The 57,671-nt window shown below is 71.7% G+C and carries 47 protein-coding genes and 2 tRNA genes (1 of these 49 running past the window's edge); 33 read left to right on the forward strand and 16 right to left on the reverse strand.

The window, feature by feature from the left end:
• Positions 1-130: 130 nt before the first annotated feature.
• Positions 131-901, forward strand: a complete 771-nt coding sequence (locus BGP03_RS19530) for a GNAT family N-acetyltransferase (protein ID WP_298800520.1) — start codon at positions 131-133, stop codon at positions 899-901.
• Here the strand turns inward: BGP03_RS19530 and BGP03_RS19535 are convergent, their stop codons facing one another.
• Positions 902-2,209, reverse strand: a complete 1,308-nt coding sequence (locus tag BGP03_RS19535; RefSeq protein ID WP_296376412.1) for an FAD-dependent oxidoreductase — start codon at positions 2,207-2,209, stop codon at positions 902-904.
• A 39-nt stretch (positions 2,210-2,248) separates the two neighbouring features.
• On the opposite strand from BGP03_RS19535, the gene gltX reads away from it, so the two are divergent.
• The 3 genes from gltX to BGP03_RS19550 all read left to right on the forward strand — a co-directional run bounded on the left by gltX (position 2,249) and on the right by BGP03_RS19550 (position 3,975).
• Entirely contained in the window at positions 2,249-3,745 is a 1,497-nt protein-coding gene (gltX, locus tag BGP03_RS19540) for a glutamate--tRNA ligase (RefSeq protein ID WP_298800521.1), read from the forward strand.
• A 36-nt stretch (positions 3,746-3,781) separates the two neighbouring features.
• Positions 3,782-3,853 (forward strand) — tRNA-Gln (locus BGP03_RS19545).
• A gap of 49 nt (positions 3,854-3,902) precedes the next feature.
• Positions 3,903-3,975, forward strand: a tRNA-Glu gene (locus BGP03_RS19550).
• 114 nt (positions 3,976-4,089) lie between these two features.
• Here the strand turns inward: BGP03_RS19550 and BGP03_RS19555 are convergent.
• Positions 4,090-5,913, reverse strand: a complete 1,824-nt coding sequence (locus tag BGP03_RS19555) for an Hsp70 family protein (protein WP_298800522.1) — start codon at positions 5,911-5,913, stop codon at positions 4,090-4,092.
• A 124-nt stretch (positions 5,914-6,037) separates the two neighbouring features.
• The gene (locus tag BGP03_RS19560) at positions 6,038-6,739 is read right to left on the reverse strand and encodes an IclR family transcriptional regulator (protein ID WP_296376417.1); all 702 of its coding nucleotides are present in this window, start codon (positions 6,737-6,739) and stop codon (positions 6,038-6,040) included.
• Between the two features lie 48 nt (positions 6,740-6,787).
• Between BGP03_RS19560 and leuC the strand changes: the two genes are divergently transcribed.
• The 3 genes from leuC to BGP03_RS19575 all read left to right on the forward strand — a co-directional run bounded on the left by leuC (position 6,788) and on the right by BGP03_RS19575 (position 9,539).
• Positions 6,788-8,218 carry a 3-isopropylmalate dehydratase large subunit gene (gene leuC, locus BGP03_RS19565; RefSeq protein WP_298800523.1) on the forward strand — a complete coding sequence of 477 codons (1,431 nt, stop codon included), beginning with the start codon at positions 6,788-6,790 and terminating at the stop codon, positions 8,216-8,218.
• The gene (leuD, locus tag BGP03_RS19570; protein WP_298800524.1) at positions 8,218-8,811 is read left to right on the forward strand and encodes a 3-isopropylmalate dehydratase small subunit; all 594 of its coding nucleotides are present in this window, start codon (positions 8,218-8,220) and stop codon (positions 8,809-8,811) included. The genes leuC and leuD overlap by 1 nt, the downstream gene beginning before the upstream one ends.
• Positions 8,812-8,927: 116 nt before the next feature.
• Positions 8,928-9,539, forward strand: a complete 612-nt coding sequence (locus BGP03_RS19575; RefSeq protein ID WP_296376422.1) for an HU family DNA-binding protein — start codon at positions 8,928-8,930, stop codon at positions 9,537-9,539.
• Between the two features lie 438 nt (positions 9,540-9,977).
• Here the strand turns inward: BGP03_RS19575 and BGP03_RS19580 are convergent, their stop codons facing one another.
• The 3 genes from BGP03_RS19580 to cofC form a co-directional block, all read right to left on the reverse strand.
• The gene (locus tag BGP03_RS19580) at positions 9,978-10,904 is read right to left on the reverse strand and encodes an NUDIX hydrolase (RefSeq protein ID WP_296376424.1); all 927 of its coding nucleotides are present in this window, start codon (positions 10,902-10,904) and stop codon (positions 9,978-9,980) included.
• Positions 10,901-13,294 (reverse strand): RNA degradosome polyphosphate kinase, encoded by a 2,394-nt coding sequence (locus tag BGP03_RS19585; RefSeq protein ID WP_296376426.1) that lies wholly within the window; start codon positions 13,292-13,294, stop codon positions 10,901-10,903. Before BGP03_RS19585 ends, BGP03_RS19580 begins: the two co-directional genes overlap by 4 nt.
• A 63-nt stretch (positions 13,295-13,357) precedes the next feature.
• Complete coding sequence (gene cofC / locus BGP03_RS19590; protein ID WP_296376427.1) at positions 13,358-14,011, reverse strand: 2-phospho-L-lactate guanylyltransferase; 654 nt, start codon at positions 14,009-14,011, stop codon at positions 13,358-13,360.
• A gap of 365 nt (positions 14,012-14,376) precedes the next feature.
• On the opposite strand from cofC, the gene BGP03_RS19595 reads away from it, so the two are divergent.
• The 3 genes from BGP03_RS19595 to BGP03_RS19605 all read left to right on the forward strand — a co-directional run bounded on the left by BGP03_RS19595 (position 14,377) and on the right by BGP03_RS19605 (position 17,338).
• Positions 14,377-15,105: a lysophospholipid acyltransferase family protein gene (locus BGP03_RS19595; protein WP_296376429.1), complete on the forward strand. Its 729-nt coding sequence runs from the start codon at positions 14,377-14,379 to the stop codon at positions 15,103-15,105.
• Positions 15,102-16,112 (forward strand): NAD(P)H-dependent glycerol-3-phosphate dehydrogenase, encoded by a 1,011-nt coding sequence (locus BGP03_RS19600; RefSeq protein WP_298800525.1) that lies wholly within the window; start codon positions 15,102-15,104, stop codon positions 16,110-16,112. The genes BGP03_RS19595 and BGP03_RS19600 overlap by 4 nt, the downstream gene beginning before the upstream one ends.
• Before the next feature lie 107 nt (positions 16,113-16,219).
• Entirely contained in the window at positions 16,220-17,338 is a 1,119-nt protein-coding gene (locus BGP03_RS19605; RefSeq protein ID WP_298800526.1) for a cystathionine gamma-lyase, read from the forward strand.
• A 22-nt stretch (positions 17,339-17,360) separates the two neighbouring features.
• Here the strand turns inward: BGP03_RS19605 and BGP03_RS19610 are convergent, their stop codons facing one another.
• The gene (locus BGP03_RS19610; RefSeq protein ID WP_298800564.1) at positions 17,361-18,203 is read right to left on the reverse strand and encodes a polysaccharide deacetylase family protein; all 843 of its coding nucleotides are present in this window, start codon (positions 18,201-18,203) and stop codon (positions 17,361-17,363) included.
• A gap of 82 nt (positions 18,204-18,285) precedes the next feature.
• Positions 18,286-19,965 carry a choline dehydrogenase gene (locus tag BGP03_RS19615; protein WP_298800527.1) on the reverse strand — a complete coding sequence of 560 codons (1,680 nt, stop codon included), beginning with the start codon at positions 19,963-19,965 and terminating at the stop codon, positions 18,286-18,288.
• Between the two features lie 147 nt (positions 19,966-20,112).
• Here BGP03_RS19615 and BGP03_RS19620 point away from each other — a divergent pair, with 147 nt between their 5' ends.
• The 5 genes from BGP03_RS19620 (at position 20,113) to BGP03_RS19640 (ending at position 25,777) form a co-directional block, all read left to right on the forward strand.
• Positions 20,113-21,606, forward strand: coding sequence for a glycosyltransferase family 39 protein (locus BGP03_RS19620; protein WP_296372203.1), 1,494 nt, complete (start codon positions 20,113-20,115; stop codon positions 21,604-21,606).
• Between the two features lie 191 nt (positions 21,607-21,797).
• A complete protein-coding gene (locus BGP03_RS19625; protein ID WP_296372207.1) occupies positions 21,798-23,108 on the forward strand; it encodes a polysaccharide biosynthesis C-terminal domain-containing protein in 1,311 nt (436 codons plus the stop codon).
• A gap of 19 nt (positions 23,109-23,127) precedes the next feature.
• On the forward strand, positions 23,128-24,258 hold the full coding sequence (locus BGP03_RS19630) for a glycosyltransferase (protein ID WP_298800528.1): 1,131 nt from the start codon (positions 23,128-23,130) through the stop codon (positions 24,256-24,258).
• Entirely contained in the window at positions 24,255-25,541 is a 1,287-nt protein-coding gene (locus BGP03_RS19635; protein ID WP_296372211.1) for a glycosyltransferase family 2 protein, read from the forward strand. The genes BGP03_RS19630 and BGP03_RS19635 overlap by 4 nt, the downstream gene beginning before the upstream one ends.
• A gap of 20 nt (positions 25,542-25,561) precedes the next feature.
• Positions 25,562-25,777 carry a hypothetical protein gene (locus tag BGP03_RS19640; RefSeq protein ID WP_296372213.1) on the forward strand — a complete coding sequence of 72 codons (216 nt, stop codon included), beginning with the start codon at positions 25,562-25,564 and terminating at the stop codon, positions 25,775-25,777.
• A gap of 68 nt (positions 25,778-25,845) precedes the next feature.
• Here BGP03_RS19640 and BGP03_RS19645 read toward each other — a convergent pair whose 3' ends face one another.
• Positions 25,846-26,976, reverse strand: coding sequence for a Gfo/Idh/MocA family oxidoreductase (locus BGP03_RS19645; RefSeq protein WP_298800529.1), 1,131 nt, complete (start codon positions 26,974-26,976; stop codon positions 25,846-25,848).
• Positions 26,977-27,233: 257 nt separating this feature from the next.
• Between BGP03_RS19645 and BGP03_RS19650 the strand changes: the two genes are divergently transcribed.
• The 11 genes from BGP03_RS19650 to BGP03_RS19700 all read left to right on the forward strand — a co-directional run bounded on the left by BGP03_RS19650 (position 27,234) and on the right by BGP03_RS19700 (position 40,901).
• Complete coding sequence (locus BGP03_RS19650) at positions 27,234-27,725, forward strand: HNH endonuclease (protein WP_363094113.1); 492 nt, start codon at positions 27,234-27,236, stop codon at positions 27,723-27,725.
• A 201-nt stretch (positions 27,726-27,926) separates the two neighbouring features.
• On the forward strand, positions 27,927-29,786 hold the full coding sequence (locus tag BGP03_RS19655) for a cellulose synthase catalytic subunit (RefSeq protein ID WP_298800530.1): 1,860 nt from the start codon (positions 27,927-27,929) through the stop codon (positions 29,784-29,786).
• Complete coding sequence (locus BGP03_RS19660) at positions 29,783-31,744, forward strand: kelch motif-containing protein (RefSeq protein WP_298800531.1); 1,962 nt, start codon at positions 29,783-29,785, stop codon at positions 31,742-31,744. The genes BGP03_RS19655 and BGP03_RS19660 overlap by 4 nt, the downstream gene beginning before the upstream one ends.
• Before the next feature lie 19 nt (positions 31,745-31,763).
• Positions 31,764-32,795, forward strand: coding sequence for a glycoside hydrolase family 6 protein (locus BGP03_RS19665; protein ID WP_298800532.1), 1,032 nt, complete (start codon positions 31,764-31,766; stop codon positions 32,793-32,795).
• A 368-nt stretch (positions 32,796-33,163) separates the two neighbouring features.
• Positions 33,164-33,646, forward strand: coding sequence for a glycosyltransferase family 2 protein (locus BGP03_RS19670; protein ID WP_298800533.1), 483 nt, complete (start codon positions 33,164-33,166; stop codon positions 33,644-33,646).
• The gene (locus BGP03_RS19675; RefSeq protein ID WP_298800535.1) at positions 33,643-34,767 is read left to right on the forward strand and encodes a beta-1,6-N-acetylglucosaminyltransferase; all 1,125 of its coding nucleotides are present in this window, start codon (positions 33,643-33,645) and stop codon (positions 34,765-34,767) included. Before BGP03_RS19670 ends, BGP03_RS19675 begins: the two co-directional genes overlap by 4 nt.
• Entirely contained in the window at positions 34,764-36,032 is a 1,269-nt protein-coding gene (locus BGP03_RS19680; RefSeq protein ID WP_298800536.1) for a hypothetical protein, read from the forward strand. Before BGP03_RS19675 ends, BGP03_RS19680 begins: the two co-directional genes overlap by 4 nt.
• Before the next feature lie 5 nt (positions 36,033-36,037).
• Positions 36,038-37,102 carry an alpha-1,2-fucosyltransferase gene (locus tag BGP03_RS19685; RefSeq protein ID WP_298800537.1) on the forward strand — a complete coding sequence of 355 codons (1,065 nt, stop codon included), beginning with the start codon at positions 36,038-36,040 and terminating at the stop codon, positions 37,100-37,102.
• Entirely contained in the window at positions 37,095-38,180 is a 1,086-nt protein-coding gene (locus BGP03_RS19690; protein ID WP_298800538.1) for an SDR family NAD(P)-dependent oxidoreductase, read from the forward strand. Before BGP03_RS19685 ends, BGP03_RS19690 begins: the two co-directional genes overlap by 8 nt.
• Before the next feature lie 166 nt (positions 38,181-38,346).
• Positions 38,347-40,683 (forward strand): hypothetical protein, encoded by a 2,337-nt coding sequence (locus tag BGP03_RS19695; protein WP_298800539.1) that lies wholly within the window; start codon positions 38,347-38,349, stop codon positions 40,681-40,683.
• A 2-nt stretch (positions 40,684-40,685) separates the two neighbouring features.
• Positions 40,686-40,901, forward strand: coding sequence for a hypothetical protein (locus tag BGP03_RS19700; RefSeq protein WP_298800540.1), 216 nt, complete (start codon positions 40,686-40,688; stop codon positions 40,899-40,901).
• Here the strand turns inward: BGP03_RS19700 and BGP03_RS19705 are convergent.
• On the reverse strand, positions 40,864-41,679 hold the full coding sequence (locus tag BGP03_RS19705; RefSeq protein WP_298800541.1) for a glycoside hydrolase family 16 protein: 816 nt from the start codon (positions 41,677-41,679) through the stop codon (positions 40,864-40,866). The two genes, BGP03_RS19700 and BGP03_RS19705, sit on opposite strands and share 38 nt — an antisense overlap.
• An 86-nt stretch (positions 41,680-41,765) precedes the next feature.
• Between BGP03_RS19705 and BGP03_RS19710 the strand changes: the two genes are divergently transcribed.
• The 4 genes from BGP03_RS19710 to BGP03_RS19725 all read left to right on the forward strand — a co-directional run bounded on the left by BGP03_RS19710 (position 41,766) and on the right by BGP03_RS19725 (position 47,866).
• Positions 41,766-42,716 (forward strand): glycoside hydrolase family 6 protein, encoded by a 951-nt coding sequence (locus tag BGP03_RS19710; RefSeq protein ID WP_298800542.1) that lies wholly within the window; start codon positions 41,766-41,768, stop codon positions 42,714-42,716.
• A 358-nt stretch (positions 42,717-43,074) separates the two neighbouring features.
• A complete protein-coding gene (locus BGP03_RS19715; RefSeq protein WP_298800544.1) occupies positions 43,075-44,298 on the forward strand; it encodes a salicylate synthase in 1,224 nt (407 codons plus the stop codon).
• On the forward strand, positions 44,295-46,931 hold the full coding sequence (locus BGP03_RS19720) for an alpha/beta fold hydrolase (protein ID WP_298800545.1): 2,637 nt from the start codon (positions 44,295-44,297) through the stop codon (positions 46,929-46,931). The genes BGP03_RS19715 and BGP03_RS19720 overlap by 4 nt, the downstream gene beginning before the upstream one ends.
• Positions 46,928-47,866 (forward strand): hypothetical protein, encoded by a 939-nt coding sequence (locus tag BGP03_RS19725; protein WP_298800546.1) that lies wholly within the window; start codon positions 46,928-46,930, stop codon positions 47,864-47,866. The genes BGP03_RS19720 and BGP03_RS19725 overlap by 4 nt, the downstream gene beginning before the upstream one ends.
• 290 nt (positions 47,867-48,156) lie before the next feature.
• On the opposite strand, the gene BGP03_RS19730 is transcribed toward BGP03_RS19725, so the two are convergent.
• The 4 genes from BGP03_RS19730 to BGP03_RS19745 form a co-directional block, all read right to left on the reverse strand.
• Positions 48,157-48,987 carry a sugar phosphate nucleotidyltransferase gene (locus tag BGP03_RS19730; RefSeq protein WP_298800547.1) on the reverse strand — a complete coding sequence of 277 codons (831 nt, stop codon included), beginning with the start codon at positions 48,985-48,987 and terminating at the stop codon, positions 48,157-48,159.
• Between the two features lie 165 nt (positions 48,988-49,152).
• Positions 49,153-49,539 (reverse strand): hypothetical protein, encoded by a 387-nt coding sequence (locus tag BGP03_RS19735; RefSeq protein WP_298800565.1) that lies wholly within the window; start codon positions 49,537-49,539, stop codon positions 49,153-49,155.
• Between the two features lie 85 nt (positions 49,540-49,624).
• Positions 49,625-49,921, reverse strand: coding sequence for a hypothetical protein (locus BGP03_RS19740; RefSeq protein ID WP_298800548.1), 297 nt, complete (start codon positions 49,919-49,921; stop codon positions 49,625-49,627).
• 337 nt (positions 49,922-50,258) lie between these two features.
• Positions 50,259-51,629, reverse strand: coding sequence for a sugar transferase (locus BGP03_RS19745; protein WP_298800549.1), 1,371 nt, complete (start codon positions 51,627-51,629; stop codon positions 50,259-50,261).
• A gap of 685 nt (positions 51,630-52,314) precedes the next feature.
• On the opposite strand from BGP03_RS19745, the gene BGP03_RS19750 reads away from it, so the two are divergent.
• Positions 52,315-53,046 carry a hypothetical protein gene (locus tag BGP03_RS19750; RefSeq protein ID WP_298800550.1) on the forward strand — a complete coding sequence of 244 codons (732 nt, stop codon included), beginning with the start codon at positions 52,315-52,317 and terminating at the stop codon, positions 53,044-53,046.
• Position 53,047: 1 nt separating this feature from the next.
• Here BGP03_RS19750 and BGP03_RS19755 read toward each other — a convergent pair whose 3' ends face one another.
• The gene (locus tag BGP03_RS19755) at positions 53,048-54,820 is read right to left on the reverse strand and encodes a hypothetical protein (protein WP_298800551.1); all 1,773 of its coding nucleotides are present in this window, start codon (positions 54,818-54,820) and stop codon (positions 53,048-53,050) included.
• 142 nt (positions 54,821-54,962) lie between these two features.
• On the opposite strand from BGP03_RS19755, the gene BGP03_RS19760 reads away from it, so the two are divergent.
• On the forward strand, positions 54,963-56,480 hold the full coding sequence (locus BGP03_RS19760; RefSeq protein WP_298800552.1) for an oligosaccharide flippase family protein: 1,518 nt from the start codon (positions 54,963-54,965) through the stop codon (positions 56,478-56,480).
• Positions 56,477-57,367 (forward strand): glycosyltransferase family A protein, encoded by an 891-nt coding sequence (locus tag BGP03_RS19765; protein WP_298800554.1) that lies wholly within the window; start codon positions 56,477-56,479, stop codon positions 57,365-57,367. The genes BGP03_RS19760 and BGP03_RS19765 overlap by 4 nt, the downstream gene beginning before the upstream one ends.
• 48 nt (positions 57,368-57,415) lie before the next feature.
• On the opposite strand, the gene BGP03_RS19770 is transcribed toward BGP03_RS19765, so the two are convergent.
• Positions 57,416-57,671 carry the final stretch of a hypothetical protein gene (locus BGP03_RS19770; protein WP_298800556.1) on the reverse strand. Its footprint extends 869 nt past the window's final position, so the window shows 256 of its 1,125 coding nt (coding positions 870-1,125); the start codon falls outside the window, past its right edge; it ends in the stop codon at positions 57,416-57,418.

Here is a 57,671-nt window from a genome sequence, read left to right on the forward strand (position 1 = left end):
AGGGATGTTGCGACCGTTCCTTGAATCCGCCGTCCCGGGAAGGGCGCTGACGTGCGGTGCGCCGCGATCATGTCGTGACGGCCGACAACCCGGTGGTCCCGCGTCGCCGTCGGCGGCAGGATCGCGTCCCATGGGGGACGTACTCGACCTGATCGACGACTTCTGCGACGCGGTGCCGCGCGCCCACGCCACCGCCACGGACGACGGGCCGCTGCGCCTGTTCACCCGGGACGGTCCGGGCTGGCCGTACCACGCGCGCCCGCTGCCCGGGGGTGGGGCGGTCACGCCCGCCGACGTCGAACGGGTCCGGGCGCGGCAGCGCGCGCTGGAGGTGCCCGAGGCGTTCGAGTGGCTGCTCGCGGTGACGCCGTCGATGGCCGGCGCCGTGGCGGCCACCGGGCTACCGGTGCGGGTGTGCCCGCTGCTCGTCCTCGACGCTCCGGCCGCGCCCACCCCGTTGCCGCCCGGGTACTCGGTGCGGCTGCTCGGTCCGGCCGACGCGGACCTGGCCCAGGCCGCGCACGCCGCGCGTGCCGTCGCCAACGCGGCGTTCGGCGCCCCCGCGCCCCCGCCGCCCTCGGCCGCCGAGCTCGCCGAGCTGCGCGCGGACCTGGCCGCGGGGCGGGCGGCCCGGGCCCTGGTCACGGGGCCCGACGGGCCGGTCTGCTCCGGCGGGGCCCAGCGGGCGGGTGACGTGGTGGAGCTGGTGGGCATCGGCACGGCCGCCGCCTTCCGCGGCCGCGGGCTGGGTGCCGCCGTCACCGCGGCGCTGGCCACGGTGGCCCGGGACACCGGCGCCGAGCTGGTGTTCCTGGCCGCGGCGGACGAGACGGCCACCCGCGTCTACGAGCGGGTCGGGTTCCGGAGCGTGGGGGAGTGCGGCATCGCGGAACCGGGGTGATCAGTCGACTCGCGCGCCGTGGGCGGTGCGGCGGGCCCACTCGGGTGCGTGCTCGGGCATCGGGCCGATGGCCACCAGCCGCGCCGGGATCCCCTGCAGCACCGGGAAGAGCTGCAGCAGCCGCAACGGCAGCGGTACCGACCGCAGCGGGGCCGGGGCGAGGGCGTCGGTGAGCATCCCGGCCACGGGAACGGGCGCGGCCGGCCCGGCCGCGATCGCCGGCGACAGGATCGCCTTGTGCGCCAGCCGCTGCATCCCCTGGATCAGCGCGGTGGCCGACCAGCGGCGGCGCTGCACCTTGCGCAGCATCGACCGCGGCACGATTCCCCCGCTGACCAGCGCGGGAGCGAGCAGCCGGGCCGTGGCCACCGCGTCGGCCACGGCCAGGTTGATGCCCACCCCGCCCACAGGCGACATGGCGTGGGCGGCGTCGCCGATCAGCAGCAGGCCGTCGAGGTCCCAGCGACGCAGGCGTTCCAGCTTGACGTCGAGCAGCTTGACGTCGTCCCAGCTCTCCAGCAGGTCGACCCGGTCGGCCATCCAGGGCAGCAGGCCGGCGAAGCGCCGCCGCAGCTCCTCGATGCCCGCGGCCCGCAGCACGGTGTCGCTGCCCTTGCGGATGAGGTAGCCGCACTGCCAGTACTCGCCGCGGTCGATCATCACGCAGAAGTGGCCGGTGGAGAACCGGCCGACGCCGCCGTGGGGGTCGCTCTCGTGGCGGGGGAGCCGGAACCACCAGACGTCCATCGGCACGCCGAACGACCGCGGCACCAGCCCGGCGGCCTCGCGGACGACCGAGTGCCGCCCGTCGGCGGCGATCGTGAGCGACGCCCGCAGCTCGTGCTCCTCGCCCGTGACGCGGTCGGTGTAGCGGACGCCTGCGATGCGCGAGCCGTCGCGGACCAGGCCGGTGACGTCGGCGTTGCGGCGCAGGCGGAACGACGGCTCCTCCTGGGCGGCCTCGGCGATCATGTCGAGGAAGTCCCACTGGGGCACCAGTGCGATGTGCTGGTGGGCCCCGGGCAGCCGGCGCAGGTCCGCGATCTGGACCGTGCCCCCGTCGAGCTGGCCCTGCATGCGGTCCATCAGGCGGTGGGGGATCCTCTCGAACCGCTCGGCGAGACCCAGCTCGTCGAGCAGGGTGAGGGTGGACGCGTGGACGGTGTCGCCGCGGAAGTCGCGCAGGAAGTCGGCGTGCTTCTCCAGCACGGTGACCTCGACCCCGGCCCTGGCCATGAGCAGTCCGAGCACCATCCCGGCGGGCCCCCCACCGACGATGGCGCAGGTCGTGCGATCCGAATTCGTCATGCGTTGAATTTAGCGCGGGTGGGCTAGCCTGGCAAGACCATGAGCACCCCGAATGCCGCCGTCCGCGTCCGCTTCTGCCCGTCCCCGACGGGCACGCCGCACGTGGGGCTGATCCGCACCGCCCTGTTCAACTGGGCCCACGCCCGCCACCACGGCGGGACGTTCGTGTTCCGCATCGAGGACACCGACGCCAACCGCGACTCGGTCGAGTCCTACGAGGCCCTGCTCGACGCCCTGCGCTGGCTCGGGCTCGACTGGGACGAGGGCCCCGAGGTCGGTGGCGACCACGGCCCGTACCGGCAGAGCGAGCGCGGCGCCCTCTACGCCGACGCGCTGGCGAAGCTGATCGCCGGCGGCGAGGTGTACGAGTCGTTCTCACAGGCGGCGGAGATCGAGGCGCGCCACAAGGCCGCCGGCCGCGACCCCAAGCTCGGCTACGACAACGCCGACCGCGACCTCACCGACGCGCAGAAGGACGCCTACCGTGCCGAGGGTCGCGTGCCCGTCTACCGGCTGCGCATGCCCGACCACGACATCACGTTCACCGACCTGATCCGCGGCGACGTCACGTTCCGCGTCGGCACGGTGCCCGACTTCGTGCTCGCCCGCGGCGACGGCTCCCCGCTCTACCCGCTCACCAACCCGCTCGACGACGCCCTGATGGGCATCACCGACGTGCTGCGCGGCGAGGACCTGCTCTCCTCCACCCCGCGGCAGATCGCGCTGCTCGAGGCATTGGCGCGCGTGGGCATCGGCGACGGCCCGTTCCGCTACGGGCACCTGCCGCTCGTCACGGGTGAGGGAAATCGCAAACTGTCCAAGCGCGACCCCGAATCCAACCTGTTCCTCTACCGTGACCGCGGATTCGTGCCCGAGGGACTGCTCAACTACCTGGCCCTTCTCGGCTGGGCGATCGCCGAGGACCGCGACGTGTTCTCGATGGAGGAGATGGTCGCCGCATTCGACATCTCCCGGGTGTCGGCCAATGCGGCCCGCTTCGACCTGAAGAAGGCCGAGGCCATCAACGCCGTCCACCTGCGCGCGCTGCCCGTCGAGGACTTCGCCGCCCGCGTCGTGCCGTACCTGGCGGCCGAGGGTGTGATCACCGGCACCCTCACGCCCGAGCAGCAGGGGCTGCTCACCGCGGCGGCCCCGCTCGTGCAGGAGCGCAGCGTCGTCCTGTCCGACGCCGCCCGCATGCTGGCGTTCCTCTTCGTCGACGAGGACGGCTTCCGTCTCGACGAGGACGCGGCCGCGAAGAACCTCGGTGCCGACGCCGTCCCGGTGCTCGACGCGGCCCTGACCGGCCTCGATGCCGTTCCCGCGTGGACCGCCGCGGAGATCGAGGAGTCGCTCAAGGCCACCCTCATCGACGGTCTCGGGCTCAAGCCGCGCAAGGCGTTCGCCCCCGTGCGGGTGGCCGTCAGCGGCCGGACGGTGTCCCCGCCGCTGTACGAGTCCATGGAGCTGCTGGGCCGTGAGCGGTCGCTGGCCCGGCTGAGGGCCGGTGCGGAACGCGCTGGAGGCCTCGGGTAGAGTCTCCCTCGCAGGGCGCGGGAGACCGCAGACCCTTGGGGTATGGTGTAATTGGCAGCACGACTGATTCTGGTTCAGTTAGTCTAGGTTCGAGTCCTGGTACCCCAGCGGAAACGCGTCAGGAACATGATGTACAGTTCACGAGCGTTATCCAGAAGGCCCCGTCGTCTAGCGGCCTAGGACACCGCCCTCTCAAGGCGGCGGCGCGGGTTCGAATCCCGTCGGGGCTACACCGAAGATCCCGTTCCGGTTCATCCGGAACGGGATCTTTTTTGTGTCGAGAATACGGTGACGCGGCCCACCGCGCACTGGCTACGGCCGACGCCGCAACCAGTGCGCGCTGATCACCGCGCGGGCGCCGTCGTGGGCGGGGGAGGAGGCGGCGCCGTGGTCGACGGCGGGGGCGGCGGAGTCGTCTTGGTCGTCGTCGTCGGTGCGGGCGTCGTCGTCTTGACCGGCGCCTTGGTCGTGGTCACCACCGGCGGCACGACGGGCGGGGCCTGCGTCGGCGGCGGGTTGGACGGCCGGACCTCCGGCACGGTCGTGACCGGCGGCGCCTCCGTGGGCGCGGCGTCCGTCGTCGGGGCGGGCGGAGCCACCGACACCGTCGACTGGCTCTGCACCGGCTGGCCGAGGGGAACCGTCGTGGTGGTCTGGCGCGGCACCAGGAACGCCGCGGCCACGATCGCCACGGCCGCCGCTGCTCCGCCCACGCTCACGAGCAGCGCCGGGCTGAGTCCGCGCCGGGACGGGTACCGGTCCGGCACGACGTAGTCGTGGTCGGCGGCGAACTGGTCCTGCAGCGACGGCCGGGGCGGCGGGGGCGGCGGGGGCGGAACGACCATCCGCGGCGGCACACTGCCGGTGGTGGAGATGCGTTGGGTGGGCGGGGTGAAGTCCGCCGGTGCACCCGCGAAGGAGCCGGTGGCCGCAGGCAGGGGCCGCGGCGGGGCCACCGCGGGCCCGGACTGCGTGAAGGCGGCGGGCGGCACCGCTGCGGCGAACGGCTGCTGGGTGGCGCCGGCGACGCGCGGCGCGGGCACGAACGGCCCGGTGCCGGCCGGCGACGGCGGGATCAGCGACAGCGCGGCGCCCATCGCGATGGCGTTCTTCGGATCGGTGTCGACGGCGACCGGGCGGCCGAGCTGGTCGGAGACGAGCTGCGCCACCAGCGGGATCCGGGACGAGCCGCCCACGAGCAGCACGGCGGTGAGCTGTTCGGGGGTCAGCCCCGCGGAGCCGACGGCGCGGCGCAGGGCGGAGACCGTCTCCTCCACCTGGGGCCGGATCATCGCCTCGAACTCGCTGCGGTGCAGGCGCACCGACCCCTGGCCCGCGGGCGTCAGCACCGGGATGGAGACCTCGGTGTCCGACGACAGCGCCTCCTTCGCCTCCGTGCACTCGCGGCGCACGGACGCGACGGCCGAGAGCACGGCCGGGTCGGTCTCGTCGAGTCCCTCGAACGCCTCGGGCAGACCCTCGCGGACGTGCTCGAAGACGAGCTCGTCGAGGTCGATGCCGCCGAGGCGCTCGACGCCCTCGGGGCGGCCCATCAGGCCGAACCCCGCTGTATCGATGCCCGCTCCGCCTGCGCTGCGCGCGGTGTCCTTGTGGACGACGGCCGCGTCGAACGTGCCGCCGCCGAAGTCGTAGACGGCCACGGTGGAGCCGGGCTCGATGCGCTCGGCTGCCGCGTAGTGCATGGCGGCGGCCTGCGGCTCGGCCAGGAACGTGACGGGCAGGCCGTGGTGGTTGAGCGCGGCCCGGAGCAGGTCCTTCTTGTGAGCGCCCCACGACGCGGGATGGGTGACCGCGATGCGCGCGGCCCCGCCGCCCTCGCGCTGGGCGACCCGGTCGGCGACCCAGCGCACGAGCAGCGCGGAGAGCTCCTCGGGGGCCCAGGGCCGTCCGCCGACGAGGACGGGGGTGGGGTCGCCGATGCGCCGCTTGAACTCGCGGACGACGTGGTCGGGATCGGTGGCGGCCCGGCGTTCGGCCGCGTCGCCGACGACGACCGCGCCGTCGCTGCCGAGGAAGAGGACGGACGGGACGGCGCTGGAGCGGTCGCCGAGGTTGACCACCTCGATGTCCCCGGGGCGGCCGCCCGCGCGGCTGATCGCGGCCGCGGTGCGGGTGGTGCCCACGTCGATGCCGAGCAGGTAACTCACTGCGCTCCCTTGCCTCCGGCCGATGACCCTCGGTACTCCATCGGTGGGATGGAAGGTCACGTTAGCGGCACGGCGGTGGGCTGTACGTGGGGGGCCGGATACCGGCGAGTGACACCGCGCGCGTCTACAGGCGGTGTTGCAGGGCCTCCGCGGCGGCCAGCAGGTCGGCCGCCCAGCGCACGCCCGGGCGGCGGCCGATGCGTTCCACCGGCCCGGACACCGACACGGCGGCCACGACCTGGCCCGCGCCGTCGCGCACGGGGGCCGACACGCTCGCTACTCCGGACTCGCGTTCGGCCACGCTCTGTGCCCATCCGCGTCGCCGGACGTCGAGCAGCACCCGTTCACCGAACGTGGCCTCCGCCAGGATCGCGCGCTGCACGGTGGGTTCGGCCCACGCGGCGAGCACCTTGGCCCCGGAGCCGGCGGTCATCGGCAGCCGCGACCCGACCGGCACCGTGTCGCGCAGGCCGCTGCTCGGCTCGGCCGTGGCGACGCAGAGCCGCTGGATGCCTTCCCGCCGGTAGAGCTGCACGCTCTCGCCCGTGATGTCGCGCAGCCGGGGCAGCACGGCCGCGGCGGCCTCCAGGAGCGGGTCGGCGCCACCCGCGGCCAGCTCGGCGAGCGTGGGGCCGGGGCGCCAGCGTCCGTCGCTGCCGCGGTGCAGCAGCCCGTGCACCTCGAGGCCGACGGCGAGCCGGTGGGCGGTGGCCCGGGGGAGCCCGGTGCGCTCGCACAGCTCGGCCAGTCCGCAGGGCTCGGCCGCCACTGCCCTGAGCACCCCTACGGCCTTGTCGAGAACGCCGATGCCGCTATGCTGTCTCACAAGCCGATACTAACTTCCCAATCTATGAGACGTCCAGAGGAGGTAGACGTGGGAGTCACACTGCCCGAGAAGGTCTGGGCCCAGCACCTCGTCCGCAAGGGTGAGGGCGACGAGCCGGATCTGCTCTACATCGACCTGCACCTGGTGCACGAGGTGACGAGCCCGCAGGCCTTCGACGGGCTCCGGCTCGCCGGGCGCCCCGTGCGCCGGCCCGACCTGACGCTGGCCACCGAGGACCACAACGTCCCCACCCTCGACGTGCTCGCGCCGATCGCCGACGAGGTCTCCCGCACCCAGGTGGAGACGCTGCGCCGCAACTGCGAGGAGTTCGGCGTCACGCTCTACCCGATGAACCACGCCGAGCAGGGCATCGTGCACGTCGTCGGCCCGCAGCTGGGGCTCACCCAGCCCGGCGTCACCGTCGTGTGCGGCGACAGCCACACCTCCACGCACGGCGCGTTCGGCGCGCTGGCGTTCGGCATCGGCACGTCCGAGGTGGAGCACGTGCTCGCCACGCAGACGCTGCCGCTCAAGCCGTTCAGGACGATGGCGGTCAACGTCAACTCGACCGACGGACAGCTCCGCCCGGGCGTCACGAGCAAGGACGTCGTGCTGGCGATGATCGCGCAGATCGGCACCGGCGGCGGCCAGGGCTACGTGCTCGAGTACCGCGGCAACGTCATCGAGAACCTCTCGATGGAAGCGCGCATGACCGTCTGCAACATGTCGATCGAGGCCGGCGCCCGCGCGGGCATGATCGCCCCCGACGACACCACGTTCGCCTACCTGAAGGGCCGCGACCACGCGCCCAAGGGGGCCGAGTGGGACGAGGCCGTCGCCGCCTGGCGGGAGCTGCGCACCGACGACGACGCGGTGTTCGACGCCGAGGTCACCATCGACGCCGACGCGCTCACCCCGTTCGTCACCTGGGGCACCAACCCCGGTCAGGGGCTGCCGCTGGGGGAGAACGTGCCCGACCCCGCGCAGATCGTCGACGAGAACGAGCGCGTCTCGGCGGAGAAGGCGCTGACCTACATGGGCCTCACGCCCGGCACCCCGCTCCGCGACGTGGAAGTCGACACGGTGTTCGTCGGCTCCTGCACCAACGGCCGCATCGAGGACCTGCGCGCCGCCGCCGAGGTCATCGACGGCCGCAAGGTCGCGGACGGCGTCCGCATGCTGGTGGTGCCGGGTTCGATGCGCGTGCGGTTCCAGGCCGAGGACGAGGGCCTGGACAAGGTGTTCACCGCGGCCGGCGCCGAGTGGCGCTCCGCGGGCTGCTCGATGTGCCTGGGCATGAACCCCGACCAGCTCGCCCCCGGGGAGCGCAGCGCGTCCACGTCGAACCGCAACTTCGAGGGCCGACAGGGCAAGGGCGGCCGCACCCACCTGGTGTCGCCGCTGGTGGCCGCAGCCACGGCCGTCCGGGGCACCCTGAGCAGCCCGGAGGACCTGGCCAAGATGGAGGATCGGGACTGATGGACGCGTTCACCACCCACACCGGCATCGGCGTGCCGCTGCGCCGCGCCAACGTCGACACCGACCAGATCATCCCGGCCGTCTACCTCAAGCGCGTCACGCGCACCGGTTTCGAGGACGGGCTGTTCTCCGCCTGGCGGCAGGACGAGAGCTTCATCCTCAACCAGGAGCCGTTCAACCGGGGCTCGGTGCTGGTGGCCGGGCAGGACTTCGGCACGGGCTCGTCGCGTGAGCACGCCGTCTGGGCGCTGATGAACTACGGCTTCCGCGTCGTGATCTCCTCGCGCTTCGCCGACATCTTCCGCGGCAACTCGGCCAAGCAGGGACTGCTCGCCGCACAGGTCGCGCAGCCCGACGTCGAGCTGCTCTGGAAGCTGCTGGAGAACGAGCCGGGCACCGAGGTCACGGTCGACCTGGAGCAGAAGACGGTACAGGCCAAGGACCTCACGCTGCGGTTCGAGATCGACGACTACGCCCGCTGGCGCCTGCTCAACGGCCTCGACGACATCGGCCTGACCTTGCGCCACGCCGACGCGATCACTGCTTTCGAGGGAAATCGGCCGCACCGGTTGCCCACCACCACGCCGGCCTGATCCTTTGCGCCGCAACGGTTTCAGCTGAAGCCGCGCGGTGATTCCGTTGCGCCACAACGGAATCACCGCGTGCGCCTGCTGGCGCGACCGCCTGACCTGCCACTACGGTCACGCCCATGAACAAGACTCAGCTCGTGGACGCGCTCGCGGCGCGGATGGGCGACCGGCGCAGCGCGGCCACCGCGGTGGACGGGCTGCTCGAGACCATCGTGGACACCGTCAAGGGCGGCGGCTCGGTGTCGATCACCGGGTTCGGCGTGTTCGAGGCCAGGGCCCGGGCCGCCCGGGTGGCCCGCAACCCGCGCACCGGCGACGTCGTCGACGTCCCGGCCACCACCGTCCCGGCCTTCCGGCCCGGCGCGGGCTTCCGCACCGCGGTCAGCGGCAGCAGCACCGTCGCCCCGCGGGCCACCCCCGTCCGCCGCACGCGCGCGGCGGCCGCCGCGGCGCCGGCGAAGGCCGCCCCGGCGAAGCCGGCCCGCGCCACCAAGGCCAAGGCCGACACCGCGTTCGCGGCCCCGGCCAAGGTCGCTGCCCCGAAGAAGACTCCGGCCAAGGCGACTGCGGCCACGACCGCCGCGGCGACGAAGACGACCGCCGCGCCGAAGGCAGCGGCCGCGAAGGCGGCCCCGAAGGCGGCGGCGGCCAAGGCCGCACCCAAGGCGGCGGCGCCGAAGGCGGAGGCCAAGGCCAAGGCCGCCCCGAAGAAGGCCAAGGCCAAGAAGTAACCGGCAGCGACCGTCCGGCGGGGTTCGCAGAGCTCGCGGGGCGCACGGATTCGACGCGGTCCGAGCGGAGCCGTGCGGACCGGTTCGCCGGACGGTGAGTTGCCGGTGGCGCAGCATGGCCGGTCGGGGCGTGGGGTGATCGCGATCGTCCGCACGGCATCGTCCTCGTCGGGGCGACGGTGTGCGACGCGCACTGATCACGATGGGTCCGGAGCAGCCGGCCCGCGACGAGATGGGCGGTCCGGGTCGGCGGGCACATCCGCCATCGCGACGTGCGGGCGCGTGCCGTGCAGTGCCGGCTGCGCCTCCTGCGCTGCGCCTCCTGCGCTGCACGACCTGCGCTGCACGACCTGTGCCGCTACTGAACTGTTCCGGCCGCGTCGTACCGCTGGAGCCGTGGTACCAGGCAGTCCCGGGGCACCGTCCGGGCTGTCGGGGTCAGCCCGTCGGGCGTGCGTAGTGGTCGGCCCCGCGCAGATCCGGCCCGTCGAAGGTCAGGACCCAGGTGCTGGCCTTCCGGGCGGGCACGTCGTCGGGGTCGACGCCCAGCCGGTGCGGTGAGGCCGCCGCGAGCGCCGCGACCACGTCCGGGATCACGCCGCCCTGGCTGCACACCACCGTGACGCCCGGGGCGGCGGCCAGCTCGCGCGCGCGGGCCAGGCCGGCGTCGGGGTCGTCCCAGTAGCCCTCCTCGCCGAGCAGCGGCTCGCCGGACACCGGGACGCCGAGCGTCGCCGCCAGGGGGGCCACCGTCTCGCGGCACCGCACCGGTGGGGCGCTGAGCACGCGGTCGGGCCCGAACAGGCCCAGCAGGGTGGACACCTGCAGCGCCTGCTCGCGCCCGGAGCCCGAGAGCGGACGCAGCCCGTCGTCGCCGTCCCACTGGCTGCGGCTGCCGGCGCGCGCGTGGCGCACCAGCACCAGCGTGGATGTCGCCACGCCGCGGCGGACGAAGCGGCCCAGCACGTCGACGTCCCGGCGGTAGGACAGCAGCCCGCCGGCCTTGTCGGGGGCGACCCAGCGCAGCTCGTCGGTCTCGTCGTTCGCGGAGAACCCGGGCCCGTCCGCGCCGTCCACGGCCTGCGCCGACCAGTAGCGGACGAGCTTCGGTCCCTCGGGCACCTCGTAGTGGACGTCGCCGAGCACCGGGCCGAGCCGGCACCGCCATCCGGTCTCCTCGGCCACCTCCCGGACGGCGGCGAACGGCATCGTCTCCCCGCGGTCGAGCTTGCCCTTGGGGAACGACCAGTCGTCGTAGCGCGGGCGGTGCACGAGGGCGAGCTCGGTGCCGGACTCCGAAGCGCGCCACAGCACGGCTCCGGCCGCACGGACCGACACCGGCCGCGGCGCAACGGTCGAGCTCACTCCGCGGCGGCGATCGTGACGGCCGCGCTGCCGCGCGCCTCCGCGGGGGCGAGTGCGTGGCGCAGCATCATCTCGGCCTGGTGGTCGCGCACCGGGTTGATGCCGGAGTCGGCGGCGGGCGAGGGCTCCCAGGACCCGTCGGCGTGCAGCGTCCAGCAGCGGGTGGCGGGGTCGAGGCAGGAGTCGAGCACCTCGCCGAGCTTGGCCGCCAGCGCCGGGTCCGCGACGCGCAGCAGCACCTCGACGCGCCGGTCGAGGTTGCGGTGCATCATGTCGGCGCTGCCGATCCAGTACTCGTCGGCCGCCCCGAAGTGGAACACGCGGCTGTGCTCCAGGAAGCGTCCGAGGATCGAGCGGACGTGGATGTTCTCCGAGAGCCCCTCGTGGCCCGGCCGCATCGCGCAGATGCCGCGCACGATGACGTCGACCCGCACCCCCGCCTGCGACGCCCGGTAGAGCGCGTCGATCACCTGCTCGTCCACCAGCGAGTTCATCTTGAGGCAGATGCGCGCGTTCCCGTTGCCCTGACGGTGGGCCTCGATCTCGTCCTCGATGCGCCGCACGATGCCGCGCCGCACGCCGTAGGGCGCGACGAGCAGGCTGCGGTAGGACGTCTGGCGGGAGTAGCCCGTCAGCGAGTTGAACAGGTCGGTGAGGTCGGCGCCGATCGTCGGGTCGGCCGTCAGCACGCCCAGGTCCTCGTAGAGCCGGGCGGTCTTGGGGTTGTAGTTGCCCGTGCCGATGTGGCAGTAGCGGCGGATGATCGTGCCCTCCTGGCGCACCACCAGCGAGGTCTTGCAGTGCGTCTTGAGCCCCACCAGCCCGTAGACGACGTGCACGCCCGCCTTCTCCAGCTCGCGGGCCCAGCGGATGTTGGCCTGCTCGTCGAAGCGGGCCTTGATCTCCACCAGCGCCACGACCTGCTTGCCGGCCGCGGCCGCGTCGATCAGGGCGTCGACGATGGGGGAGTCGCCGGAGGTGCGGTAGAGGGTCTGCTTGATCGCCAGGACGTTCTCGTCCTCGGCGGCCTGCTCGATGAACCGCTGCACGCTCGTGGAGAACGAGTCGTAGGGGTGGTGCACCAGCACGTCGCCCTCGCGCAGGGTGGCGAAGATGCTGCGGGGGGTCTCCCGCTCCGCGAACGCCGGGTGCGTGGCGGGCACGAACGGCTCGTCCTTGAGGTCCGGGCGGTCGACCGCGTGCACGGCCCACAGTGCGGTGAGATCCAGCAGGCCGGGCACCGTGACGACGTCACCGGGGTCGACGTCGAGCTCGCGCAGCAGCAGCTCCAGCACGTGCTCGCTCATCGTGTCGGTGACCTCGAGGCGCACCGGGGGCCCGAACCGGCGCCGGGCGAGCTCGCGCTCGAGCGACTGCAGGAGGTCCTCGTCGCGGTCCTCCTCCACCTCGACGTCGGCGTTGCGCGTGACGCGGAAGGCGTGCACCTCCGTGACGTCCATGCCGGTGAACAGATCACCGAGGTGGGCGCCGATGAGGTCCTCGATCGGGAGGAACGTGATGTCCTCGCCGGGGGTGTCGACGCGCACGAGGCGCGGCACGTTGTTGGGCACCTTGACGCGGGCGAACCGCTCGGTGCGCGCCTCCGGGTCCCGCACGGTGACGGCGAGGTTGAGCGACAGCCCGGAGATGTAGGGGAAGGGGTGCGCGGGGTCCACCGCGAGCGGGGTGAGCACCGGGAAGACCTGCGCGGAGAAGTAGTCCGACAGGCGCAGCCGCTGGGCCTCGGAGAGGTCGTCCCAGCGCATGATGCGGATGCCCTCGGACTCGAGCTCGGGGCGGACCTGGTCGAGGAACACCCGGGCGTGCGCCTCGGCGATGGCCTGGCTGCGCGTGGCGATGCGGGCGAGCTGCTCGCGGGGCGAGAGGCCGTCGGCGCTGCGGACGGCGAGCCCGGTCTCGTTGCGGCGCTTGAGCCCGGCGACGCGCACCATGTAGAACTCGTCGAGGTTGGAGGCGAAGATCGCCAGGAACTTGGCGCGTTCCAGCAGCGGCTGGCTGTGGTCCTCCGCCAGCGCGAGCACCCGGGCGTTGAAGTCGAGCCAGGACAGCTCGCGGTTGAGGTAGCGGTCGTCGGGGAGCTCGGAGACCGGGGCCGGAGTGCGGGCGGGCGGGCTCACCGGCACCGCCGCGGCCGACGAGCCGGACGTGCGGGCGTCGGTGGCGGCCGGGGCCGGCCCGGGCTGGTTGGCGCGGCCGTTGGTCGTGCGCGGGGTGGGGACCTGGGTGCTCGTGCCCGCCGCCGCGCGGGCCGCGGCGTGGACCCGCCGCGTGGAGGGCCGGGGAGCTCGCCGTTTCGCCTGACCCCTGGCCCGGCCCGATTCCTCCGGTCCGTCGCCGCTGCCCGACTTGCCGTTCACGTCGTCACCCACGCCGGTGATTGTTACGCACGGAAGGCCTGTCCCGCCTCAGACCTCCACCGTCATCCGAGTGAACTATCTGGCCGGCGCCAGCACGGCCCGCGTGTGCTCGCCCACGCCGAGCGCGACCGCGAGATCGAGATCGGCGGGGGTGTCGACGTCGCGGCGCAGGCCGGGCCACCCGCCCTCCAGCGGACGCGCCCCGGACTTCTCGTGGAGCCGGGCCGAGTCCGGGCCGAACCGCGGATCGAGATCATGGCCCGGCGCGGCGAGCAGGAACGTGGTGCCCGTGCCGTCGGCGTCGGGGCTGAAGGCCCGGCCCCCCAGGTGGAGCGCCGCCTCGACCGCCGCGTCGAGCTCGGAGGGGCGCAGCGCCGGCAGGTCGGCCTGCAACGCGCCGACCGCGCAGCCGGGATCACGGGCCCGCAGCAGCGCCGCTCCGTGCGCGTAGGCGCGGTTCAGCCCGCCCAGCGGGCCGTCCGGCACCACCTCGACGCCCAGCGCGCCGAACTGGGCGCTCACCGCCGGATCCGAGCTGACGACGAGCAGCCGCCGCACGCCCGTACTGGCGAGCACCGCGGCCACCGTGTCGTGGGCCAGGGCGAGCGCCAGGCGGATGTGCGCCCCGGCGTCGCCGACGCCACCGTCGGCGGCCCCGCGCAGCCGCGACTTCGCCGCCGTCAACGGCTTGACCGGGACCACGAGATCCACGGCCGGATGTGAACTCACGCCGCCATCGTCGCACCCGCACGTCCACTGACCCGCCGGTGCGGCGCTCGGCGCTTTCGACCAGTCGAGCTCCTGTCGTCGACGATCTCGACCCGGAGGGTGATCAGGCGTCCCCGGCGCTCCGGGCGGGCAGAGCACGGCGCCGTGCTCCCCCGGCTCGGGCCACTCGTTCGCGGCGGTCGACACCCGGTCCGACGCGCCGGCCCGGGCCCCCGGCTGGAACACCGCGTGGTTCGTCCGCCGGCTGCGCAGCGCCCGCAACGCCGACGGGGACCCACGGTGCGCTCCCGGCCCGGCCGGCACGCGAAGCGGGCGCGCCGCCCCCGACCTGGACCTCCGGCGGCCGGGAAGGAAGACTCAGCGCCGTGATCGATCGCAGAGCGGGCGTACGGCGGGAGCCGCGGGGCTTCTGGATCTCCTTCTGTGCGGTCTTCTTCTATCCGATGGGCTGGCTCGCCGGGCGCAGCCGGTTCGAGGAGCGCCAATACATCCCCGCCGAGGGTGGTGCGCTGATCGTCGCCAACCACATCTCACACCTCGACCCCGTCTTCACCGGCCTGCAGGTCGAACGGGCCCGCCGGGTGCCGCGGTTCATGGCCAAGCACAGCCTCTGGCGCACCCCGGTGCTCGGGCAGGCGCTGGCCGGGAGCCGGCAGATACCCGTCTACCGCGAGTCGGCCGACGCCCAGCAGAGCCTGCGCGACGCCACCACGGCCCTGGGCGAGGGACTGGTCGTGATCATCTACCCGGAGGGCACCATCACCCGCGATCCCGAGGGCTGGCCCATGCAGGCCCGCACGGGCGTCGCCCGGCTCGCGCTCTCGGTGGACGTCCCGGTGATCCCCACCGTGCACTGGGGCACCCGCGACGTGCTCGACGGCTACAGCGGCAAGTTCCGGCCGCTGCCCCGCAAGGCGATCACCGTGCGGTGCGGCCCGCCCGTCGACCTCACGCCCTACCGCGGCCGCACCCAGGACGCCGCGCTGCTCCGGGAGGTCACCGATCTGATCATGGGCCGGGTCAAGGAGCTGCTGGCGGAGGTGCGGGGGGAACCGGCGCCGGCCGAGTTCTTCCGGCGGGGGGCGGCGACATGAGTCGTGAGGTACGGCGCGTCGCGGTGCTCGGGGCGGGGTCGTGGGGCACCGCGTTCGCCAAGGTGATGGCCGACGCCGGCCGGGACGTCGTGCTGTGGGCCCGGCGTCCGGAGGTGGCCGCCGCCGTCAACGACGGGCACGTCAACCCCGACTACCTGCCCGGCGTCGCCCTCCCGGGTCTGCTCACCGCCACCACGAACGCCGCCGCCGCGCTCGACGGGGCCGACGCCGTGGTGCTCGCCGTCCCGTCACAGACGCTGCGCGCCAACCTCTCGGGCTGGAGCGTCCTGCTGCCCCCGGGCGCCACGCTGGTGAGCCTGGCCAAGGGCGTCGAGCTGGGCACGCTCAAGCGGATGAGCGAGGTGATCGTCGAGGTCGCCGGCCTGCCCCCCGACCAGGTGGCTGTGGTCTCCGGACCGAACCTCGCCCGCGAGATCGCCGCCGAGGAACCGACCGCCACCGTGATCGCCTGCGCCGACCACGAGCGGGCCGTGCAGCTGCAGCAGGCCTGCACCACCGGCTACTTCCGCGCCTACACCAACACCGACGTGGTGGGCTGCGAGATGGGCGGCGCAGGCAAGAACGTCATCGCGCTGGCCTGCGGCATGGCGGCGGGGCTGGGCTTCGGCGACAACACCCGCGCGTCGCTGATCACCCGCGGCCTGGCCGAGACCGCTCGGCTGGGCGTGGCGCTGGGCGCCGACCCGATGACGTTCGCGGGGCTGGCCGGCCTCGGCGACCTGGTGGCCACCTGCTCCTCGCCGCTGTCGCGCAACCGGACGTTCGGTGAGCGCCTGGGCCGTGGCGAGAGCCTGGCGCAGGCCGAGGCGTCCAACCACGGGCAGGTGGCCGAGGGCGTGAAGTCGTGCTCGTCGATCTGCGCGCTGGGGGAGCGCCACGGGGTGGAGCTGCCGATCGCCGACGCCGTGCGGAGGGTCTGCCACGACGGCTTCTCGGCGGCGGAGCTGGGCAAGGAACTGATCAGCCGGACGCCCCGTCCCGAATAAGCGGCGGCTCCGCCGCCCGTGCGCGGAAGACGGTGCCCTGGCCCTGATCTCCGCGCACGACCTGTCGGATCGGCCTTCCTCGTCACGCCGGGGCTAGGCTGGCCGCCATGATCACGGGCGCCGGGGACGGCACGCGCTGCGTCCACGGCGGGCGCGGCGACGACGTGCTCGGCGCCCCCGTGCACCCCGGCCCCGTGCTGTCGTCGACCTTCCATCTGGGGCTCCCGGCCGACCCGACGCCGCCCGACTTCTACGGCCGCGCAGACAACCCCACCTGGCGGGCGCTGGAGGCCGCGATCGGCCTGCTGGACGGCGGCGGGTGCGTGAGCTTCTCCTCCGGCATGGCGGCGATCGCGGCCGTGCTGCGCGTCGGCGCCCCGCGCGGGGCGCTGGTCCTGCCCTCGGACGGCTACTACCTCGCGCGCGCACTCGCCCACGGTGAGCTGGCGCCGCTGGGCGTCGAGGTCCGGGAGGTGCCGACGGCGGGCGAGTGGCCCGACGGTGTGCTCGACGGCGCCGGGCTCGTGGTGGTGGAGACGCCGTCCAACCCCGGCCTCGACGTGATCGACATCGAGTGGGCGGCCGGGGCGGCGCACGCGGCCGGCGCGCTGCTCGCCGTCGACAACACCACCGCCACCCCGCTCGGACAGCAGCCGCTGGAGCTGGGTGCCGACCTGACCGTCGCCAGCGACACCAAGGCCCTGGCCGGGCACGGCGACGTCGTGCTGGGCCACGTCTCCACCCGGGACGACGAGTTGCTCGCCCGGCTCCGCGAGGCCCGCTCCCGGGGCGGCGCGATCCCCGGCCCGATGGAGGCCTGGCTCGCCCATCGCGGACTGGCGACGCTCGACCTGCGGCTGGCCCGGCAGGCCGCGAACGCCGCCGCTCTGGTCGAGGTCCTCCTGCGCCACCCGGCGGTGCGCGACGTGCGCTGGCCGGGCCATCCGGACGACCCGTCGCACGCGGTGGCCGCCCGTCAGATGCGCCGGTGGAACGGCGTGCTGGGGTTCACGCTGCCCTCCACGGAGGCGGTGGGGGAGTTCCTCGCCGTGTCCCGGTTGGTGGGCTCGGCCACGAGCTTCGGCGGTCTGCGCACCACGGCCGACCGCCGGCAGCGGTGGGGCGACGACGTCGTCGACGGGCAGGTGCGGCTGTCGGCGGGCTGCGAGGATCCGGCCGACCTCGTCGCGGACATCCGGGCAGCTCTCGATGCCGTCCGTCGCTGAGACGAGACGGCGAACTCGCGGGTCAGGGGGTGGGGGGTTCCTCGTCCACCGGACCGCTGAGGTACCACTCCTCCCACCGGTCGTACGCGCCGGCGAGGGCGGCGCGGAAGATCGGGGGGCGGTCGATGGCGGTGATGAACGTGCGGGGCACCGTGCCCGCGGGGCGGGTCTCCACCGACTGGGCGTAGACCGTGGAGTAACCGGCGCGCTTGGCCTCCAGCGTGGCGGCGTCGGTCCAGTTCTTGGACTGGCCGAACGGGATGGCGAACTCGTCGGTGTCGACGTCGAGCATCCGCACCATCCGCTCGCGGGAGACCTCGAGCTCGCGGCGGGCCTCGTCGGGCCGGAGCTTGCCGAAGTCGCGGTGGGTGACCGAGTGGCTGGCCAGCGTCATGCCCTGGTCCTGCAGCGCGACGAGCCCGTGCCAGTCGAGCACGTGGTCGTATCCCTCCTCGTGGCCGCCGTCGGCCCACCCGGTGACCACGAACATCGTGGACGGGATGCCGTGGTGGCGCAGGACGGGCGCGGCGTGGTCGAGCACGCTCGTGCAGCCGTCGTCGAAGGTGAGGGCGAGCAGCTGCTCCTCCGGCCGGGCGAGCACCTGGGCGGGGGTGGCGAAGGTCCACCCGTCGTCGACGGCCATCTGCAGGTGGCTCTCGAAGTGGCGCGGGCTGACGTCGTTGACCTCCCACTCGGGCGTGCCGATGGAGTGGTAGGCCAGGATGCGGGCCCGCTTGTGCCCCGCGGTGGACGTCCTCGCGGCGAGAGCCCAGCGCTCCGCGCGCAGGCGACCGTCGACGACGCACCGGTACGCGAACTGAGCAGCGGGCACATCACCCAGCGCACGGCGTACCGACCGCAACATGGTGGCCAAGCTCAGGTCCTCTCGCGAGTGGATGCGGGTATCGAGCCTACGCAGTAGCCCTGTGGCTCCGCTGAGAGCTCTCTCAGACCGCGCGCTCCGCGGCTAACCGCTGCTCGGTCACCGGCACCGCGGGTGCCCGCAGCGGGGCCAGCGGCGTGTTGCCCAGCACGATGTCGGCGGCCTTCTCGGCCAGCATCATCACGGGCGCGTAGGTGTTGCCGTTCGTCAGCTCCGGGAAGATCGACGCGTCGATCACGCGGATGCCGTCGAGCCCGTGCACGCGCAGGCTCGACGGGTCGACGACGGCCCGGTCGTCCACGCCCATGCGGGCACTGCAGGCCAGGTGCAGGCCCGGGCGGGCGGTGCGCTCCACCCAGTCGAGCACCTGCTCGTCGGTGGCGGTGGCCGGGCCCGGCTCGGTCTCGCGGCTGCCGAACCCGGCGAACGCGGGCTGGTTCATGAGGGTGCGGCCGACCTGTACCGCGTCGAGCCAGCGCTGCCGGTCGCTCGGGTCGCCCATGAAGTTGAGGTGGATGGCCGGGTCGCGGCGCGCGTCGCGGGAGGTGATCTTCACCGTGCCCGTGGCCGGGGAGTGCATGACGCCGACGTAGACCTGGTAGCCGTGCTCCTTGATCCGCACGGGCCCGTCCGCGCTCTCGATCACCAGCGGGATGAGGCCGAACAGGACGTCGGGGCTGACGGCCTCGGACCCGGTGCTCGCGAAGCCGACGGCGCGCAGCGGGTTGCGGGTGCCCGCGCCCTTCCCGAGCAGGTAGGCGCCCAGGATGATGCCCGGCCACGCGGCCTTGCTGCGCAGCGGCGAGGTCAGCACCGGACGCGACGACGCGTAGTGCAGGTGCACCGCGAGATGGTCCTTGAGGTTCTCGCCGACGCCCGGCAGGTCGGCCACCATCGGCACGCCCATGGGGTGCAGGTGCGCGGGGTCGCCGACGCCGGAGAGCTGCAGCAGCTGCGGCGAGCCGATGGCGCCGCCGGCGAGGATGACCTCGCGCGCCCGGACGGTCCGCTCGCCGCCGCGGCGCTGCTTGTAGGCCACGCCGACCGCTCGGGTGCCCTCGAACAGGACACGGGTGGCGTGGGCGTGCGTGCGCACCTCGAGGTTGCGGCGGCCGCGGGCGGGGTGCAGGTAGGCGCGCGACGACGACGCGCGCAGACCCCGCTGGACGGTCTGGTCGGCGGGGGAGAAGCCCTCCTGGACGGCGTCGTTGATGTCGTCGACGACGGCGTGGCCGGCCTGGCGGGCGGCGGCGAAGAAGGCGTCGAACAGGGGGCTGTCGGCGGGCCCGCGCTCCAGCGACTGCGGACCGCCGCGGCCGCGGCCGGTGCCCTCGGGCTCATCGACGCAGTTCTCCAGCCGGCCGAAGTACGGCTCGCAGTGCGCCCAGTCCCAGTTCCCGCAGCCCGGCTTGGAGCCCCAGACGTCGAAGTCGGCGTGGTTGCCGCGCTGGTAGATCATGCCGTTGATGCTCGACGAGCCGCCGAGCAGCTTGCCGCGGGGGTGGATCAGCTTCCGCGACTGCAGGCCGGCCTCGGGCTGCGACTCGTAGTTCCAGTCGTAGTGGCGCTTGCCGATCGTGCGGCCGAGCGCGATCGGCAGCTGCACCTGCAGGTCCCACCAGTAGTCCCGGCCGCCGGCCTCGAGGACCAGCACGTCGACCCCGGGATCCGCGCTCAGGCGTGCGGCCAGTACGCACCCGGCGGCGCCGCCGCCCACGATCACGAAGTCGTACTCGCGCGCCATCCGCTGTTCTCCCTATCGCCGTCTCCCCGACATGACCGGGGAACACAGCCCTCCCCCGACGTCGCGGCGACCCTACAACGCCCCACAGGAGGCGCACGGGACATCCCTTCTCAGGCTGAGCTCAGGCTGAGGCCCCACGATGTCGCGGTGCTGCAGCGCCTGTGTCGGGACCCCCTGGGCATGCTGGCGGGCGCGGTCGTCCTCGTCGTCGCCGTGCTGTCGGTGGTGCGGGCGTTCGGCCCGATGACCTACTCCGGCGACATCTGGCGGCAGGCCGACACGGCGTCGATCGCGCAGAACTTCGCCGAGAACGGCATGCGGCTGCTCTACCCCCAAATCGACTGGGGTGGTGCGGGGCCCGGCTACGTCGAGACCGAGTTCCAGCTGCTGACGTGGCTCACCGCCGCGTTCTACCTCGTGTTCGGCGAGCACGTGTGGATCGGCCGGCTGATCTCGCTGGCGTTCGCGCTGGTGGCGGTGGCCGCGTTCTGGGGGCTGGCCCGCCGGCTGCTGCCGCCCACGGCCGCGCGGTGGGCGCTGATCGCGTTCGCCCTCTCACCTCTGTTCATGCGCTACGGCAGCGCGTTCATGCCCGACGCCACGGCGCTGGCGTTCTTCCTGCTCGCGATGCTGTGGTTCCGGCGCTGGCTCGACGAGGACCGCGTGGCGTGGCTCGCGGCCACGGCGGTCGCCGTGTCGCTCGCCGCTCTGGTCAAACCCACGTCGCTGATCGTCGGTCCGATCCTGCTGGTCTGGCTGCTGGCCGCCGACCGGGCGCGGCTGCGCCGGCCCGCGCCGTACGTCGCGGGCGTGGCGGCGCTCGTCGCCCCGGCGCTGTGGCTGCTGCACGCCAACTCGCTCTACCGCACCTACGGCAACACGTTCGGCGTGCTCTCGGGCGGAGACGACAAGTTCGGCGGCGTGGGCCAGTGGCTGCGTCCCTCCTTCTCCATCGGCAACGCCTACCTCGAGGCCGTGTGGGTGCTCGGGGTGGTGGGTGTGCCGCTCGCCGTGCTGGGTGCCGTGGTGGTGTGGCGCGAGCGCCGGCGGTACGCGGTGGTCGTCGCCGGGGTCGTGGTGGTGGTCGGCTACTTCTTCGCCGTCGCCCGGTACAGCCAGAACTCGCCGCAGTACCACATCTACGCGCTGCCGTTCGCCGCGTTGCTGGTCGGCCTCGGGGTCGCGGCCGCCGCGCCGCGGGTGCCGCTGCTCGCGCGCCGGATCGCGGCGGTGGTGATCGTCGCCGCCTTCGCGGCCGGTAGCCTGACGGTGTTCGTGGGGTCGCTGAGCGACACCAGCGGCACGCTCGGGGTCTGCGCCACGGAGCTCGACGAGGTGTCGGCCCCCGGGGACCTGGTGGTGGTCGACACCACCAGCAACGCTCTCGACAACGGGGTCCCGAACAACTGGCAGGAGCCCGTCGTCTTCTACCGCGCCGACCGCCGGGGCTGGAGCGTCGCCGCCGACCAGCTCGACGCTGCTCGGCTCGCCGCCGACCGGCAGGCGGGAGCGCGGTTCTTCGTCGACGTCGACCCCGCGCTCGTGCCGGCCGGCAGCCCGCTGGCCGGATGGCTCACCGCGAACGCGACGCCGCTGCGGACGTCGGCCGCCGACGGATGCGGCATCTGGGTGTTCCGGTAACACCCCACGCCGGGTAGGCGATCAGAGCAACGGAGGCCATTGCAGTGCAGAGTCGGTCGGGGAACGACCCGGCGTACCCGTCGGTGGAGTCGGAGACGGTGCGTATCGCCGGTCCCGTGACCGCGCCCGTGCCCGTTCAGCCCGACGGGGGTGCAGCCGATCACCGGAGCGCGTCTCAGTACCCTGAGAACGTGGTCGACACGCGCGAAACGGGCAAGCAGCGGTTGAAGCGCCTCCGCGTCGGCCGTGGTCTGGAGCTCAACGCGCTGTCGCTGATGGTCGCCTCGGTGATCACGGCCCTGGTGGGGGTCTTCTTCTGGGCGGTCGCCACCAAGGCGCCCGCGGCCGAGGTCGGCCGCTCGTCCGCGATCATCACCACCGCCACCCTGCTCAGTGCTCTGGCCAGCCAGAACGTCGGCCTGTTGATCAGCCGGTTCCTGCCGGGGGCGGGCCCGCGGTCGAAGAAGCTGGTGCTCGTCGGCTACGCCGCGGCGTCCGGGGTGGCACTGCTGCTCGGGGCCGGGTTCGTGCTGTTCTGGCACAGCAGCCTGTTCGCCTCCGATCTCGAGCGCTACCTGTTCCCCGTGTTCACGATGATCCTGTCGCTGTTCGTGCTGCAGGACTGGGTGCTCATCGGCCTGCGCGCCTCCACGTGGGTGCCCTTGGAGCAGCTGCTCTTCGCGCTCGTGAAGCTCGGCCTGCTCGTGGTGTTCATCGCGCTGTTCCCCGTCGGCGGCATCGTGCTGTCGTGGGTGGTGCCGGCCGGGATCGCCGTGCTGATCGTCAGCTCCATCGTGCTGTTCCGCGCGCTGCCGCGCCGCCCGCCGCCCGAGCCGGGCGCCGCCCAGCTCCCGGGGCGCCGGGGCCTGACCATCATCTTCTTCAGCGAGTACGCCACCGGGATCATGACGGTGGCCGTGCCGATGGCGCTGCCGCTGATCATCGTCGCGCAGCTGGGCACCGAGTCCAACGCGTACTACGCGCTGCCGTGGATGCTCAGCGAGGCGTTCAACATGCTGCTGTGGAACATCAGCTCGTCGTACATGGTCGAGGCCTCCAACGACGGGCCCAAGGCGGCCGCGCTGCTCAGGCGCACCATCCGGCTCAACCTCCTCATCGGCGGGCTCGGCGTGCCGTTCATGCTGATCGGGGCGCCCTGGCTGCTCACGTTCCTCGGCGGGGCCTACGCCGCCGAGGGCTCCACGGTGCTGCGGATCCTCGCCTGCGCCATCCCGTTCCTCGTGATCACCTCGCTCTACAGCACCACGGCGCGGGTCCGCCAGCAGATGGGGCGCGTGGTGGCCATCCAGCTCGGCGCGTCCGTGCTCACGATCGGCCTCGCCCTGATCCTCATCCGCGAGATGGGCATCAACGGCGTGGCGCTGTCGTACCTGATCGCCGAGGTGCTCTGCGCGGTCATCGTCTTCATCCCCCTGATCCGCATCCTGCGCGAGAAGACCCCTGCGGCTCCGGCGGCGAACCCTGAACCGGCTCCGGTGTGAGCCCGAGCGGAGTGACCCCGTGACATCGATCGGACCGCGGCCCACCGTCAGCGTCGTCGTGCCCTGCTACAAGTACGGCCAGTACGTGCAGCAGACCGTCACGAGCATCCTGCGCAACGAGCGCGTCGACATCGACGTCCTCGTGATCGACGACTGCTCGCCCGACGACTCCTGGGAGGTCGTACAGGCGCTGCCCCGGTTCGACACCCGCGTCCGGGTGGTGCGCAACGAGCGCAACCAGGGCCTCATCGCCACCGCCAACGACGGCCTCGACCAGGCCAAGGGCGACTACGTGGTGCTGCTCTCCGCCGACGACGCGCTCGCCCCCGGCTGGCTCGACCGCGGCGTCGACCTGCTGGAACGCACCCCGCACGCCACGTTCGTCAAGGGGCCGGTGCGCGTCTTCGAGGGTCCGCACCTGCCCACCCTGCGCAAGCAGCGCGACCTGCGCTCCGTCGTGTGGCCGGGCCGCGACTGGATCGCGAAGAGCTGCGACCAGGGCGTCACCGACGTGCGCTCACCCGAGGTGATCGTGCGCACCTCGGCCCAGCGTCAGGCGGGCGGCTACAACCCGAAGGTGCCCTACAGCTCCGACATGGAGATGTGGCTGCGCCTGGCCAGCCTGGGCGACGTCATCGAGGTCACCGGTCCGGTCTCGGCGTTCTACCGCTTCCACCCCAGCAACATGTCGCGCGGCAAGGACCTGCTCGGCGTCGGCGAGCTCGACAGCAACGACGACGCGTTCGACGAGTGGTACGCCGGCGCGGGCTCCCGGGTCGAGGGCGCCGACGAGCTGCTCAAGCGCGCCCACCGGGCGCTGGCCGTCATGGCCGTCGCGAGGGCGCCGCGGGCGTTCCTGGAGGACCCCCCGATGTTCCAGCGGCTGTGTGAGTTCGCGCTCGAGAAGGACCTGCTCTGGGCGGCGCCCCAGGTCGCGAAGCTGCGCCAGCGGCTCACCTCGCCGCTGGCGGTGCGGGCCCGCGACCGGCTCACCCCCCTCACCGAGGCCGTGGTGCAGACGCGCCGCAAGGTCCCGCACCTGCGGGCCCGGGTCGGCGCCTACACGGCGTGGGTCAACGACCGGCTCGGCACGGCCGACCACGACGCGACCGGAACGAAGGCTCGTCACATGAATGGGGAAGGCCGTTGATCGCCACCGAGGGCATGTGGTGCTGCGAGACCGACCTGGCCGGTGACGGTGCGATCCGGTCCGTGGCCCCCCAGGAACCCGGCCACACCACGGCGCGCGTGCTCGTCCGGCTGCACGGTGAGCCGCTCGGATACGTCACGCTGCCCGCCGTCGACGGCGACGTCGACCGCGAGCAGCTGCTGCGCGTGGTGTGGGCGCGCTGGTCGGCCGACGTCAACGAGCACCTCGTGGACGAGGGGCTCCCGGCGCGCACGGCGCTCGGCCCCGACGACGTGCCGCTGCCCGCCGCCACCGCGTCGTGCCCCAACCACATCGAGGCCGACGAGCCGGTCTCGGTGGTGGTGTGCACCCACAACCGCAGCACGATCCTCACCCGCTGCCTCACCGGGCTGCAGGCGCTGACCTACCCGAACCTCGAGATCATCATCGTCGACAACGCCCCCAGCGACGGCAGCACGCGCGCCGTCGTCGAGAAGGTGATGGCCGAGGACGACCGGTTCCGCTACGTCGTGGAGCCGCGCGCCGGCCTGTCCTACGCCCGCAACAAGGGCCTCGCCACCGCCACGGGGCGCTACCTCGCCTACACCGACGACGACGTGTCGGTGGACGCCGGTTGGATCGAGGGCCTGGTCCGGGGCTTCCGACGCCGCTCCGACATCGGCTGCGTCACCGGCCTGGTGTGCACCGCCAGCGTCAACACCGCCGCCGAGGCCTACTTCGACGCCCGGGCGTCGTCGTGGTCCACCCGGCCCCGGCCGGAGATCTTCGACATGCACGGGGCCCGGCGCGAGGGCGCGCTCTACCCCTACTCCGCCGGCATCTACGGCACGGGCGCCAACTTCGCGTTCGACCGCGAGTTCCTCACCTCCACCCACGGCTTCGACGAGGCGCTGGGCGCCGGCGCCCGCACCCGCGGCGGCGAGGACCTCGACGCGTTCGTCACCACGCTGCTGGAGGGCCGGGCCATCGCCTACGAGCCGTCGGCGATCGTGTGGCACCACCACCGCGCCGGGCGTGACGAGCTGCTGCGCCAGCTCTACGGCTACGGCACGGGCTTCGCGGCGTTCATCGCGAAGACCATCGCCCGCCCGTCCACCCGGTGGGACGTCGTGCAGCGCGTGCCTCAGGGGCTCCAGAAGATCGTGAAGATCCGCTCCGACACCAAGCACGCGCTGGGGGAGCGGATCGAGTCCCCCCGCGGTGCGGCGCTGGTGGAGTTCGCCGGCTACGCGGCGGGCCCGTACCTGTACTGGCGGGCGAAGCGGGACAACCGCAAGCACTAGCCGAGAACTGCCGCGATTTCGTGCGGAAGTACATCGTCCCGGGCCGAGCAGGGGGCAGGATCGAGGGCGTCGTCCAAGGCGAGGCGAAGACGCTGCTCACGGTGCTCGAGACTCGGGGCTCCGACATCACCGATGCTGATCGAACCCGTATCGCCGGATGCCGCGACCCCGAGCAGCTCGACATCCGGCTGCGCCGGGCGACCACCGTGGACTCGGTGGACGAGCTGTTCGGCTGAGCGACCACCTGCGACGAACGGCACTGTCGTCGCACGGGTTGCGACGGGAGTGCCGTCCGTCGGGCGGGTCAGACCGTGACCTCGCCGCGGCCGCGGCGGGTGGCGTCGCTCAGGGCGTCCTCGGACCCCGTCCGGCGGCCCTTCACGTCCACCTCGCGGACCGGGACGGACATGCCGTCCTTCGCGAGGCTCGTGGAGGCGGCCTCCAGCAGGGCGAGGACGCGCAGGCCCGACCAGCCGTCGGTGAGGGGGGCGCGGTTCTCCGAGATGGCGGCGGCGAACTCCACCATCACCGAGCGCAGGGCCTCCTGGTTGGGCAGCGCGGGTGCGACGGTGTCGCCGGTGCGGTAGGACACGGTGGTGCGGCCGCGGGTGTCGGCGTCGAGCTTGCTGGCCTCGGTGAGGTCGACGCCCCGGTCGTGCACCGACAGCTTCTGCACCGGGTTGAGGTCGTCCCACACGACGGTGCGCTGCGAGCCGCCGACGACAACGGTGCGGATCTTGGTGGGGGACAGCCAGTTGACGTGCACGTGGGCCAGCGCGTCGTTCGACAGCCGGATGGTCAGGTGCGCGACGCAGGCGTGGCCGGCGCCGACCGGGTCGGAGCCGTGCGCGGCCACCGAGACGGGGTGCACGTCGTCGGGGAGGATCGCGTCGAAGATCGACAGGTCGTGCGGGGCCAGGTCCCACAGCACGTCGACGTCGGGCTGGACGAGCCCGAGGTTGATGCGCACCGAGTCGAGCCACTGCAGGTCGCCCAGCGAGCCGCCGCGCAGCAGCTCGCGGATGTGGCGCACCGGCGGCGTGTAGACGTAGGTGTGGTCGAGCATGAGGACGCGCTCGTGGCGCTCGGCGGCCTCGACGAGCAGGCGGCCCTCCTCGTAGGTGGGGGCCAGCGGCTTCTCGACCAGCACGTGCTTGCCGGCCTCGAGCGCGGCCATGGCCACCTGGTAGTGGGTGCCCGCGGGCGTCGCGATGGCGATGGCGGACACGGCGGGGTCGGCCAGGACCTCGTCGAGCGAGTTCGAGACCCGCACGGTGGAGTACTCGCCGAGCACCTTCTTCGCCCGCGCCTCGTCGAGGTCGCAGAGGTACTCCAGGTGCAAACCGGGCGTCTGCTGGGCGTTGCGGACGAGGTTCGGCCCCCAGTATCCGGCTCCGACGACGGCGATCCCGATGGCCGGGCTGCTCGTTCCCACGTCCTGCTCCCTCGATCGTCTGGTGTCGCCCGACCGTACCGGGCGGGTTCCGTCGGCCCCGTCATGGGCCGTGCCAGGGCGAGTTCCATGCGATATCACACTCGCGTAACCCGCCCGCGCTATGGTCTGATCAGCCTGCGCAGGGAGGTGGTCGCGTGAAGCATCGACAACCGGACCCCAACGGTGCCCACCCCGATCCAGGGGAGGTACCGGGGATCACGCCGCTCCCGAGCGTGCTCCCGACGGGGTCCCGGGTCCTGCTCCTCAACGCCACGTTCGAGCCGCTCGCGGTGGTCACCGCCAAGCGTGCCGTCGTCCTGATGCTCACCGGCAAGGCCGAGTGCGTCGAAGCCACCATCGACGGCTTCTTCCACTCCGAGAACCTCTCCATCCCCGCTCCCTCCGTGATGCGCCTCTCGCGCTACGTCCGCGTGCCCTACCGCCGCGCCGTACCCATGACCCGAGCCGGCGTGCTGCGCCGCGATCTGCGCCGCTGCGCCTACTGCGGCCGCAAGGCCGACACGATCGACCACGTGGTGCCGCGCAGCCGCGGCGGCGAGCACAGCTGGGAGAACTGTGTGGCGGCCTGCCGCTCGTGCAACTCCCGCAAGGCCGACAAGCTCCTCGAGGAGATCGGCTGGAGCCTCGCCGAGCCGCCCCGCCCGCCGCACCGCACCGCCGGGGGCGTGCTGGTGTTGGCCGTCGAGCCGCTGCCCGCCTGGGAGCCCTGGCTGGGTGTAGCCGCCTGAGCCGAATGGACTGGGGATCGCTCACCCGAGAGGTCTATTTTCTTACTGTCCGTTTCGAATCCTCTGTAACGGGTTCGCGGTGTAGCTCGACTAGGTGACAAGGGCTGCGGCTGACGCGGTGTGGTGACCACCGCAGCCGCTCCGGGCACGGACTGCCCGCTGTCTTGTCCACGCGTTCGAGTACGGGGGAATGCGCGCACCGTGTCGATAGATCTGAGCTGTCCCAGCGAGCAGGCCGACGACGGTGGTCTCGGTCGGTTCGGGGTACTCGCCGGCCCGCTGACCGAGCCGCCGGATGGGCCCTACCGGGTCCGGTTCCAGAGGCTGCACACCGCGGGCGGTCGCGGGCGGGCCATCCGCACCGGTCTCATCATCACGCTCAACGTGGCGGTCGAGGTCGCGTTCGTGCTGTGGCTGCTCTCGCCCGACCACCATCCGGACTTCGACAACCCGTGGCAGATCAACGTGGCCAACGTCTTCGTGATCGGCGCGGTCACGCTCGTCGAGGGCATGCGGCTGATCAACGTGTTCTCGCTGTCGCTGGCCTCGTTGCTGGCGCGCGATCCCGTGCCGGTGATGCCCGACCCGTCGCTGCGCGTGGCGTTCCTGACCACCATCGTCCCGGGCAAGGAACCGCTGGAGATGGTGCGCACCACGCTGCGGGCCGCCCGGCGCATCCGCTACGAGGGCCGCCTCGACGTGTGGCTGCTCGACGAGGGCGACTCGGACGAGGTGCGTGAGATGTGCGCAGCCGAGGGCGTGCGCCACTTCAGCCGCAAGGGCGTCGAGCAGTACAACCAGGCCCACGGGGCGTTCAAGGCCAGGACCAAGCACGGCAACTACAACGCCTGGCTCGACGCCCACGGCTACCGCTACGACGTGTTCATGTCGGTGGACCCCGACCACGTGCCCACCCCGGACTACGCCGACCGGATGCTCGGCTACTTCCGTGACCCCGACACCGCGTTCGTCGTCGGCCCGCAGTGCTACGCCAACGTCGACAACTTCGTCACCCGCGCCGCGGAGTCGCAGCAGTTCCCGTTCCACTCGGTGATCCAGCGGGCGGGCAACGCCTACGGCGTCGCGATGCTCGTGGGCACGAACAACGCCGTGCGCATCGACGCGCTGGGCTGCGTCGGCGGCCTGATGGACTCCATCACCGAGGACTTCGCCACGGGCCTGGCGATCCACTCGCGCCGCAACCCCGAGACGGGTGGCCGCTGGCGCTCGGTCTACACCCCCGATGTGGTGGCGGTCGGCGAGGGCCCGTCGTCGTGGGCCGACTACTTCAGCCAGCAGCTGCGCTGGTCGCGCGGCACGTTCGAGCTGCTGCGCGGCCCGTTCTGGCGGCGGCTGCACCGCCTGTCGGGCCTGCGCCCGCTGCACTACGTGCTCATCGCCACGTTCTACCCGTCGATGGCGCTGGGCTGGGTGCTCGGGCTGATCAACGCCACCCTGTACCTGACGCTCGGCGCGTCGGGCATCGTCGTGCCGCCCACGGTGTGGCTCGCCCTCTACGTCGACGCCACGCTGTTCCAGCTGTGGGTCTACGTGCGCAACCGCCGCCACAACGTCAGCCCGTTCGAGGACGAGGACTCGCCGGGCCTGCGCGGCATGGTCATGAGCGTGCTGGCGTCGCCGATCTACGCCGCGTCGCTGCTCGCGACGGTCCTGCGGATGCCGGCGAGGTTCGTCGTCACGGCGAAGGACGCGGCCAGTACCCGCGACTCGCTGCGCGCGTTCTGGCGGCACCTGATCTGGGCGCTGCTGCTGGTCGGGGCCATCGTGGTCGCCTTCTGTGAGGGCTACGCGAACGTCGACGTGCTGATGTGGCCGGTCTTCGCGTTGCTGATCACGATCACCCCGCTCCTGGTGTCCTGGCTGGAGTCGGCACCCGAGGCGGTCGAGCCGGCTCCAGCCGGCACTGATGCGCCGTCCCCACACTCGGAGGTCCGGCCCGATCCCGTCGCGGAGATCGGGACCGGGATCACGGCCGAGTCGATGTCCGGGTCCGCCGCCGTGCCGGAGTTCGCCCCCGGCGATCTGGAGAGTGTCTCGTGAAGTCCCTCGTGCAGAGCCGTGTCCGCGGTGTCGTGCGCTGGATCCGCACCCGCCGCAAGCTCGTCACCCTGGTCACGCTGCCGACCTTCCTGCTGGCGGTGAACGTGCCCCCCGCGGTCGCGTTGGTGGCCGACTTCGAGCACGACCAGCTGATCCACAGCGCCGACTACACGGCGCAGTACGGCCGCTGGGACGTCATCGACCTGCCGGAGGACCTGCAGGTCAACGCGATCCACGCGGCCCTGCTGCCCACCGGCAAGCTGCTGATCGTCGCGGGCTCGGGCAACGACCAGGCCAGCTTCGACGCCGGCACGTTCCGCACGCTGCTCTACGACCCCGCGGGCGGCCAGTCGCGGCTGATCCCGACGCCGTCGGACCTGTTCTGCTCCGGTCACGCCTTCCTGCCCGACGGCAAGCTGCTCGTCGCGGGCGGCACGCAGCGCTACGAGGTGCTCGACGGCAAGGTCACCAAGGCGGCCGGCGGCATGGTCGTCAAGAACGAGAACCCCGACAAGGGGCACGCGTTCGAGAAGGGCACCGAGTTCGTGGCGCCGGACGGGCGCAAGTACAAGGCCACGACGGCGTTCACCGTCCCGCCCGCGGTCAAGACGATCATCCCCGAGGGCGCGAAGGTCACCCCGAGCCAGACCACGGTGTTCGTGGAGTCCGAGACGGACGGCCCCGCGGGCGTCACCGCGAAGGCCGCCCAGTACACGATCACCGGCCTCGCCGGTCCGGATGCGAACAACCTCTACGGGCTCGCGCAGAAGCTGACGCTCGACAAGCAGGACTTCCAGGGCATCGCCGACACCTACGAGTTCGACCCGGTCGCCGAGCGCTACGTCAAGGTCGGCGACATGGTGGAGAAGCGCTGGTACCCGTCGCTGGTCGGGCTGCCCGGCGGCGACGTGCTCGCCGTCTCCGGGCTGGACGGCACCGGCACGATCCTGCCGGGCCAGAACGAGGTGTTCGACCCGTCCACGAAGCGCTGGACCGAGCGCCCCGACCTGTTCCGCTACTTCCCCACCTACCCCGCGCTGTTCCAGACCGCGGTGCCCGGCCGCCTGTTCTACTCCGGCTCCAACGCCGGCTACGGCCCCGCCGACGCCGGGCGCGTTCCGGGCTTCTGGAACCTGCAGGGCAACACGTTCGAGCCGGTCACCGGGTTGCGCGACCCCGACCTCATGGAGACCAGCGGGTCGGCGTTCGCCGGGCCCGTCCAGGGCCAGAAGGTGATCGTGGTCGGTGGCGGCGGGGTGGGGGAGTCCAACCGCTCCACCACGCGCATCGACGTCATCGACCTGAAGGCGTCGAAGCCCACCTTCACCCCCGGCCCGGACCTGCCCGCCCCCACCCGCTACCCCAACGTGGTACAGCTGCCCAACGACGACCTGCTGATCGCCAACGGGTCGCGCGACTACCGGGGCAAGGGCCAGAGCGACCTGTTGCTGGCCAGCCTCTACCACCCGTCGACGAACACGCTGAGCCGCGCCGCCGACCCCACCGTCGGCCGCGACTACCACGCCGAGGGCATCCTGATGCCCAACGGCCAGGTCATGACGCTCGGCGGCAACGCGCTGTTCTCCGACCCCGCCGACACCAAGACGGCCAAGTTCGAGAAGCGGCTGGAGATCTACACGCCGCCGTACCTCTTCCACGGTCCGCAGCCGGTGATCACCACGGCGCCGACGGAGGCGAAGCTCGGCACGTCGATGGCGGTGACCACACCGGACGCGGGTGCGATCGCGGCGGCCCGGCTGATCCGCCCGAGCGCGGCCACCCATGCCACCGACCTCGAGCAGCGCTCGGTGATCCTCCCGGTCGCGAAGGGGTCCGGTGGTGCGCTCGACCTGCGGATACCCGGCGACCCGACGATCGTGCCGCCCGGCTACTACATGCTGTTCCTCGTCGACAAGGCCGGCGTCCCGTCGGTGGCGAAGTGGGTCCACGTCACGTGATCGGCAAGAATGTGCGTCCATGAGGCCCCGCCGCCGTCCCACCGCCCTGCTCCTGGGCGCCACCGTCGGCGTGGTCGTCGCGATCGTGGCCGTCCTGGCGTTCACCACCGCGGTGGACGTCTCGCCCGCCGCACCGGTGCAACCGGCCGCGCTCGCCGGGCCGCTGCCCTCTCCGTCGGGGTTCTTCGTCGATCCCGGGACGCCGGCCGCCCGCCAGCAGCAGCAGTGGGCGGCCGATGGCCGCACCGACGACGCCCGCCGCATCGGCGAGATCGCGGCACAGCCCGTGCCGGACTGGCTGACGCAGCCCACCGGCCAGGTCGGCGCCGAGGTCACCCGCTACGTCGGGCTGGCGCGGGCGGCGAAGCAGCGCCCGCTGTTCGTGCCGTACTTCGTGCCGGGCCGCGACTGCAGCAGCTACTCCGCGGGTGGTGCGAAGGACGCGGCCGACTACCGGAGATGGATTCGGGAGGTCGCGGGCGCGTTGAACGGGGCGGCCGCCACCGTCGTCCTCGAACCGGACGCCGTGCCGCACGAGATATCCGGGTGCGGCCGCGTCGAGGGCCGGGCCGAGCTGTTGACCGACGCCGTCTCCGTCCTGAAGGCGGCCGGGCCGGTGACCGTGTACCTCGACGCCGGCAACCCCGGCTTCGTCACCGACACCGGCGCCCTCGCCGACGCGCTGAAGCGCAGCGGCGTCGCGCAGGCCGACGGCTTCGCCCTCAACGTGGCCAACTTCTACCCCACCCCCGAGGTCGTGACCTACGGACGTGCGGTGTCGGCGGCCGTCGGGGGCAAGCCGTTCGTGGTGGACACCAGCCGCAACGGCAACGGCCGACCCGACGGCAACACCGTCAACGGCGCCCCGTCGTTCTGCAATCCGCCCGGCCGTGCGCTGGGCGAGGTGCCCACCACGACGACGGGTGAGGCGTCCGTCGACGCGTACCTGTGGATCAAGCGGGTGGGGGAGAGCGACGGCGCCTGTCGCCCCGGCGAGCCGGAGGCCGGGCAGTGGTGGGCGGACTACGCCCTGGCGCTGGTGCCGAAGTAGCAGCCGCCGCGACCGTGTTCTGGACGCCGACCCGATGGTCTGGGCTGTTTGCGCGATCGAGTCGGGGGCGAATGGCCTAATCCGGCCGAGGTCGCCCGACATGCCGTAACGCTGCACGTGAGTTCACCGACGTGGTAGTCGAGCTCCCCAGCCGGATTCTGTCGCCCATCGCTTTCCCCGACCTTCGCGACCGCAGCTACCGCACCCACGATGACGTCGATGTGGAGCGTTCAGGAATGACTTCCTGGACGCCGTACTTCCGTGACCATCGGAAGAGGATGCGGTCGTGCTCATCCGTTCTTCCCGACACTCGTCGCCCTTCTCCCCGAAGGTACGAGCCGCGGTACACCGAATGTGGAGCGCCGACCATGACCAGCATCGAGGACAGCCGGATCCCTGCGGATCTCCTGCCCGACGATCCTGCCCCGGAGTGCCCCGATCCTCCTGCGCCCGTACCGCCCCGGATCAGCGTCGTCGTCCCGCCCCTCAACGAGTCGCACAACATCGGCTGGGTTCTGGCCCGCCTCTCGCGGGACCTGCACGAGGTGATCCTCGTCGACGGGCGCTCGGTCGACGGCACGGTCGCCGCAGCCACGGGTGACATCGCCGTCATCATCGACGCCGAGGGGTCCATGGATCCCGTGGAGATCCCCGGCCTCGTCGGGGCACTGCTTGCAGGCGCGGACGTCGTGAAGGGCTCACGGGCCGCGGCCGGGGGCGGTTCGAGCGACCTCCCGACCGTTCGCCGGTTGCGCAACCGGGTCCTCACCTTCGCGGCGAACCTCGTGTACCGCCAGAGTTGGCGCGAGCTCTGTTACGGCTATGCAGCGCGGGTCGGCGGCCTCGCATGAACGCGATCCCCGAGCCCCGCTCGACCCCGGACGCGATCGCCCCGGAACGCGGTGACGCCGGGGACGGTGCCTCACGGGTCCTCTACTTCATCACCTCCTACGGCACCGGCGCGCAGCTCCAGCGCCTCCTGAGGACGCTGCTGACCGGTGACCCGGACTGCGCGGTCGTGATCCACCACGACCGCTTCCAGACCGACCTGGACCTCGGGGACCTGGCCGACCACGACGACGTGCACGTGCTCACGAGCGACGAGCCGATCGTGTGGGGTGACCTGTCGCTGGAACGGGCCCGCTGGCGGGTGTTCGAGTGGTCGTTGCGCCACATGGAGTTCGGTTGGATGGTCCTGCTCTCCGAGCAGGACTACCCGCTGGTCCCGATCCGCGACGTCACCGACGGTCTCCGCCGCTGCGGGGCCGACGCGCTCATCGAGGCCGTTCCCATCGAGCAGATCGACGATCCCCACCATCTCCGCGAGCTCCGTCCCCACCACCGGCTGGACTGCCGCCGCCGCTACGAGTACCGCTACCAGGTCGTGCCCCGCCTCGGTCTGACCGACGGCTGGCCGGATCAGGCCCGGACGGCATCCCGTCATCTGCGCCGAGCCCTCTACTTCACGGTGAACGCGGTGCAGAAGAAGGTGGTCCTCTACTCCTTCCACGACAAGCTGGGCATGGGTACCAAGGTCGGGGTCCGCTCCTCACAGCCGCCGTTCGACGCCAACTTCCCCTGCTGGTACAGCTCGGCCTGGTTCGCCCTGTCACGGAGGGCGGTGCGGTCCGTGGTCGCGTTCGTCACCGAGAACGAGGACTTCGTGGAGCACTACGAGGACACGATCATCCCCGTCGAGTCGGCGACCGCCACGATCGTCTGCAACGACCCGGGTCTGCGGGTCGCCCGCCGTTCCCTGCACTACGTCCGGTGGAGCGACCGCGGATCGGGCAGACCGGACGTCCTCACGGCTCACGACGCCGGTGAGCTGCTGCGTTCGGGCTTCTACTTCGCGCGCAAGCTGGACCTGGTGACCGAGCCCGAGCTGTTCGACATCCTCGATCGGACCGTTCTCGCGGAGCCGGTGGCGGGGAAGGCTGTCGAGCACGCCTCGGCCGACAGTGGCGGATGACCGCCGGAACGGCTGCGAAGTCCCGTCACCTGGAGTTCAACGCGCTCGCCATGATGGTGACAACGGCGTCGACCTCGGTGCTGGGGATCGCCTTCTGGGCCGCGGCGGCCCGCTTCTACACACCGGCCGAGGTCGGCCGGGCGTCGGCGACCCTCTCGACGGCGACGATGCTGGCGGCGTTCGCGAGCCTGAACCTGGGCAACGTCTACGCGCGCTTCCTCCCGGGTGCGGGGCCCCGGTCCCGGCAGTTCGTGATGGCCGGGTACGGCGTCACCGTGGTCGCCGCGGTGCTGCTCGGAACCGGGTTCCTGCTCCTCGGCCCGACCACGCAGATGCTCGTGACGCCCAGCGACCATGTGCTGTTCCCGGTGCTGGTCGTCGTCCTCACGATCTTCCTGCTGCAGGACTTCGTCCTCGTCGCGCTGCGGGCCGCCGCGTGGGTGACGGTCGAGAACGTGGCCTTCGCCGTGGTGAAGCTGGCGCTGCTCGCCTTCCTGGCCGGCGCGACCGTGAGCAACGGGGTGGTCGTCGCGTGGGGCGCTCCGGCGGCCCTGGCCGTCGGCGTCATCGCCCCGATCCTGTACTTCCGCATGCTGCCGAACCGGCAGCCGCTCGCGGGCGGCACGGGCGGCCAGCCGCCGGGGCGAGGTGAGCTGGGGCGGTTCTTCGCGGCCGAGTACGCGACGGGGGTGGCGGCGAACATCGTGCCGGTGCTGCTGCCGTTGATCGTGCTGACCAGGCTCGGCCCCGAGGCGAACGCCTACTACGCGGTCCCGTGGATGATCAGCACGGCGTTGAACCTGCTGGTGTGGAACGTCGCGTCCTCCTTTCTGGTGGAGGCCTCGCACGACGAGCGGGCCACGGGCGCGCTGATCCGCCGCGCGCTGCGACTCTCCTGCGCCGTGGGCGTCGGCGGGTCGATCGCCGTGATCATCTCGGCGCCGTGGGTGCTGTCCGTTCTCGGAGGTGCGTACGCCGCCGAGGGCACCGCGGTGCTGCAGTTCATGGCGGCGGCGGCCCCGTTCACGGTGATCATCACGACGTACACGACGCTGGCCCGGATCCGCCGCAGGATGGCGCAGGTCGTCGTCGTGCAACTGGCGACGGCGGCCATCGTGATCTCCCTGGCCTTCCTTCTGGTCGACGGGCTCGGTATCACCGGCATGGGCGTCGCCTACCTCGCGGGCGAGGCACTGGTGACCGCGTTCGTCCTGGTGCCGTTGGTGCGCGGCTACCGCCATGTGTCCCCTGTGCAGCGATCGTGAAGCGAATGACGAGAGGTGCCGCCGTGCTGGCTGGGGAACTGACCCGGGGTCGCCGGGTGATGCAGGACGGGATCACGATCTATCCCGTCGAGCGGTTGGGCAACCAGCTCTTCCAGTACGCCACCGGCCTGGAGCAGGCGCGCAGGCTGCAGGTGCCGCTCTACGTCAACAGGGCGTTCTACCTGGAGGAGGCGGCGGCGAAGCGGCGGGTGTACTCGCTCGACTACCAGCTCGACGCGTTCGACAGCGGCATCGTCGACCCGATCGGGGAGGAGTACCACCGGCCGATCTTCTACGGCCTGCCCCCCATTCGGACGGTGGAGTCCTTCCACCGGAGGATCGGGTCGAGGCTGCCCGGGCCGGGGTCGCGGATCTTCGGCGAGCGCTCGTTCGGCTACGACCCCCGCATCCACGACGTCGTGCCGGGAACCACGTTGCTGGGGTTCTTCCAGTCGTGGCGGTACTGCACGACCGTCGTCGAGGAGGTGCGCCGTCGGATGACCGCGCTGACCGCCCCGTCCGCCTGGTATGCGGCGATGTGCGAACAGCTGAGACCGGGCGACGGGTCGGTCGTCCTCAACGTCCGGCGGTCCGACTACCTGCTGCCCAGGCAGCGGGCGGTGCACGGTGTGGCCACTCGCTCCTACTACGAGCGGTCCCTGCGTCTCGTCCGCGGTCTCGGCGTCACGGGTCCGGTGTACGTCATGAGCGAGGCGCTGGACGACGTGATGCGCGAGTTCGAGGGGATCCCGGACCTCGTCCCGATCCAGCCCCCTCCCGGCACCGATCCGATGGAGCTCATCCTCCTGCTGGCCCGCGCGGACGCCCTGGTTGCGGCGAACAGCTCGTTCAGCTGGTGGGGTGGCTTCCTCGGCGAGCGGCCCGGCCGGCCCGTCGTCGCACCCCGGCCGTGGTTCACGTTGAAGCGGATCGACTCCGACGACCTGTTGATGCCGGACTGGATCACGTTGGACCGCGAGGACCACCCCGATCCGGCGGGTGCCGTGTCCGTCCCCGCACAGGCCCGATCGTCTCGTCCACTCGACTCCGAGGAGCACATCCGTGTCTGACCGGACCGCGCTCGTGACAGGTGGAGCGGGCTTCATCGGCTCACGCCTGTCCCGTGACCTGGTGGCCGCGGGTTTCGACGTCGTGGTTGCCGACGTGCTCCACCCGCAGGTGCACGCCGAGCCGGGATGGCCCGCCGCGCTGGCCCCCGGCGTCCGTCCCTACCCGGTCGACGTCACCAGCCCGACGCAGTGCGACGCGCTCGTCCGTCTGGTGCGCCCGGACCTCGTTGTGCACCTCGCTGCGGAGACCGGTACCGGCCAGTCGCTCACGGAGGCGAGCCGGCACGCGCTGGTGAACGTCGCCGGCACGGCACAGATCCTCGACGCCTTCACCCGCACCGGCCACGTACCGGAACACATCGTCCTCACCTCGAGCCGGGCGGTGTACGGCGAAGGCCGCTGGGCGACCGCCGCGGGGACGCCGTTCTACGCCGCCACCCGCGGGACCGCGCAGCTCGACGCCCACGAGTGGAACCCCACCGACCGCGACGGCACGCTCGCCGGAGCGGTGCCGTGCCCGCACCGTGCGGAGGACACCGAGCCCCGGCCGTCGAACGTCTACGCGGCCACCAAGCTCGCCCAGGAGCACCTGCTCGGTGCGTGGACCAGCGCGATGGGATCCACGTTGTCGATCCTGCGGCTGCAGAACGTCTACGGCCCGGGCCAGTCGCTCAGCAATCCCTACACCGGCATCGTCAGCCTGTTCGCGACGCGCGGCCTCCGCGGCGAGGCGATCGAGGTCTACGAGGAGGGGGGCATCCTGCGGGACTTCGTGTACATCGACGACGTCGTGCGCGCGATCATGCTGTGCGTCGACCGGCCCGACACCGGGCTGTTGCTGACCGACATCGGTTCGGGCAACCGGGTCAGCCTGCTGGAGGTCGCCGAGTTCGTCGCCGAGCGGACGGGATCACCGGCCCCGGTCCTGTCGACCCGGTACCGTCCCGGTGACGTGCGCGCCGCGTCCGCCGACATCGACCACGCGGGCAAGGCCCTCGGCTACATGCCGGAGGTGGATGTGCGGTCCGGTCTGCAGCTGCTGTTGAACTGGATCCAGGACATCCATGACCGCAACTAGCAGGGAATCCCGCGGGGCGGGCGGGCCCCGGCACGGCGCTCCGGCTCCCGTTCCGCGCCCGCGCGGTCGCCACGCGGCGCCGGTTCCGGTGCCCCGACCTCGTAGGTCGGTCGATCCCGTCACTCGCCCCATCCCGCGGGTCGCGCCCACGACGGCGATCCCCCACGTGGAGACCGCGACGACGGCGATCCCGTTGGTCGACACCGCCACGACGGCTTTCCCGGTCGTCGACACGGCCACGACGGCGATCCCCGTGGCCGGGGTCGCCACCGAGGCGATCCCCGCACGGCACACCGCGGCCGAGCCCGTCACCGATCGGTTCCCGGTCGTCGCGCCACCGGCTCCGTCTCTCTCTACCCGGGCCGACGTCGTGGTGCTCGCCGTCGCCTCCGGGGTGGCCGTCGCCGCACCCGCCCTGGCGTCGGCCTCGGTGTCCCTACCCGGCCGGCCCGTACTCGCGGTGCTCTTCATGCTGGTCGTTCCCGGAGTGCCGGTCGCCTTGTTCCTGCGACTGCCCGACCGGCTCCTGTCCGCGAACATCGCCCTCGGCGTAAGCCTGGGCGCGAACCTGCTCGTCGCCACCGCGGTGCTGCAGGCCGGGTGGTGGCACCCGGTCCCGGCGTCGTGGGCGCTGACGGCCGTCGCGCTCGCCTTCGCCGTCGCGGTGGGCCGCCGCATGCTCGCCACGGGAGTCGCACCGGCCGTCCGGCCGGCGGCCGAGCCGTCCCGTGTCCGCTTCCGCCTGGTCACGTCGTTCGTGCTGGTCGTGGCCATGACCGTGTGGGCCATCGGCGTCCACGAGACCGACCTGAACGCGGCCGGCCTGCTCGGGGTGGCCACGGCCGTCGGCTGGAAGTACGTGGTCGCGCTGGCGATGCTGATGTCGGTGGCCGCGGCGGCGCTGCTCCGCAGGCAGCTGGACGCCGCGGTGCTGGCCGCGTGCACGGTCCTGGTGACGCTCGCCCTGTACGGCTTCGTCAACATCGCCGACGGCCAGGCGAGCGTGGCCACGGGGTGGCTGCACGTCGGGTTCATCCACTACATCACCGACTACGGCCACGTCCTCGCGTCCTACGACGCACGGTTCAGCTGGCCCGGCTTCTTCGCGGCGGGTGCTCAGCTGGTGGCGCTCGCCGGGGTGCCGGACGCGCGTCCGTTCCTCCTGCTCTCCCCGGTCGTGTTCAACCTGCTGAGCCTGCTGGCCGTGTTCCTCATCGGGCGGTCGGTGACATCGAGCCCGCGCTGCGCGTGGCTCACGGTCTTCGTCGTCCTGTGTACGAACTGGTATCAGCAGGACTACTTCTCTCCGCAGGCCGTCTGTTACGTCCTGTACCTCGTGGTCGTCGCGACGCTCCTGTGGTCCTCCACCCAGTGCCCGACGTCCGCTGTCGGAGCCCGTGGCGTAGGCCGCGCGCTCGAGATCGCGCGACGGGTGCCCGCCCGGCCGCCCGGCGTCACGAGCGGGGCGAGCCTCGGTACGGGGGCCACGCTGCTCGTCATGGGTGCGGCCACCGTGGTGAGCCACCAGCTGACCCCGGTGGCGGTGATCATCGCGTTGGTGACGTTCGTGGTGTGCGGGGCCACCCGCTACCGATCGTTGTGGATCATGATCGTCCTGCTGATGGTCGCCTGGTACAGCTACGGGGCCACCGACTTCATCTTCGGGCACCTCGGAGAGGTGATCGGTGATGTCGGGCAGGTGCAGAACACGATCAGCAGCGCCGTCACGGACCGGCTGACGGGCAACCCCGTCTACCTCTACGCCCAGCAGACGAGGATCGGCTGGTCGGGTGCGTTGTTCGGCGTCGCGCTCATCGGTGCCTGGTTCGTCCGGCGGCGGCGGGACGCGGTACTCGTCGTGGGGCTCGCGGTGGGGCCGTTCACGCTCATGCTGCTCCAGAGCTACGGCGGCGAGGTCCTGATCCGGTGCTTCCTCTACGCCGCGCCGTTCCTCGCGACTCTGGCGGTGGTGGGCGCACGCGGCGTCGTCCACGCGGTGCGGGAGCGGACCGGACGCCGGCGGGCCGGAGACCGCACGGCGTCGCGTCCCGTGGTGGGCGTACCCGTGATCGCGTTGACCGCTGTAGCGCTGACGGTGATGTCGCTCGCGCTGACGTTCACGCGCGGCCTCAACGTGTCGTTCGAGCGCAACCCGGGCGGGCTGCTGGCGGGCTCGGACTTCCTCCTCGACCGGATCCCGACCGGGGCTGCGGTGGGGACGCTGCGCTTCCCGGGCATCCTCCCGTACCGGCGGCTGGGCGACTACTCGGCGCTGTCGCTGGAGGAGCGGTTCTGCGGGGTGCCGGAGGTCGAGTGCGCGATCAAGGACCGGCCCGAGTTCATCCTCGTCACGACGACGCAGGACCGGATCGGTGAGCTGCAGTCGGCTCTGCCGAGGGGCTGGACCATCACCATCGCCGACGAACTGATCGCGAGGGGCCTCTACACGAAGGTCTTCGTGAACCGCGACGTCGAGATCCTCAAGATCACGGGCGAGAGGTAGGCATGCTGGAGTTCCTCGTGGGGTGGCTGGGCCTCGCGGTGCTGAGCGTCGCGTGTGTAGCGGCGGGAGCAGCCGACGTGACCAGGGAACGTGTGCACGACGAGGCGGGCCGCCCCCGTGGCTCGAGGCGGACGCTGCGGGCGGTGACGATGGCGACGGCCGTGCTGGGCCTTGCCGGGCTCATCCTGACGGTGCTGCGACTCGCGGCGTTCGCATGACCCCCGGAGGGGGATCGGGGGCGTAGACGGCCACCCAATCGACCTCCAGGCGGGTCGTGTCGGGTGTGCCGGCGACGGGGCACACGACCTGGTCCTTGCGGCAGCCGTCGCCCTGGGCCTGGATCGCCATCCACATCGGGATCGACGGCACCCCCGCGTCCTCGACGGTGGTCCAGACCCTCCCGTCGAGCGTGTAGGATACCTGGCCGGGCATCCACTCGACCCCCACCGTGTGCCACGTGCTGAAGTCACCGGGCACCTCGCGCTGGATCTGTGAGTTCTCGGCGCTGTAGTGCAAGGTGGCGGTGGCGGCGTCGCGGATCCCCCCGCCGTCCTCGGCGAAGTCGATTTCCGGCGGCCAAACGGGTTCCTCGGGCCACAGCAGGATCGCGTAGGTGATGTCGTCGCTGCGGTCCACCCGGAACCGCACCAGCCACTTCCCGTAGGTCTGGGCCACCTTGTAGTTCGAGATCCCGCCGGTGGTCCACAGATCGCCGGCCCGGGTGCCTTCGAGAACGAGTCTGCCGTCGGCCACCACGACCTGGTCCAGAGCCCATTTCGTGCGCGGATCGTCTCCTGGGCTCCCCTCGTACGGCCCCCATTCCTGGCGGAGCGCAGGCCCGGTGAAGTCGTCGACGAAGATCTGCTTCCAACCGGGCAACGTCGCGGGGGGCGGAGCCTCCCCGGACGGGTAGGGGGAGTCCGACGCGACGAGTAACGCCACCGCGACCGCCGGTACGGCGGCGATCGCAAGGACCCGCCGTACGGAACGGTTCACGGGGAGACCCTACGGGGTGGAAAGACAGGGATCTGTGGCCGTCTCGCAAGCGTCGCGCGGCCGGATCGGCTGGGAGACTCGACGGCGTGTCCCGCCTCCTGGTCGCTGCCCTCGCACTGGCGTTGATCGCCGGCTGCTCGGCCGCGCCCACGAGCGTGCTGTCGCAGACCGACCTGTTCGTCGACCCCACCTCCCCGGCCGCGACGCAGGCCGCCGAGTGGCAGGCGGCCGGCCGCACCGCCGACGCGGAGAAGATGCGGGTGATCGCCGCCCAGCCCATCGCGCAGTGGCTGACCTCGCCCACCGGTCAGCAGGCCCCGGTGGTGGCCGAACAGGTGCGGCGGGCGCGCGCGGCCGGTAGGACGCCCTTCTTCGTGGCCTACCACGTGCCGTTCCGCGACTGCGGCAGCTTCTCCGGCGGGGGCGCCACCTCGTCGGACGACTACCGCGCCTGGATCCGCGAGGTGGCCGGCGCCCTGGACGGCGGCCCGGCCCTGGTCGTCCTCGAACCGGACGCCGTCGCGCACGAGGTGACCGGGTGCGGGCGCTCCGCCGACCGCTCCGCCCTGCTCGCCGACGCCATCGGGGTCCTCGACGGTGCCGGCGCCAAGGTCTACCTCGACGCCGGCAACCCCGGCTTCGTCACCGACCCCGCCCGGATCGCCGACGCCCTGCGCCGCAGCGGGGTGGAGAGGGCGGCCGGCTTCTCGTTGAACGTCGCCAACTTCTGGCCGACGCCCGACGTCGTCGCGTACGGGAAGGCCGTGTCCGCGGCGCTGGGCGGCGCGCACTTCGTGGTGGACACCAGTCGCAACGGCAACGGCCGCCCTGACGGCGAGACGGTGGACGGCGGACCGGCCTTCTGCAACCCCCCGGGCCGGAAGCTGGGCCAGGCCCCGACCCAGTCGACGGGCGAGCCGCTCGTCGACGCGTACCTGTGGGTGAAGCGGGTCGGGGAGTCGGACGGCTCGTGCCGCCCCGGCGAGCCGGCGGCGGGGCAGTGGTGGCCGGACTACGCCCTGAGATTGGCCGGGTAGAGCGCAACAGCGCTGTGTGACCGCCATTTCCGATATGTGGAGGAATTGCGACATACAGGACGAGTCATGGTGTGCCGACTGGGCCGCCAGGGTTGGGTGCTCGCGACTGTGATTACGTACCGCGACGGGTCTCCTCGTCTGCGTAACAGTTTCCGGGCCTGCATCGAATGGTGGATGTCGGTCCTGGAACACTCGCTTCCCCGTCCCCAGCAGGCCGAGTGTCGACGTTGACGTGCCTTTCCGTCCCCTGGAGGTGTTCTTGATCAGCAATTACCATGTCGTCACGCAGGTCCTCGCACTGGATCCTGCACGTGCGGTGCGTCAATTGATTTCGTCCGGTTTGTTCGGCCATCACGTGATGTACGAACGGGGTGGCCGCTACCATCTCGCCGGGCTGGCGCAGGGCGAGATCGTGGTCGACGCCCGGCGGGTGCGGTCCACCCGCACCGCCGACGGGTCGTGCGCGGAGACGAGCTGGTCCTGCACCCCGTGGGCCGGGATCACGGCGGCGATCGAGCGCGTCGGGGTCGAGGGTGCGCGGGTCTACGGGTTCGCCTGCTTCGACCTGGCCGCGCAGATCGGCACCGGCGCACCGCCCGCCGACGGGGACGAGACCCTCGCCCACATGATCGTTCCGGGCCTCGAGGTCGAGCTCGGCGCGGGGCGTGCCGTGGTGCGCGCGGTGGAGCCCGCGCTCCTGGACGCGGTGGCCCGCGTGCTCGCCGCACCCGACACCCTCGCCGACCCGGTGGCCTCGCCCGTCGACGTGCGCGTCGGCAGCGACCGGTACCGGGAGGGCGTGGAGTCGGCGGTCGGCGACATCGCCGGCGGCCGGATGCAGAAGGTGATCCTCTCGCGCTCGGTGGTCGTCGACTTCCCCGTCGACATCGCCGCCACCTACGAGCTGGGTCGCTCCCGCAACACCCCCACCCGCTCGTTCCTGCTGGACCTGGGCGGCTGGGTCGCGGCCGGCTTCAGCCCGGAGAGCCTGGTGGAGGTGAGCGCGGACGGCGCGGTGTCGACGCAGCCGCTCGCGGGTACCCGCGCGTTCACCGGCGACGCGGCGCTCGATGCGAAGCTGTGCGCGGAGCTGGTGTCGGACCCGAAGGAGATCTTCGAGCACGCCACGTCGGTGAAGCTCGCCGTGGACGAGGTCACCGAGATCGCCACCGAGGGCTCGACGCGGATCACCGAGTTCCTGGCCGTCAAGCAGCGCGGCAGCGTGCAGCACCTCGGCTCCCGCGTGATGGGCGACCTGCAGGACGGCAGGACGGTCTGGGACGCGCTCGGCGCGGTGTTCCCCGCCGTGACGGCGTCGGGGATCCCGAAACGCCCCGCCTACGACGTGATCAGCGAGCTGGAGGACGGCGCGCGCGGCCTCTACGCCGGCACCGTGTTCATGCTCGACACCGACGGCGCGCTGGACGCGGCGCTGGTGCTGCGCGCGATCTACCAGCGCGACGGGCGCACCTGGCTGCGGGCGGGCGCGGGCATCGTCGGGGCGTCGCGGCCCGACCGCGAGTACGAGGAGACCTGCGAGAAGCTCACCAGCGTCGCGCCGTACGTGGTGCGTGCCTCGTGACGACGGCGACGAGCACGACGCTCGCCCCGCTCACCGTGCCCGGTGACGTGCACTCGGTGGTGACGCGGTGGCGGCAGGTCGTCGCGGCGGTCGGCGGGCGGGCGGCCGTGAGCTCGGCGGGCGTGCAGTACTCCTTCGCGCGGGCCGACGCGGTCACCGACGTGGTGGCGGCGCGGCTGCTGGCCACCGCACCCGACGACGGCACGCCCGTGCTGACGCTCACCGACCACAGCGCCGAGGGCGTGCTCGCGCTGTGGTCGGTGATGAAGTCGGGCCGGATCCTGGTGGCCCTGGACCGGCACCTGCCGGTCGACCGGCTGCGGACGATCGTGGAGCTGTCGGGCGGCACGTGTGTGATCACCGACGACGGGCACGCCGGGTTGGCGGCCGAGCTGGGCGTCGGCACGGTGCTGCGCTACGAGGAGCTCGCCGCGGACGGGCCGAACACGGTGGCGGACCGGGCCACGGCGGCCGCGGTGCCGGAGGCGAGTCAGCGCGATCCGCTGTGCATCGTGTTCACCTCCGGCTCCACCGGTGTCCCCAAGGGGGTGGTGGTGACCCACGGGCATGCGCTCAACGACGCCCACCACGGCGTGGAGAACCTGCGGATCGACGTGACCGACCGGGTCGCGCAGGTGCTGCCGCTGTCGTTCGCGGGCGGGTTCATGCTGATGCTCAAGGCGGTGCTCAACGGCGCCGGCGTGTGGGCCTACGACCCCCGTGACCAGGGCGTGCGCGGGTTGGAGCCGTTCATCGCCCGGGAGCGGCTGACGGTGCTCGGCTGCACGCCGCACCTGCTGCGCGCGTTGGTGGCCGCGCTGCCCACCGGGCACGTGCTGGACACGCTGCGGCTGGTCACCACCTGCGGCGAGGCGGTCTACGGCCGCGACTACGAGGCACTGCGCCCCCACCTGCGCCGGGGCGCGTCGTACGTCAACTGGTCGGGGTCGTCGGAGGTCGGCAACATCTCCTTCCACGAGATCCCGTGGGGCTCGCCGGAGCAGGACGGCCCGATCCCGGCCGGGCGCATCGCGAGCAACAAGGAGGTGCGGATCCTCGGCGAGGACGGGATGCCGGTCGCCGCGGGTGGGACCGGTGAGCTCGTCGTCGTCTCCGACTACATGTCGGCCGGGTACTGGCGCAACCCCGCGGCCGAGGCCGCCAAGTTCGGCCGCGACGCCGACGGGCGTCGGCTGTGCCGGCCCGGCGACATGGCCCGCGTGCAGGACGGGACGCTGAGCTTCGTCGGCCGCACCGATGCCGCGGTGAAGATCCGCGGTTACCTCACCGATCCCAGCGAGGTGGAGGCGGCGATCGTCGAGTCCGACGCCGTCAGCGAGGCGGCGGTGATCGCCGTGGTGCGGCCTCCGGCACCGAGCTACCTGGTGGCGTACGTGGCCGCGGACAAGCGGTTCCGTGCCGAGGAACCCGCGATGCTGCGCCGCCGGCTGCGGCAGCGGCTGCCCGAGTACATGGTGCCCGCGGTGTTCGTCGCGATGGCGGAGCTGCCGCGCAACGAGCGCGGCCGCGTCGATCGCCAGGCCCTGCCGCCCGCCGCCCCGCCCACGCCGAGCGAGCCGCCCACCACACAGTGGGAGATCGTGCTGTCGGACCTGTGGGGCGAGGTACTGGGCCTGGACTCGGTGGGGCTCGACGACGACTTCATGGAGCTCGGCGGCGACTCGCTCACTGCCCAGGAGATGCGCCGGCTCGTCACCGAACGGCTCGGGATCACCGTGGCGTCGTCGGACCTCGTCGAGGCGCCGACGCTGCGCCAGTTCACCCAGCGGGTCACGCTCGGCTCCGCGTCGCTGCCCAGCCACCCCGACATCGTGCCGCTGCGCACCGGCGGGGCGGGCACGCCGGCGTTCTGCTTCGTCGGCGGCGGGTCGCTCGCGCTCACGTTCGTGCCGATCGCGCGCCATCTCGGCGACCGCCCGGTGTACGGGTTCCAGGCCCACGGCCTGGAGCGCCGCGCCCTGCCCGACCGCACCGTCGAGGCGGCCGCCCGTCGCGCGCTGGCCCTGATCCGGGTCATCCAGCCGCACGGCCCCTACATCCTGGTCGGGCACTCGTTCGGCGGGCTGGTGGCCCTCGAGGTGGCGCGACAGTTCGACCAGGCCGGCGAGAGCGTCCGCCACGTCACGCTGCTCGACACCTACCTGCCCTCGAGCAGCGCCGGTGCCGTCCTGGCCCCGCGCGCCGACGTGCCGGACGACCTGCCCGTCGCGGCCCCGCCGCTGTGGCGCCGGGGTCTGGGCGCCGCCGGGGACGTGGTCCGCAGCCGGGTGCAGACCGTGCTCCCGCACGGGCTGCCGGAGCTCGACCAGCTCGGCGAGCGGGTCCGGGCCCGCCTGGCCGGCGTCGTCCCGTTCGAGGGGCAGCGCCAGTTCGACGCGTTCTTCGACAACTCCGGGCTCGTCGCCCGCCGGTACCACCTGCGCCCGACCAGCACCCCGGTGCTGCTCGTGCTCGGCGACGACAACCCCGACGGCCCCGACGCCTGGACGTCGCTGCTCACCGGGCCGCACAGGATCGTCGAGATCGCCGCCGAGCACAGCTCGCTGATGCGCGAACCGCACGCCACCGACATCGGGGCGCTGATCACCGGCGAACTCGGCGACGACCGGTGATCCAGCGGTCCGGATTCCTGCCGCACGTCGTCGGGATCGACCGGGGTCTGATGGCGGTGGTGCGGCACTTCGGCACGGGCGGGGTGGCCCCCGCCCAGCGGCACGCCCGGACGGTGTTCCGGTTCGTCGTCGAGGGCGAGGGCGTCTGGATCGACGGCACGGGCAACCGGTACGCGGTGTCCCTGGGTGACCTGCTGATCCGGCCGGGCGGGCAGTGCAGCACGCAGGACGGCCCGTTGACCTGGATCGACGGCCTGACGGCGGAGCCCACCGTCGCCCCGGAGGCCGCCGTCTCAGCCAGTGAACGGCTCTGGGGCCATCCGGGCCTGGCCCCCGTCGGAGCGGCGCCGTGGGTCTCGCCGCTGGTGGTCCACCGCTGGCGGCACACCGACGCCGCCCTCACCGCCCAGCTCGAGGCGGAGTCCGCCGACGACCCCGGCGTCGTCGGGCCCGGGCCCGCGGTGGTCCGGTTCACCGACCCCGCCACCGGCCGCGACGCCCTGCCCACCGTGCGCACCGAGATGCACCGGCTGCGCCCCGGCGCCCGCGCCGGCACGTCCGGCTGCGCGGGGTCGGTCCTCTGGCAGGTGTTCGACGGCGACGGGTCGGTGACCGTCGGCTCCGAGCGCCACGACGTGGCCCGGGGCGACCTGTTCGCGGTGCCCCCGGGCGTCCCGGTCACGTTCTGCACCGACCGCGGCCTGGACGCCTTCCGCTTCTCCGACGAACCGGTGGTGCCGGTCCGCCGTTGCTGGCGTTGCGCTGCTTCCAGCCCGAGTGCGCCGACGAGGGCCGATCGGTGCCGTCTGGAGCGACGGGAGCAGGCAGCGGGGAGCGGACGCCGCCGGCCGGACCACGACGCGGGCCGGCACACCGAGAGCTGCTCTCAGGTGATACGACGATTGCCATCAGATGCCGAGGTTTCCGCGCACTGAGCTCCCGTGGAGGCGGGGTGGCTCACGGCGAGCTGATCCGGCCGTTGGTGGATGAGCTGGGGGCACGGCTGGCCGACATGCAGGCGTTGCGTCTACTGGCGGTGGCCGGCAGTGGTGTCGGCACAGCCGTCGGGGCACCTGCGCAAGGGCAGAAGGCCCCGACCCGATGGACGCGCCGACCACAGCGATCCCCGCCCCGGTGTGGCGCGAGATCAACCGGTCAAGGCCCGCTCTCGGCATTGCCCGCCCCGCTGCGACGGGCGGTAAGACCCGCGGGCCGGTGGCCTGCGTCAGCGCTCGAGAACTGCGGCGCCAATACCCGCGATGGCGGTCTGGAGCGGATCCCGCTGTGGTGCGTCCCACAACATCCATGGGCTCGTCCCCGACTGATAGAGCGCTTCGAGCGCCGTACGCTCCTTGACGGTATCCGCCGGATGCCAGAATCCCTTGTGGCGGTATGCGAGCATCCGTCCCTCTTGCGCGAGTGGCATACAGGCATCCGCGATCAGGTCGCCGTCTTCGGGTAGGTGATCGAAGATCGTCGGGCGGAGCACGAAGTAGCCGCCGTTCTCCCAGATCGGCATGTCCTGCAGCGTCCGGATGCTCGAGATCCGCCCGTCGTCGGCGACGTCGACGCAGTGGAAGGCGGACTGGGGTGGGACAGCCACCAACGATCCCACGGCGTCACTCGCCCTGAACTCCTCGATCATGTGGTTCAGCGGCAGGTCGGTCAGGACGTCGGCGTAGTTGGCCAGGAAGACCTCCTCGTCCTGCACGTACTCCCGCACACGCCGCAGACGCTCACCGATCGGTGACGCGAGCCCGGTGTGGACGAACGTGATGTTCCAGTCCTGGATGTCGGAGCCCAGCAGCTCGACCTCGCCCTGGTGCAAGACGAAGTCGTTGGACGCAGTCTCGGCGTAGGTCAGGAAGTAGTCCTTGACGTGTTGGGCGCCGTAACCGAGACAGAGGATGAAGTCCTTGTGGCCGAAGTGGGCGTAGTAACGCATTACGTGCCAGATCAGAGGCCGGGGGCCAACCGTTGTCATCGGCTTGGGTACATCGGACTGGCCGTCGCGCATGCGCATGCCGTACCCACCGCAGAACAAGACGACCTTCATCGTACGAATCCCTTCGGCTGACCGCACCCGATCCTCCCAGTGAAGGTCGCGCCGGGAGGGCGTCGCGTTAGCCCCGGTCGTTCATGAGGGTTGTGGATCGATCTTGTAGTAGCGGCTGTCAGCTTCTGAGGTAGCTCCCGCCGCTTGTCGTGTCGGGGTTGAGGATCAACCCAGCTGGACGGGCAGCGCCGCGACCCGTGCATTGGATGCGCAGCCAACACCGGCGTTGTCCCCGGTTGAGCCGGGCGGCGACGTGCAGCAGTCGGAGCGCAGCGTCTTCGGCTCGGCCTTCGCGAGTTCGCCGTGCAGGAGCATGTGCTGGGTCCAGGCGATCAGATCGACCGCCAGCATCACGACCTTCAGTGCGGGCGCTCGCGGTGCACGATCACCCTCGTCCTGCATGGTTGGCCGACCAGCGACCGGGCGGGCGAACCTGGCTGATGCGGGCCAGGTCGGCGCCGTCACGGTAGCCGCTGTCGCGTCGATCGCGTCCGCCCACACCTTCTTCCCGATCGTGGCGATCGAGGCCCGCTCCGGAGCACGGATCGCCATAGTCGACCGAGCAGCTCATCGACTCCTCGCAGCGCCCGGATGTGGACGCGGAACTCCCGCGTGCAGCCGGCGGTGTCGACCCGGATCAGGATCGGGTTGCCCAGAGCGGCGGTGAGGAGCCGGGCAGCACCTTGTCGGCTGCCGTCGCGGGCGGGAACGGCGCGCCCGACAGTTCGGCGTGCTGCACCCAGACCACCTCCCGCGCCGCGGACCGGGCTCGCGCGACCGCGCCCAACCCGGCGGTGTCGAGCCGGTCCAGCAGCCGCCAGCAGGTCGAGTCCGATGCCACCGTCCCGGACAGCTCGGCCTGACCGGCCAGCATCGCGATGTCGGAGATCGTTGTCGCGCCGCAGGCGACCGCCACCGTCATGTCCACCAGCATCCGACCAGGATCATGGCGCGCCCGCGGCGTGCACAGCTGGGCCAACATCTCGGCGAGCTGCCCGGTCAGCGTGGTCCGTCGGCAAACATCGGCCAGCAACCGTGGCCGGTGTGCGACCCCACGCCCTCGCCGTCCGCGGGTTGCCGTGATCCTCGGTCTGGTCGTTGTAGCCTGCATCACCAGAGTGCTCCTCTACCGGGAAGATCTGGGCCCTCAACAACCACAGTCTCCCCTGGTAGCGGGGCACTTTCGTCAATCCAGACACGGACACGCCGAACCCCCCGTGAAGAGCCCGGAGTTGGTCCTTCCCGGCGATTCAGCGTCAGAAAGGCAGACCTCAGTAGGCCCCGCTTCCCCGGGCAAGGGTGCCAATCGTCTTCCAGAGGATCAGAGCGTCCATCGCCAGGGTCCAGTTCTCCACATAACGCAGATCGAGCCGGACCGATTCTTCCCAGGACAGGTCACTCCGCCCGCTGACCTGCCACAGGCCGGTCAGCCCCGGCTTGACCATTAGTTTGCGCTCGGCGTCTCGGGAGTAGCTCGCAACCTCTTCTGGAAGCGGGGGGCGGGGGCCCACCAGTGACATGCTGCCGGCGAGCACGTTAAACAACTGTGGCAACTCGTCGAGCGAGTATTTGCGCAGCGTCGCGCCTATTCTGGTAATACGCGGATCACCGCGGACCTTGAACATTGGGCCCGCGCCTTCGTTCTGGGTCATCAACTCGTTCTTCCGGGCCTCGGCGTCGGTGACCATCGACCGGAACTTGATGATCTTGAATACCCGGCCGTGCTTGCCCACGCGCTCCTGGCGGAAGAACACTGGGCCGCCGTCAACCTTCACGGCCACAGCTAGGGCCACCAGCAACGGTGCGATGACAACGGAGAGAAGGGCGGCCCCCGTCCAGTCGATGACGTTTTTCACCACCCGTGGCATCCCGTCGAAGACGGGGTGGGTCAGGCGCAAGAGTGGCAGGCCGTCCACCGGCGCGATGTGCAGCCGCGGTCCGGCCATCTCCATGAGGCCCGGATCGACCACGAGGTCGGCCCCGAGTCCTTCCAGGTCCCAGGCCAGCTGGTGCAGGCGACGGGGGGACCAGCCGGGGGTACTGGCCACGGACACGACGCGGTGGTCGCCGCGGTGCACGATCTCCGCGACGGAGTCGAGATCACCGAGCACCGGAATTCCGAGGATCGTGGCGGAGTCATCCGGTCCGGTTCCCGTCGGAGTGCAGGCACCACTGACATGCCAGCCGTTGTACTGGTCCCGTCGGGTGCGCCGGATCAAGTCCTCGATCGACTCGGTAGTACCGATTGCCAGCATCGAGTGGATGAAACGGCCGCGGCTCCGGTTGCGGTGCAGCCACTTCCGGAGGGCGAACCGCCCGGTGAGCGACAACGCGCCGGCCAGCGGCAGCAGACCGAACACCCATGGCCGTACAGCTGGCAGCTGAAGGCCCAGCCCGAGCAGGCCCAGCAGGACGGCGCTCGTGATGAACGCCCGCATCAGCCTGCTGAACTCCTCGGAGCCCTGGCCGAGCATCCGGGGGTCCCACACCCTCGTGATGAACAGGCACACGAACGTCAGGGCGGAGACGACGATGCCGAGTGCGGGGGAGATCTGGCCGCCGTACTGGGGGGCCCAGTTGCCGAGCCCGAGGACGTGCCCGACGACCACGACGGAGGCGACGGCGGTGAGGTCGCTGATCACGACCGCGAACGCGAAACGCGACTCCCAGCGCTGTCGTGGAATCGCGCCGCGCAACGGAGGTGTCGGAGTTCCTGGCGCGCCAAGTTCGGGACGCACCGCGGGGGCAGCCGCCCGGAGCAGGGGGTGCTGCTGTTCGGAAGCACCGTTGACGCCCTGTTGTGAAGTCACTGTCGCCCCTCGTGCCGCGTCGTCGCCCAGTACGCCGACGCCCTGTGATACCGGCCCCGTCCGGTCATGCCAGCAGCATCGGCGACGTGTGTCCGTCATGACGACTCACGGCCGACATTGGCTGTGCCCAATTCCGAACTCGCGTGACGGGCCCTTGGTGTTACCTGGCGTCACCGGTAATGCCGGGGCCTGAACTGTCGAGTAACCACAGGGGGTCCGAAGCCCGGGTGCGGCGCCGGCCAGGCCCGAACACTTCTGTCGGCAGGTTCATCGGAGGCAAGGTCACATGCGCGGTCGCGGAGCGGCATCGAGCTACCCCCGCATCGTCTCGGCGGTCCTGCTGCTTGCGGTGGGTCTGCTCGCGACGGCGTGCACCGTGTTCAGTTCGGCGGCGGGTGCTCCGCCGAACCCCACCGCCTCGGACACCACCGTCGCGGCATCGCGGGCCGACTTCCCCGGACCACCGAACACAGGCGTCCCACCCGGAACGACGCTCCGACCGTACAACGGCTCATGCGTGATCACGCAGGACAGCACCGTCATCGACTCGAGTCTGGTCACCTGCGACCTGGTCATCTTCGCGGCGAAGGTCGTGATCTCGCGGAGCAAGATCATGGGCCAGGTCGTACTGGACACCGATCGGCCTGGTTCGCAGCGGTGGTCCGCCACGCTGGTCGACAGCGAGGTCGATGCCGGTGTGGTGCATGAGGCCGCGGTGAGCTCGGGGAACATGACGATTCTTCGAGCGGACATCCAGGGTGGGCAGACGAGCGTGCAATGCGGGGAGCTCGCCGTCTTCTGCACCGTCCGTGACTCATGGCTGCACGGTCAGCAGATCCCGGCGGGTGCCGACTGGCATCTCGGAGGCTTCCTGTCCAACGGCGGTCGGAACATCGAGCTGACCCACAACACCGTCCACTGCGAGCCGCAGCCGACAGGGAAGGACGGTGGCTGTACCGGTGACATCAACCTGCTGGGGGACTTCGCGCCTGTCTCGCACGTCACCATCACCGGGAATCTGCTGGCGGCCAACGTCGGCAACTCCTACTGCACGTACGGCGGAGATGCTTCGAGTAAGAAGTTCCCGCACGCCGACAATGTGGTCTACCGGGACAACGTGTTCGAGCGCGGGACCAATGGCATGTGCGGTGGTTACGGCCCGGTGAGCAGCTTCAACGACCGGGGGCCCGGCAATCTCTGGGTCAACAACACATGGGACGACGGTCAACCCGTCGTTCCGGCCGACTGAGTCAGCCCGGACGGAGCGCCGAGGTCAGCACCTCCAGGTTGACCAGCATCGCCGCCGACGCCGGATCAGGCGTGGCCCTGCCCCGGATTACATCGTCGATCCACTCCGACCGGAAGAACCCGAGTTCGCGTACACCGGCGAGCGCGTCGCCGGAGCCCCGGTAGTACTCGGCAATCTTCGGTGTGAGGGCCGAGGTGCCCGCGGCCGGCCTGCCCGCGCGGGCGAGGCGCTGACGGGCCTTTCCTGCGATCTTCTGTGCGGTGGAGGCCGCAAGGCGTGCCCGGTTCGCGAGATCGGGGTAGGCGAAGACCCGCGGGGCCGGACGGCCGTCGAGCGGGATCGACGACAGCTCCTCGTCGAGGAAGCACGACAGCCTGCTCAAGAAGAGGGAGTTCTGCTTGTCACGAGGGTGCAGGCTGCGTGCGACCGCAAGGAACCGGTCGTCCAACATCGGATTGATCGTGATCCGGTCCAGCGCCGTCGTCGACGCGAGTACGCCCGACCAGCGGTGCATGCGCTCCATCAGGTAGAACTCATCCGTCGCCTCGAACCAGCTCGAGCCGTAGCCGGCAAAGGTGTCGGACAGGAGGTCGATCGTGTCGCTCCTGGCGCGGGAGGCGAACCGGGGGTCGAGAACCTCGTCCGGGACGGACTCGTTGGTGAACATGCGCCACTCCGCGAGGCGGCGAACCCGGGCACGGGTGACGGGCGCAGCGCGGTAGGGACCGAGGTAGTAGAAGCCGCGAGCGAACTCCCCTCCCAGCCCCGCCAGTCTCGGACGCCGGTCCAGCTGGGCCTCCGCCCATGAGACGGAGGCCAGCGCGATCGGGTTGGCCGAGCAGTCGAGCCGTACTGCGGCCGCCGTGGCCAGGTCGTGCGCTTCCTCAGGATCGACGTCACGCAGCCCATCGAGGTCCACCGTCCGGTGAATCATCCCGAAGCGTCGCGCCAGCGCTGCCGCTATGTCGGCGTCCGGATTGCCGGGTGAGGCGAGCGTCATCACCTCGAGCCCCTTCCGTCGGGCCGGCGCGATGGCCCCGAGCAGTATCCGTGAGTCCTGGCCCCCGGTGAGCTGCAGGATCAGATCGGGATGGTCCTCGATAACGGCGTGGACGTGAGCACGCAGAACAGCGGCCGCATCGGCAACCGCACGGTCGAGCCCCGGCCTGCCGGACCTGTCGGCCGGTGGAGCCGGCTCCAGCTGCGCCGCCCCGCCCCGGAGCGTCAAGGAGGCGCCCGGCGGCAGCTTCCGTACTGCCTCGAACGGCGTGTGCAGGCCCACCTGCCAGCCCATCAGGGCTTGAGTGCCCAGCGCGCGACGATCGGCACCGGAAGGTCCGCACGTTGCCAAGGCCCGCGCCGACGTCGACACCGCCGCCCACCCGTCGCCCGAGCGGTGGTAGACCTGTCGGTAACCCAGCGGGTCGGCGGCGACGGTGAGCCCGTACTTCGGATGGCTCACCGCGGCGGCGAAGGGCGGCAGGATCTCCCGGGTGTCGGGTCCCCCCGGTCGCCCGAACAGCCGTGCCACCATGTCGACGTCAAGGGCCTGCTCATGCCGGCGGGGCGCCAGACTGAGAAGATCGACGACCGTACCGTCGGGGCGGGCGGGGGGATCCGGAACATCGGCGCGAACGACCACGACGCCGTCGACGTTGCGTACCACCGCGTCTCCGCCCATGACGCGAACGGCATCGCGCACGTCGGGTGCGTCTCTGCCGGACTCGACCGAGAGGGCGAGGAACCCTGGCCCGGAGGCCGAAACGGTGGTCATGGGCGACATCCTGCCGACGCTTCCGCATCTTTCGGCGGCGGGGTCCGCCGACGCCTCGTAACAGCGCGGGTGCGCTGGCCGACTCCGGTGGGGAGCGCGCGCTGTGCATGTCGGCGGCGCCGCGAGACCGAGGGAGACGTTGGTGGAGGACGAGTCGGTTCTCTCGGCAGGGCCGCGGGGGGAAGACAGCGGCCTCGCTACCGTCGGCGCTCAGGCCGGTCGGGGGTTGCGTTGGAGCCTCCTCGGAAACGTTGTGCTCAAGGTGGGCTCGTTCGCGCTCGGCCTCACTCTCGCCCGGTTGCTCACCCCGGCGGACTTCGGCGTCTATGCGGTCGCGCTGGCTGCCCTGAACTTCCTGATGCACGTCAACGACGTCGGAATCATCGCGGCCACCGTGCAGTGGAGAGGCCGACTCGCGGACATGGTGCCCACTGGTTCGACGCTCGCCGTCGCGTTCAGCCTGGCCGTCTACGGGATGTGCTGGTGGCTCGCTCCCGCGTTCGCAGAGCTCGCCGGTAGCCCGGGTGCGGCCGGGCCGATCCGGCTCCTCACTGTCGGCATCCTGATCGACGGCATCACCGCGGTTCGGGCCGGCGCATTGATCCGCCGCTTCCAGCAGGACAAGCTCGCGTGGGCGAATCTCGCGGGATTCGTCGTCAACTTCGTGCTCGCCGTCGCCCTCGCCCTGCACGGCGCGGGCCCGTACAGCTTCGTCGGCGGCTACGTCGCGGGGGCCGCTCTCACCGGAGCTCTCGTCTTCGTGCTCGCCCGCCTGCCGGTTTCGTTCGGCCTCAACCGCGACGTCGCTGCCCGGTTGATGAGTTTCGGACTGCCTCTGGCCGCCGGACTCGGCGTGGAGGCGCTCCTGCTGAATGCCGACTACGTGATCGTCGGACGCTACCTGGGCGTCGTGGCTGTCGGGTTCTACCTGTTGGCGTTCAACATCTCCAGCTGGATGCAGGGGTTGGTCGGCCAGGCGATCCGCTGGGTCAGCGTTCCCGCCTTCTCACGACTAGCCGAGGACAACGGTGCTCTCAACGAGGGTGTCCGCCGCTCGGTGCCACTCCTGGTGACAATCGCTCTGCCGGTCGCCGTGGTTCTCGGCACCATGAGCCCCGACGTCGTCGTCGGTCTCTACGGTCAGAGATGGGCGCCTGCCGCTGCGGCACTGCCATTCCTGGCGATGCTCGCAGTCATCCGGCTCCTCCATTGGTTCGCGATCGACATCCTCACCGCGATCGGTGCGACGCGCTCTACGTTCTGGATCAACCTCGGCTGGGCTGTGGTGTTGATACCCGCCCTGGCGCTGGGCACGTCGGCAGGGGGGATCCGGGGGACAGCGGTAACACACGCCCTCGTCGGCCTGCTGGTGGCGATACCGCTGACACTGACGTTCCTGCACCGATCGGGAGTGCGGTTGCTCCCGGTGCTCCCGGCGCTGGTCCGGCCGTTCACGGGCGCAGTCGTCGCCGGTGCCGCGTGTTGGGCCGTCCTCACCACGCTCGATCTGCCGCCTGTGTTCGAGCTCGGGGTCGGCGGAGCGACCGGGCTCCTGGCCTATGTTGCGGTGGTCGTTCCGCTGGAACGATTGAGGGCATTGGTGGTCCGGTTCCGAGTGGCCAGGACCGACCCGGTCGAGTCGAGAGGATCACAGGCATGACACCGTCAGGGACGCTCGTGTCGATCGGAATACCCCTGCGCAACAGTGAGAAGCTCGTCGACGATGTCCTACAGTCGGTGAGCGCGCAGGAATACGACAACCTCGAGTTCGTGTTGTCGGACAACGCATCCGATGACAGCACCGAAGAGATCTGCCGCGACCATGCCCGGCGGGATCCGCGGATCCGCTACCACCGGCAACCGGTGAACATCGGTGTCGACGGCAACTTCACGTTCGTGCTGCGGCAGGCGAGGGGTGAGTTCTTCCGATGGGTCGGCGACGATGACCGGCTCGAACCAAGATGCATATCACGCTGCGTAGACGTTCTGTCCGACGATCCGCGTCTGGTTCTCGTGACCACGCAACAGACATTCCGGGAGCGGGACGGCGATGTGCGTACCGCGGCCTACCTGGGCCCCGGGCTCGGCTCCTCGAATGCCGTCGACCGGCTGGAGGAATGGCTGCGCCTGTTGAACTCCACGCACCTGCTGATGGATCCGATGTACGGCGTGATGCGCCGCGCGGCGGTTGAGGATGTCCCCCGCGCGACGATGCTCCGCAGTGATCAGGTCTTCGCCACCCGGCTGGCCGTCACCGGCCCCTGGGCTCATATCAACGAGGTGCTTGCCCACCGCGGGTGGCCGGACGACACGCGCGAGGTGCTAGCGCGCCGGATGGGCCTGCCGCGCTGGAGGACGCACATCGCCACCGCGTACCAGGCACGGCATCTTCTCGGCGTCGTCGCCGAGACACCGATGACGGCAGGTGAGCGACGGCGGGCCAATCAGGCTGTGGCGACCTGGTACGTCGGGTGGCATCGCCGGCGAATCCTCGGTGGCGCACGGCGTGTCGTCGGTCGGGCCCGCATGCCGAGCGCTCGACCGTGACCGGATGGGCGTGCCGGACAGCCTGACACGCCCGTCGGAGGCCGGTGATCACATCGCGGGTGCCACTGAGGTGCCGTCCTCCCACGTGTTGTCGATCCACTGATTGCCGGGGCCGTCGACGTTGAAGTTGCTGACCGGTCCGTAGTCGCCGCATTTCTCGTTGCTTCCACGCTGGAAGACGTTGTGCTGGTAGACCACGTGATCCGCGTGCGGGTAGGTCTTGTTCGACACGTCACCGCCGAATGTGCAATACGCGAGACCCATGCTCGCGCCCATGTAGTTGCCGTCGACAGTCACGTGGGAG

The sequence above is a fragment of the Pseudonocardia sp. 73-21 genome, from assembly GCF_001899645.1.
Classification (GTDB): domain Bacteria; phylum Actinomycetota; class Actinomycetes; order Mycobacteriales; family Pseudonocardiaceae; genus Pseudonocardia.

What these genes read in the sequence shown, in the direction of transcription:
- BGP03_RS19530 (WP_298800520.1), top strand. Translation starts at nt 131, where the DNA reads ATGGGGGACGTACTCGACCTGATCGACGACTTCTGCGACGCGGTGCCG.
- BGP03_RS19535 (WP_296376412.1), bottom strand. Translation starts at nt 2,209, where the DNA reads ATGACGAATTCGGATCGCACGACCTGCGCCATCGTCGGTGGGGGGCCC.
- gltX (WP_298800521.1), top strand. Translation starts at nt 2,249, where the DNA reads ATGAGCACCCCGAATGCCGCCGTCCGCGTCCGCTTCTGCCCGTCCCCG.
- leuD (WP_298800524.1), top strand. Translation starts at nt 8,218, where the DNA reads ATGGACGCGTTCACCACCCACACCGGCATCGGCGTGCCGCTGCGCCGC.
- BGP03_RS19575 (WP_296376422.1), top strand. Translation starts at nt 8,928, where the DNA reads ATGAACAAGACTCAGCTCGTGGACGCGCTCGCGGCGCGGATGGGCGAC.
- BGP03_RS19600 (WP_298800525.1), top strand. Translation starts at nt 15,102, where the DNA reads ATGAGTCGTGAGGTACGGCGCGTCGCGGTGCTCGGGGCGGGGTCGTGG.
- BGP03_RS19605 (WP_298800526.1), top strand. Translation starts at nt 16,220, where the DNA reads ATGATCACGGGCGCCGGGGACGGCACGCGCTGCGTCCACGGCGGGCGC.
- BGP03_RS19610 (WP_298800564.1), bottom strand. Translation starts at nt 18,203, where the DNA reads ATGTTGCGGTCGGTACGCCGTGCGCTGGGTGATGTGCCCGCTGCTCAG.
- BGP03_RS19615 (WP_298800527.1), bottom strand. Translation starts at nt 19,965, where the DNA reads ATGGCGCGCGAGTACGACTTCGTGATCGTGGGCGGCGGCGCCGCCGGG.
- BGP03_RS19665 (WP_298800532.1), top strand. Translation starts at nt 31,764, where the DNA reads ATGAGGCCCCGCCGCCGTCCCACCGCCCTGCTCCTGGGCGCCACCGTC.
- BGP03_RS19670 (WP_298800533.1), top strand. Translation starts at nt 33,164, where the DNA reads ATGACCAGCATCGAGGACAGCCGGATCCCTGCGGATCTCCTGCCCGAC.
- BGP03_RS19675 (WP_298800535.1), top strand. Translation starts at nt 33,643, where the DNA reads ATGAACGCGATCCCCGAGCCCCGCTCGACCCCGGACGCGATCGCCCCG.
- BGP03_RS19680 (WP_298800536.1), top strand. Translation starts at nt 34,764, where the DNA reads ATGACCGCCGGAACGGCTGCGAAGTCCCGTCACCTGGAGTTCAACGCG.
- BGP03_RS19685 (WP_298800537.1), top strand. Translation starts at nt 36,038, where the DNA reads ATGACGAGAGGTGCCGCCGTGCTGGCTGGGGAACTGACCCGGGGTCGC.
- BGP03_RS19700 (WP_298800540.1), top strand. Translation starts at nt 40,686, where the DNA reads ATGCTGGAGTTCCTCGTGGGGTGGCTGGGCCTCGCGGTGCTGAGCGTC.
- BGP03_RS19715 (WP_298800544.1), top strand. Translation starts at nt 43,075, where the DNA reads ATGTACGAACGGGGTGGCCGCTACCATCTCGCCGGGCTGGCGCAGGGC.
- BGP03_RS19730 (WP_298800547.1), bottom strand. Translation starts at nt 48,987, where the DNA reads ATGAAGGTCGTCTTGTTCTGCGGTGGGTACGGCATGCGCATGCGCGAC.
- BGP03_RS19735 (WP_298800565.1), bottom strand. Translation starts at nt 49,539, where the DNA reads ATGGCGATCCGTGCTCCGGAGCGGGCCTCGATCGCCACGATCGGGAAG.
- BGP03_RS19740 (WP_298800548.1), bottom strand. Translation starts at nt 49,921, where the DNA reads ATGCTGGTGGACATGACGGTGGCGGTCGCCTGCGGCGCGACAACGATC.
- BGP03_RS19755 (WP_298800551.1), bottom strand. Translation starts at nt 54,820, where the DNA reads ATGACCACCGTTTCGGCCTCCGGGCCAGGGTTCCTCGCCCTCTCGGTC.
- BGP03_RS19765 (WP_298800554.1), top strand. Translation starts at nt 56,477, where the DNA reads ATGACACCGTCAGGGACGCTCGTGTCGATCGGAATACCCCTGCGCAAC.